56 protein-coding genes and 2 pseudogenes (1 of these 58 only partly in view) are annotated in these 55818 nt (G+C 62.8%); 40 read left to right on the forward strand and 18 right to left on the reverse strand.

The genetic code is table 11. The features are described from left to right. The 8 genes from bamA to FAZ69_RS31565 form a co-directional block, all read left to right on the forward strand. On the forward strand, positions 1 to 1101 hold a 1101-nt coding region (gene bamA, locus FAZ69_RS31530; RefSeq protein WP_136899150.1), incomplete at its 5' end, for an outer membrane protein assembly factor BamA. A gap of 50 nt (positions 1102 to 1151) precedes the next feature. Further along, positions 1152 to 1673, forward strand: a complete 522-nt coding sequence (locus FAZ69_RS31535; protein ID WP_169708834.1) for an OmpH/Skp family outer membrane protein — start codon at positions 1152 to 1154, stop codon at positions 1671 to 1673. A gap of 20 nt (positions 1674 to 1693) precedes the next feature. Beyond that, entirely contained in the window at positions 1694 to 2764 is a 1071-nt protein-coding gene (gene lpxD, locus FAZ69_RS31540; RefSeq protein WP_136899154.1) for a UDP-3-O-(3-hydroxymyristoyl)glucosamine N-acyltransferase, read from the forward strand. A 70-nt stretch (positions 2765 to 2834) separates the two neighbouring features. Next, the gene (fabZ, locus tag FAZ69_RS31545; protein WP_136899156.1) at positions 2835 to 3296 is read left to right on the forward strand and encodes a 3-hydroxyacyl-ACP dehydratase FabZ; all 462 of its coding nucleotides are present in this window, start codon (positions 2835 to 2837) and stop codon (positions 3294 to 3296) included. Between the two features lie 152 nt (positions 3297 to 3448). Then, entirely contained in the window at positions 3449 to 4237 is a 789-nt protein-coding gene (lpxA, locus tag FAZ69_RS31550; protein WP_136899158.1) for an acyl-ACP--UDP-N-acetylglucosamine O-acyltransferase, read from the forward strand. Positions 4238 to 4240: 3 nt separating this feature from the next. Then, a complete protein-coding gene (gene lpxB, locus FAZ69_RS31555; protein WP_136899160.1) occupies positions 4241 to 5410 on the forward strand; it encodes a lipid-A-disaccharide synthase in 1170 nt (389 codons plus the stop codon). Beyond that, on the forward strand, positions 5407 to 6108 hold the full coding sequence (gene rnhB, locus FAZ69_RS31560) for a ribonuclease HII (RefSeq protein WP_136899162.1): 702 nt from the start codon (positions 5407 to 5409) through the stop codon (positions 6106 to 6108). The genes lpxB and rnhB overlap by 4 nt, the downstream gene beginning before the upstream one ends. Further along, positions 6105 to 6890: a TrmH family RNA methyltransferase gene (locus FAZ69_RS31565; protein ID WP_136899164.1), complete on the forward strand. Its 786-nt coding sequence runs from the start codon at positions 6105 to 6107 to the stop codon at positions 6888 to 6890. Before rnhB ends, FAZ69_RS31565 begins: the two co-directional genes overlap by 4 nt. Positions 6891 to 6917: 27 nt before the next feature. Here the strand turns inward: FAZ69_RS31565 and ppsR are convergent, their stop codons facing one another. Then, on the reverse strand, positions 6918 to 7733 hold the full coding sequence (ppsR, locus tag FAZ69_RS31570) for a posphoenolpyruvate synthetase regulatory kinase/phosphorylase PpsR (protein ID WP_136899166.1): 816 nt from the start codon (positions 7731 to 7733) through the stop codon (positions 6918 to 6920). Positions 7734 to 8110: 377 nt separating this feature from the next. Between ppsR and ppsA the strand changes: the two genes are divergently transcribed. The 3 genes from ppsA (at position 8111) to FAZ69_RS31585 (ending at position 12060) form a co-directional block, all read left to right on the forward strand. Further along, on the forward strand, positions 8111 to 10516 hold the full coding sequence (gene ppsA / locus FAZ69_RS31575) for a phosphoenolpyruvate synthase (protein WP_136899168.1): 2406 nt from the start codon (positions 8111 to 8113) through the stop codon (positions 10514 to 10516). Between the two features lie 122 nt (positions 10517 to 10638). Next, positions 10639 to 11085: an NfeD family protein gene (locus FAZ69_RS31580; RefSeq protein ID WP_136899170.1), complete on the forward strand. Its 447-nt coding sequence runs from the start codon at positions 10639 to 10641 to the stop codon at positions 11083 to 11085. Between the two features lie 36 nt (positions 11086 to 11121). Next, the gene (locus FAZ69_RS31585) at positions 11122 to 12060 is read left to right on the forward strand and encodes an SPFH domain-containing protein (RefSeq protein ID WP_136899172.1); all 939 of its coding nucleotides are present in this window, start codon (positions 11122 to 11124) and stop codon (positions 12058 to 12060) included. Between the two features lie 62 nt (positions 12061 to 12122). Here the strand turns inward: FAZ69_RS31585 and smpB are convergent, their stop codons facing one another. Continuing rightward, positions 12123 to 12569 carry an SsrA-binding protein SmpB gene (gene smpB, locus FAZ69_RS31590; RefSeq protein WP_136899174.1) on the reverse strand — a complete coding sequence of 149 codons (447 nt, stop codon included), beginning with the start codon at positions 12567 to 12569 and terminating at the stop codon, positions 12123 to 12125. Between the two features lie 108 nt (positions 12570 to 12677). Here smpB and FAZ69_RS31595 point away from each other — a divergent pair, with 108 nt between their 5' ends. Further along, positions 12678 to 13115, forward strand: coding sequence for a type II toxin-antitoxin system RatA family toxin (locus tag FAZ69_RS31595; RefSeq protein WP_136899176.1), 438 nt, complete (start codon positions 12678 to 12680; stop codon positions 13113 to 13115). A gap of 5 nt (positions 13116 to 13120) precedes the next feature. Further along, a complete protein-coding gene (locus FAZ69_RS31600; protein WP_136899256.1) occupies positions 13121 to 13444 on the forward strand; it encodes an RnfH family protein in 324 nt (107 codons plus the stop codon). Positions 13445 to 13465: 21 nt separating this feature from the next. On the opposite strand, the gene FAZ69_RS31605 is transcribed toward FAZ69_RS31600, so the two are convergent. Beyond that, complete coding sequence (locus FAZ69_RS31605; protein ID WP_136899178.1) at positions 13466 to 14440, reverse strand: DMT family transporter; 975 nt, start codon at positions 14438 to 14440, stop codon at positions 13466 to 13468. 283 nt (positions 14441 to 14723) lie between these two features. Here FAZ69_RS31605 and guaB point away from each other — a divergent pair, with 283 nt between their 5' ends. The 3 genes from guaB (at position 14724) to guaA (ending at position 18642) form a co-directional block, all read left to right on the forward strand. Then, complete coding sequence (gene guaB, locus FAZ69_RS31610; RefSeq protein ID WP_136899180.1) at positions 14724 to 16184, forward strand: IMP dehydrogenase; 1461 nt, start codon at positions 14724 to 14726, stop codon at positions 16182 to 16184. Positions 16185 to 16191: 7 nt separating this feature from the next. Beyond that, positions 16192 to 16881 carry a hypothetical protein gene (locus tag FAZ69_RS31615; RefSeq protein WP_136899182.1) on the forward strand — a complete coding sequence of 230 codons (690 nt, stop codon included), beginning with the start codon at positions 16192 to 16194 and terminating at the stop codon, positions 16879 to 16881. A 177-nt stretch (positions 16882 to 17058) separates the two neighbouring features. Then, the gene (gene guaA / locus FAZ69_RS31620) at positions 17059 to 18642 is read left to right on the forward strand and encodes a glutamine-hydrolyzing GMP synthase (RefSeq protein WP_136899184.1); all 1584 of its coding nucleotides are present in this window, start codon (positions 17059 to 17061) and stop codon (positions 18640 to 18642) included. Positions 18643 to 19394: 752 nt separating this feature from the next. On the opposite strand, the gene FAZ69_RS31630 is transcribed toward guaA, so the two are convergent. Both FAZ69_RS31630 and FAZ69_RS31635 read right to left on the reverse strand, forming a co-directional pair. After that, positions 19395 to 20087 (reverse strand): dienelactone hydrolase family protein, encoded by a 693-nt coding sequence (locus FAZ69_RS31630; protein WP_136899186.1) that lies wholly within the window; start codon positions 20085 to 20087, stop codon positions 19395 to 19397. 142 nt (positions 20088 to 20229) lie between these two features. After that, positions 20230 to 21153: a LysR family transcriptional regulator gene (locus FAZ69_RS31635; RefSeq protein WP_136899188.1), complete on the reverse strand. Its 924-nt coding sequence runs from the start codon at positions 21151 to 21153 to the stop codon at positions 20230 to 20232. A 112-nt stretch (positions 21154 to 21265) separates the two neighbouring features. Here FAZ69_RS31635 and FAZ69_RS31640 point away from each other — a divergent pair, with 112 nt between their 5' ends. The 4 genes from FAZ69_RS31640 to FAZ69_RS31655 all read left to right on the forward strand — a co-directional run bounded on the left by FAZ69_RS31640 (position 21266) and on the right by FAZ69_RS31655 (position 24802). Further along, positions 21266 to 22570 carry an alkene reductase gene (locus FAZ69_RS31640; RefSeq protein ID WP_206171252.1) on the forward strand — a complete coding sequence of 435 codons (1305 nt, stop codon included), beginning with the start codon at positions 21266 to 21268 and terminating at the stop codon, positions 22568 to 22570. A gap of 126 nt (positions 22571 to 22696) precedes the next feature. Continuing rightward, entirely contained in the window at positions 22697 to 23683 is a 987-nt protein-coding gene (locus tag FAZ69_RS31645) for an aldo/keto reductase (RefSeq protein WP_136899190.1), read from the forward strand. Positions 23684 to 23813: 130 nt separating this feature from the next. Continuing rightward, positions 23814 to 24512 carry a dienelactone hydrolase family protein gene (locus tag FAZ69_RS31650; protein WP_136899192.1) on the forward strand — a complete coding sequence of 233 codons (699 nt, stop codon included), beginning with the start codon at positions 23814 to 23816 and terminating at the stop codon, positions 24510 to 24512. A gap of 32 nt (positions 24513 to 24544) precedes the next feature. Further along, the gene (locus FAZ69_RS31655) at positions 24545 to 24802 is read left to right on the forward strand and encodes a hypothetical protein (RefSeq protein ID WP_136899194.1); all 258 of its coding nucleotides are present in this window, start codon (positions 24545 to 24547) and stop codon (positions 24800 to 24802) included. 36 nt (positions 24803 to 24838) lie between these two features. Here FAZ69_RS31655 and FAZ69_RS31660 read toward each other — a convergent pair whose 3' ends face one another. The 3 genes from FAZ69_RS31660 to FAZ69_RS31670 form a co-directional block, all read right to left on the reverse strand. Further along, positions 24839 to 25762, reverse strand: a complete 924-nt coding sequence (locus tag FAZ69_RS31660; RefSeq protein ID WP_169708835.1) for a LysR family transcriptional regulator — start codon at positions 25760 to 25762, stop codon at positions 24839 to 24841. Positions 25763 to 25973: 211 nt separating this feature from the next. After that, positions 25974 to 27332: an MFS transporter gene (locus FAZ69_RS31665; protein ID WP_136899198.1), complete on the reverse strand. Its 1359-nt coding sequence runs from the start codon at positions 27330 to 27332 to the stop codon at positions 25974 to 25976. A gap of 100 nt (positions 27333 to 27432) precedes the next feature. After that, complete coding sequence (locus tag FAZ69_RS31670; protein ID WP_240702549.1) at positions 27433 to 28083, reverse strand: flavin reductase family protein; 651 nt, start codon at positions 28081 to 28083, stop codon at positions 27433 to 27435. 378 nt (positions 28084 to 28461) lie between these two features. On the opposite strand from FAZ69_RS31670, the gene FAZ69_RS31675 reads away from it, so the two are divergent. From FAZ69_RS31675 to FAZ69_RS34135, 7 genes are all read left to right on the forward strand, one after another. Continuing rightward, positions 28462 to 29748: a CaiB/BaiF CoA transferase family protein gene (locus FAZ69_RS31675; RefSeq protein ID WP_136899202.1), complete on the forward strand. Its 1287-nt coding sequence runs from the start codon at positions 28462 to 28464 to the stop codon at positions 29746 to 29748. Beyond that, positions 29745 to 30965 (forward strand): CaiB/BaiF CoA transferase family protein, encoded by a 1221-nt coding sequence (locus FAZ69_RS31680; protein ID WP_136899204.1) that lies wholly within the window; start codon positions 29745 to 29747, stop codon positions 30963 to 30965. Before FAZ69_RS31675 ends, FAZ69_RS31680 begins: the two co-directional genes overlap by 4 nt. Positions 30966 to 30991: 26 nt before the next feature. After that, the gene (locus FAZ69_RS31685; protein WP_136899206.1) at positions 30992 to 32377 is read left to right on the forward strand and encodes an MmgE/PrpD family protein; all 1386 of its coding nucleotides are present in this window, start codon (positions 30992 to 30994) and stop codon (positions 32375 to 32377) included. Beyond that, on the forward strand, positions 32374 to 33150 hold the full coding sequence (locus FAZ69_RS31690; protein ID WP_136899208.1) for an enoyl-CoA hydratase/isomerase family protein: 777 nt from the start codon (positions 32374 to 32376) through the stop codon (positions 33148 to 33150). Before FAZ69_RS31685 ends, FAZ69_RS31690 begins: the two co-directional genes overlap by 4 nt. Positions 33151 to 33175: 25 nt before the next feature. Beyond that, a complete protein-coding gene (locus FAZ69_RS31695; protein ID WP_136899210.1) occupies positions 33176 to 34357 on the forward strand; it encodes a thiolase family protein in 1182 nt (393 codons plus the stop codon). 166 nt (positions 34358 to 34523) lie between these two features. Continuing rightward, complete coding sequence (locus tag FAZ69_RS34130; protein ID WP_240702550.1) at positions 34524 to 35192, forward strand: SNF2-related protein; 669 nt, start codon at positions 34524 to 34526, stop codon at positions 35190 to 35192. Continuing rightward, positions 35147 to 35593: a hypothetical protein gene (locus FAZ69_RS34135; protein ID WP_240702551.1), complete on the forward strand. Its 447-nt coding sequence runs from the start codon at positions 35147 to 35149 to the stop codon at positions 35591 to 35593. Before FAZ69_RS34130 ends, FAZ69_RS34135 begins: the two co-directional genes overlap by 46 nt. Before the next feature lie 23 nt (positions 35594 to 35616). Here FAZ69_RS34135 and FAZ69_RS31705 read toward each other — a convergent pair whose 3' ends face one another. Beyond that, positions 35617 to 36282: a Wadjet anti-phage system protein JetD domain-containing protein gene (locus FAZ69_RS31705; RefSeq protein ID WP_240702552.1), complete on the reverse strand. Its 666-nt coding sequence runs from the start codon at positions 36280 to 36282 to the stop codon at positions 35617 to 35619. 14 nt (positions 36283 to 36296) lie between these two features. Then, positions 36297 to 36467, reverse strand: a pseudogene (locus FAZ69_RS31710) (SbcC/MukB-like Walker B domain-containing protein); the annotation flags it as partial. 267 nt (positions 36468 to 36734) lie between these two features. Between FAZ69_RS31710 and FAZ69_RS31715 the strand changes: the two are divergent. Both FAZ69_RS31715 and FAZ69_RS31720 read left to right on the forward strand, forming a co-directional pair. Continuing rightward, positions 36735 to 36932: a hypothetical protein gene (locus tag FAZ69_RS31715; RefSeq protein WP_136899212.1), complete on the forward strand. Its 198-nt coding sequence runs from the start codon at positions 36735 to 36737 to the stop codon at positions 36930 to 36932. A gap of 71 nt (positions 36933 to 37003) precedes the next feature. After that, positions 37004 to 37528 carry a 2'-5' RNA ligase family protein gene (locus FAZ69_RS31720; RefSeq protein WP_136899260.1) on the forward strand — a complete coding sequence of 175 codons (525 nt, stop codon included), beginning with the start codon at positions 37004 to 37006 and terminating at the stop codon, positions 37526 to 37528. 9 nt (positions 37529 to 37537) lie between these two features. Here FAZ69_RS31720 and FAZ69_RS31725 read toward each other — a convergent pair whose 3' ends face one another. Next, a complete protein-coding gene (locus FAZ69_RS31725) occupies positions 37538 to 38464 on the reverse strand; it encodes a LysR family transcriptional regulator (protein WP_136899214.1) in 927 nt (308 codons plus the stop codon). Positions 38465 to 38576: 112 nt separating this feature from the next. On the opposite strand from FAZ69_RS31725, the gene FAZ69_RS31730 reads away from it, so the two are divergent. The 4 genes from FAZ69_RS31730 to FAZ69_RS31745 all read left to right on the forward strand — a co-directional run bounded on the left by FAZ69_RS31730 (position 38577) and on the right by FAZ69_RS31745 (position 42567). Continuing rightward, on the forward strand, positions 38577 to 39182 hold the full coding sequence (locus FAZ69_RS31730) for an FMN-dependent NADH-azoreductase (protein ID WP_136899216.1): 606 nt from the start codon (positions 38577 to 38579) through the stop codon (positions 39180 to 39182). 39 nt (positions 39183 to 39221) lie between these two features. Continuing rightward, positions 39222 to 40142 (forward strand): NmrA/HSCARG family protein, encoded by a 921-nt coding sequence (locus tag FAZ69_RS31735; protein WP_136899218.1) that lies wholly within the window; start codon positions 39222 to 39224, stop codon positions 40140 to 40142. Further along, complete coding sequence (locus FAZ69_RS31740; RefSeq protein WP_136899220.1) at positions 40139 to 40993, forward strand: pirin family protein; 855 nt, start codon at positions 40139 to 40141, stop codon at positions 40991 to 40993. Before FAZ69_RS31735 ends, FAZ69_RS31740 begins: the two co-directional genes overlap by 4 nt. Positions 40994 to 41064: 71 nt before the next feature. Further along, the gene (locus FAZ69_RS31745) at positions 41065 to 42567 is read left to right on the forward strand and encodes a DHA2 family efflux MFS transporter permease subunit (RefSeq protein ID WP_240702553.1); all 1503 of its coding nucleotides are present in this window, start codon (positions 41065 to 41067) and stop codon (positions 42565 to 42567) included. Positions 42568 to 42580: 13 nt separating this feature from the next. On the opposite strand, the gene FAZ69_RS31750 is transcribed toward FAZ69_RS31745, so the two are convergent. The 3 genes from FAZ69_RS31750 to FAZ69_RS31760 are packed head-to-tail and all read right to left on the reverse strand — an operon-like array spanning position 42581 to position 45200. Next, the gene (locus FAZ69_RS31750) at positions 42581 to 43585 is read right to left on the reverse strand and encodes an NrtA/SsuA/CpmA family ABC transporter substrate-binding protein (protein ID WP_136899222.1); all 1005 of its coding nucleotides are present in this window, start codon (positions 43583 to 43585) and stop codon (positions 42581 to 42583) included. A gap of 35 nt (positions 43586 to 43620) precedes the next feature. Further along, positions 43621 to 44364, reverse strand: coding sequence for an ABC transporter ATP-binding protein (locus FAZ69_RS31755; RefSeq protein WP_136899224.1), 744 nt, complete (start codon positions 44362 to 44364; stop codon positions 43621 to 43623). Further along, positions 44361 to 45200, reverse strand: a complete 840-nt coding sequence (locus tag FAZ69_RS31760; protein WP_136899226.1) for an ABC transporter permease subunit — start codon at positions 45198 to 45200, stop codon at positions 44361 to 44363. Before FAZ69_RS31760 ends, FAZ69_RS31755 begins: the two co-directional genes overlap by 4 nt. 316 nt (positions 45201 to 45516) lie before the next feature. Here FAZ69_RS31760 and FAZ69_RS31765 point away from each other — a divergent pair, with 316 nt between their 5' ends. The 5 genes from FAZ69_RS31765 to FAZ69_RS31785 all read left to right on the forward strand — a co-directional run bounded on the left by FAZ69_RS31765 (position 45517) and on the right by FAZ69_RS31785 (position 50162). Next, on the forward strand, positions 45517 to 45981 hold the full coding sequence (locus tag FAZ69_RS31765) for a rhodanese-like domain-containing protein (RefSeq protein WP_136899228.1): 465 nt from the start codon (positions 45517 to 45519) through the stop codon (positions 45979 to 45981). Positions 45982 to 45984: 3 nt separating this feature from the next. Continuing rightward, positions 45985 to 46932 (forward strand): serine O-acetyltransferase EpsC, encoded by a 948-nt coding sequence (gene epsC, locus FAZ69_RS31770; RefSeq protein ID WP_136899230.1) that lies wholly within the window; start codon positions 45985 to 45987, stop codon positions 46930 to 46932. Then, complete coding sequence (locus FAZ69_RS31775; RefSeq protein ID WP_136899232.1) at positions 46929 to 47159, forward strand: helix-turn-helix domain-containing protein; 231 nt, start codon at positions 46929 to 46931, stop codon at positions 47157 to 47159. Before epsC ends, FAZ69_RS31775 begins: the two co-directional genes overlap by 4 nt. A gap of 95 nt (positions 47160 to 47254) precedes the next feature. Then, on the forward strand, positions 47255 to 48187 hold the full coding sequence (locus tag FAZ69_RS31780) for a family 2A encapsulin nanocompartment shell protein (RefSeq protein ID WP_136899234.1): 933 nt from the start codon (positions 47255 to 47257) through the stop codon (positions 48185 to 48187). Continuing rightward, the gene (locus FAZ69_RS31785) at positions 48162 to 50162 is read left to right on the forward strand and encodes a family 2A encapsulin nanocompartment cargo protein cysteine desulfurase (RefSeq protein ID WP_136899236.1); all 2001 of its coding nucleotides are present in this window, start codon (positions 48162 to 48164) and stop codon (positions 50160 to 50162) included. Before FAZ69_RS31780 ends, FAZ69_RS31785 begins: the two co-directional genes overlap by 26 nt. A gap of 517 nt (positions 50163 to 50679) precedes the next feature. Here the strand turns inward: FAZ69_RS31785 and FAZ69_RS31795 are convergent. The 3 genes from FAZ69_RS31795 to FAZ69_RS31805 are packed head-to-tail and all read right to left on the reverse strand — an operon-like array spanning position 50680 to position 53407. Continuing rightward, positions 50680 to 51441: an ABC transporter ATP-binding protein gene (locus FAZ69_RS31795; protein WP_136899240.1), complete on the reverse strand. Its 762-nt coding sequence runs from the start codon at positions 51439 to 51441 to the stop codon at positions 50680 to 50682. Further along, positions 51438 to 52304 carry an ABC transporter permease gene (locus tag FAZ69_RS31800; protein ID WP_136899242.1) on the reverse strand — a complete coding sequence of 289 codons (867 nt, stop codon included), beginning with the start codon at positions 52302 to 52304 and terminating at the stop codon, positions 51438 to 51440. The genes FAZ69_RS31795 and FAZ69_RS31800 overlap by 4 nt, the downstream gene beginning before the upstream one ends. A gap of 50 nt (positions 52305 to 52354) precedes the next feature. Then, a complete protein-coding gene (locus tag FAZ69_RS31805) occupies positions 52355 to 53407 on the reverse strand; it encodes an aliphatic sulfonate ABC transporter substrate-binding protein (RefSeq protein WP_136899244.1) in 1053 nt (350 codons plus the stop codon). A 294-nt stretch (positions 53408 to 53701) separates the two neighbouring features. On the opposite strand from FAZ69_RS31805, the gene FAZ69_RS31810 reads away from it, so the two are divergent. Together FAZ69_RS31810 and FAZ69_RS31815 are read left to right on the forward strand one after the other, a co-directional pair. Next, complete coding sequence (locus tag FAZ69_RS31810) at positions 53702 to 54604, forward strand: TauD/TfdA dioxygenase family protein (protein WP_136899246.1); 903 nt, start codon at positions 53702 to 53704, stop codon at positions 54602 to 54604. Positions 54605 to 54616: 12 nt separating this feature from the next. Beyond that, positions 54617 to 54961, forward strand: a pseudogene (locus FAZ69_RS31815) (ABC transporter permease); the annotation flags it as partial. A 57-nt stretch (positions 54962 to 55018) separates the two neighbouring features. On the opposite strand, the gene FAZ69_RS31820 reads toward FAZ69_RS31815, so the two are convergent. Continuing rightward, positions 55019 to 55818: the 3' portion of an ABC transporter substrate-binding protein gene (locus FAZ69_RS31820; RefSeq protein WP_136899248.1), read on the reverse strand. 205 nt of this gene lie beyond the right edge of the window; the window shows 800 of its 1005 coding nt (coding positions 206-1005); its start codon lies beyond the right edge, outside the window; the stop codon is at positions 55019 to 55021.

Below are 55818 nucleotides of genomic sequence, written 5' to 3' on the forward strand. Positions count from 1 at the left end.
ACCGACGTCGACGTGACGACGGTGCCGGTCGAAGGCTCGCAGGACCAGGTGGACGTCGATGTGAAGGTCGCCGAGAAGCCGACGGGCGCGATCACGCTGGGCGCGGGCTTCTCCTCGACGGACAAGGTGGTGCTCTCGGCAGGCGTGTCGCAGGACAACGTGTTCGGCTCGGGCACGAGCCTCTCGGTCAACGTCAACACCGCGAAGACGTACCGCACGCTGACGGTCACGCAGGTCGACCCGTACTTCACGGTGGACGGCATCAAGCGGATCACCGACGTCTATTACCGCACGACGGAGCCGCTGTACTATTCGACGTCGTCGAGCTTCCGCATCATCACGGCGGGCGCGGATCTCAAGTTCGGCATTCCGTTCTCGGAAGTGGATACGGTCTACTTCGGCACGGGCCTCGAGCAGAACCGCCTTGACGTCGATTCGAATACGCCGAAGAGCTATATCGACTACGTGAACGACTTCGGCCGCGTATCGAACAACGTGCCGCTGACGGTCGGCTGGTCGCGCGACGCGCGCGACAGCGCGCTGGTGCCGAGCCGCGGCTACTACACGCAGGCCAATGCCGAATACGGCACGCCGATCGGCGCGACCCAGTACTACAAGGCCGACTTGCAGGCCCAGTACTACTACTCGTTCGCGCGCGGCTTCGTGCTGGGCCTGAACTTCCAGGGCGGCTACGGCAACGGCCTCGGCAACAAGCCGTATCCGATCTTCAAGAACTACTTCGCGGGCGGTATTGGTTCGGTTCGCGGCTATGAGCCGAGTTCGCTGGGTCCGCGCGACGCGACGACGAACGACCCGATCGGCGGCTCGAAGATGGTGGTCGGCAACATCGAGCTCACGTTCCCGCTGCCGGGCACCGGCTACGACCGGACGCTGCGCGTCTTCACGTTCCTCGACGGCGGCAACGTCTGGGGCAACGAGGGCAACAGCACCGGCGCGAACGGCTTGCGCTACGGCTATGGTCTCGGTCTCGCATGGATTTCGCCGATCGGCCCGCTCAAGATCAGCCTGGGCTTCCCGGTCACGAAGCACACGGGCGACAATTATCAGAAGTTCCAATTCCAGATCGGGACGGCATTCTGACGAAAAAACGAGACCTTTACAGTATCGAGAGGAAGACTTTGCGAAACGGTATGTTTTCGAAACGTGTGATGTGCGCAGCTGCGCTCGCGATGGCGCTTGGCGTCAGCGCCGCTCATGCTCAGGAGGCCCGCATCGCGGCGGTCAATTCGGACCGTATCCTGCGTGAGTCGTCGGCGGCGAAGGCTGCGCAAACGAAGCTCGAAGCCGAGTTCGCGAAGCGCGACAAGGATCTGCAGGACATGGCGCAGCGCCTGAAGACGATGTCCGACTCGCTCGACAAGAACGGCGCAACGATGTCCGCCACCGATCGCGCTCAGAAGCAGCGCGACCTGTCGCAGCTCGACACCGATTTCCAGCGCAAGCAGCGCGAGTTTCGCGAAGACCTGAACCAGCGCCGCAACGAAGAGCTGGCCGCAGTGCTCGACAAGGCGAACAAGGTCATCAAGCAGATCGCCGAGCAGCAGCACTATGACCTGATCGTGCAAGAGGCTGTCTACGTGAGCCCGCGCATCGACATCACCGATCAAGTGCTGAAGGCGCTCGCCGCATCGAGCCCGAGCGCCACGAACTGAACCACAGGAGTTGTACCCGCATGGCATTGACGCTCGAGGAACTCGTTGGGCGCTTCGGGGGCGAAGTGGTCGGCGACCGGGCACGCCAGGTCGGCAGCCTCGCGCCGCTCGATCAGGCAGGGCCGCAGCAACTCGCGTTCCTCGCCAATCCCAAATACCTGTCCCAAGTCGAAACGACGCAGGCCGGCGCCGTGCTGATCTCGCCGGCAGATCTGGCGAAGCTCGGTTCATCGGAAGGGCGTAACTTCATCGTCACGCCAAATCCTTACGCTTACTTTGCGCGCGTCGCGCAAATGTTCATCGATCTGGCCACGCCGAAGGCGCCGGCGGGTGTTCACCCGAGCGCGGTGATCGACGCGGCGGCGAAGGTCGCGCCAAGCGCGGTGATCGGTCCCCATGTGGTGGTGGAAGCGGGCGCCGTGATCGGGGAGAACGTCAGGCTCGACGCGAATGTCGTGGTCGGCCGCGGTACGCAGATCGGCGAGGGTTCGCACCTGTATCCGAACGTCGCCGTCTACTACGGCTGCAAGATCGGCCCGCGCGCGATCATCCACTCGGGCGCCGTGATCGGTTCCGACGGCTTCGGATTTGCCCCCGATTTCGTCGGCGAGGGCGACGTGCGTACCGGCAGCTGGGTCAAGATCCCGCAGGTCGGCGGCGTGTCGATCGGTCCGGATGTGGAGATCGGGGCGAATACGACTATCGACCGGGGGGCAATGGCCGATACGATCATCGAGGAATGCGTGAAGATCGACAACCTCGTGCAGATTGGGCACAACTGCAAGATCGGTGCGTACACCGTCATCGCCGGCTGCGCCGGGATCGCGGGCAGCACGACGATCGGGCGGCATTGCATGATCGGCGGGGCGGTCGGGATCGCGGGGCACGTGACGCTGGCCGATTACGTCATCGTCACGGCGAAATCGGGCGTGTCGAAGTCGTTGCTGAAACCCGGCATGTACACGAGCGCATTCCCGGCCGTCGATCATGCCGACTGGAACAAGAGCGCCGCGCTGATGCGCAATCTCGACAAGTTGCGGGACCGCATCAAGGCGCTCGAAGCCGCCGCAGCGGCACGAGACAACACATAAGGCGGCGCAAGCGGCCGGCACCCGTGTCCGCAGTCATCATCCGCGCACTCGATGCGTGAGCAGAAACACCATGAGCACTGAAAAAATCAATCTCGACATCCATAAGATCCTCACGCTGTTGCCGCATCGCTATCCGATCCTGCTCGTGGATCGCGTGCTCGAACTCGAGCCGCACAAGAGCATCAAAGCGCTGAAGAATGTGTCGATCAACGAGCCGTACTTCATGGGGCACTTCCCGCAGCGCCCGGTGATGCCGGGCGTGCTGATCCTCGAAGCGCTTGCCCAGACGGCGGCGCTCCTGACGTTCGCGGAAGAGCCGCATGATCCCGAGAAGACGCTTTACTACTTCGTCGGCATCGATGGCGCGCGCTTCAAGCGGGTCGTCGAGCCGGGCGATCAGCTGATGCTGAACGTGACGTTCGAGCGCTATATGCGCGGCATCTGGAAGTTCAAGGCGCGAGCGGAAGTGGAAGGTGTGGTGGCCGCGGAAGCGGACCTGATGTGTACGGTCAAGCACACCGACGGCCAGTAAGGCGGCCCAATCACAACGGGACGCCGGGCGCCGGGGCCCATCCGGATCGGTAGCGAAGGGCCGTCGAGCCCTTCGAAGAACGAATAGCGCTCGCCGCGCCGGCATTCGCCGAGGCAGCGAGCTAAGCGCAACAGAAGGAAAGGCGAACGCGCATGAGCAGGATTCATCCCACCGCGATCATCGAACAAGGCGCCGAGATCGGCGAAGACGTCGAAATCGGGCCGTACGCGGTCGTCGGCGCACACGTGACGATTGGCGCGCGCACGACGATCGGCTCGCACAGCGTCATCGAAGGGCACACGACACTCGGCGTCGACAACCGGATTGGCCACTATGCGTCCGTCGGCGGCCGTCCCCAGGACATGAAGTACCAAGGCGAGCCGACTCGCCTCGAAATCGGCGACCGCAACACGATCCGCGAATTCACGACGATCCACACCGGCACTGTGCAGGATGCCGGCGTGACGACGCTCGGCGACGACAACTGGATCATGGCGTACGTGCATATCGGCCACGATTGCCGGGTCGGCAGCCATGCGATCCTGTCGAGCAACGCGCAAATGGCCGGCCACGTGGTGATCGGCGACTGGGCGATCGTCGGCGGCATGTCGGGCGTTCACCAGTTCGTGCGCATCGGCGAGCATTCGATGCTCGGCGGCGCCTCGGCGCTCGTGCAGGACATTCCGCCGTTCGTCATCGCAGCGGGCAACAAGGCGGAGCCGCATGGCGTCAATGTCGAAGGCCTGCGCCGGCGCGGCTTTTCGCCGGATGCGATCTCTGCCCTGCGAACCGCCTATCGGCTGCTGTACAAGAACGGCCTGTCTCTCGAAGACGCAAAAGCGCAATTGCGCGAACTGGCCGCCGCGGGCGGGGACGGCGACGCGGCCGTCAAGACGCTGGTCGATTTCATCGAAGCGTCGCAGCGCGGGATCATTCGCTAAACGATGGCGCTGCAACCCAGTCCGCTGCGGCTTGCGCTGGTTGCCGGCGAGCCGTCGGGCGACTTGCTCGCGGCATCGCTGCTCGGCGGGCTCGCGCAGCGCCTGCCGGCCTCGACGCAGTATTTCGGCATCGGCGGTCCGCGCATGATCGAGCAAGGGTTCGACGCGCATTGGCCGATGGATACGCTGACGGTGCGCGGTCTCATCGAGCCGCTTACGCGAATCCCCGAGATCCTGCGCGTGCGCAGCGAGCTCAAGCATCAGTTGCTGGCCGATCCGCCGCATGCGTTCATCGGCATCGATTCATCGGGGTTCAATTTCAGCGTCGAGCCCGCGTTGCGCGAAGCCGGGATTCCGACGATCCACTTCAATTGCCCGACGATCTGGGCGTGGCGTGGCTGGCGCATCAAGAAGATCGCCAAGGCCGTCGACCATATGCTCTGCCTGTATCCGTTCGAGAAGGCGATTCTCGAGAAGGCGGGCGTGTCCGCCACGTACGTCGGCCATCCGCTTGCCGATCAAATCCCGCTCGAGCCCGATACTGCCGGTGCGCGTGTGGCGCTCGGGCTGCCGGAGGGCGGATCGATCATCGCGGTGCTGCCGGGCAGCCGCCGCTCCGAAATCAAGCTGATCGGGCCGACGTTCTTCGACGCGATGGAATTGATGCAAGCGCGCGAGCCGGGCATCCGCTTCGTGATGCCCGCTGCCACGCCGGCGCTGCGCGAGATGCTGCAGCCGCTCGTCGAGGCGCATCCAAAGCTCGCGCTGACGATCGTCGACGGCCAGGCCCAGCTCGCAATGACCGCTGCCGACGCGCTGCTCGTGAAGAGCGGCACCGTGACGCTCGAAGCTGCGCTCCTGAAAAAGCCGATGGTCATCTCGTACAAGGTGCCCTGGCTCGAAGGCCAGATCATGCGGCACATGGGCTATCTGCCGTACGTCGGCCTGCCGAATATCCTTGCCGGGCGTTTCGTCGTGCCGGAGATCCTGCAGCACTTCGCGACGCCCGAAGCGCTCGCCGACGCCACCCTGACCCAATTGCGCGACGAGGCCAATCGGCGCACGCTCACGGAAATTTTCACCGAGATGCATCACGCGCTGCGGCAGAACACGGCGCAGCGCGCGGCGGAAGCCGTCGAGCGCGTGATTGAAGCGAGGAAGCCGCGTCCATGACGGCAGCCAAGACATCGCGCCGTAAACTCGTTGCTGCGGCGCCCGAAGAGCCCGCGCAGCCGGGGTTCGATTTCGGCTCGCCGCAGGATATCGTTTGCGGCGTCGACGAAGCCGGCCGCGGGCCGCTCGCCGGGCCGGTCGTCGCGGCCGCCGTGATTCTCGATCCGAAACGCAGGATTCGCGGCCTCGACGACTCGAAGGTGCTTTCCGCCAAGAAACGCGAGGAGCTGTACGAGAAGATCGTCGAGCGCTCGCTTGCGTATTGCGTGGCTTCGGCGAGCGTCGAGGAAATCGATACGCTCAACATCCTGCACGCGACGATGCTGGCGATGCGGCGCGCGGTCGAAGGCCTCGCGATCGTGCCGACGCTCGTCAAGATCGATGGCAACCGCTGTCCGGTTCTGCCGATGCGCAGCGAGGCGATCGTCGGCGGCGATGCGCTCGTATCGTGCATTTCGGCTGCGTCGATTCTCGCCAAGGTGACGCGCGACCGGATGCTGCTGGAACTGCACCAGGACTTCCCGATGTACGGCTTCAACGCGCATGCGGGCTACGGCACGCCGCAGCATCTCGCGGCGTTGTTCGAGCATGGCCCGTGCGAACATCACCGGCGCTCGTTTGCGCCGGTGCGCGAAGCGCAGGCCAGGCGCGTGCTGCGCGTGAAGCTGCCGGGCGACGTGCCGGGGGCAGCCTCGTGAAAGCCATTACTTCGCGTGACAACCCGGTTTACAAGCGTCTGAAGGCGCTGGCGGGATCGACTCACCAGCAGCGCAAGAGCGGCCATGCGCTGCTCGAGGGCCTGCATCTGGCGAGCGCCTATCTCGATGTGGCGGGCCAGCCCGAGACTTGCGTCGTCACCGACGCTGCACTGAAGCATGCCGAAACGCAGGCGATCGTCGGCCGGATCGACGAGCACCGTATCGTCACGTTGCCCGATGCGCTTTTCGGGCAGCTGTCGAACGTGGTCAACGGCGTCGGCATTTTGCTGCTGGTGCCGAAGCCGGAAATGCCGTTGCCCGAACGTGTGAAGACCTCATGCATCGTGCTTGATGGCGTGCAGGATGCGGGCAACGTCGGCTCGATCCTGCGCAGTGCCGCAGCCGCCGGCATCTCGCATGTGTTCTGCGCACCGGGTACCGCTTACGCGTGGTCGTCGAAAGTCCTGCGCTCGGGGATGGGTGCGCATTTCCTGCTTGAGATTCATGAGGACGTCGCGGCCAACACGCTGATCGAGTGCCTGGCGATGCCGGTTGCGATCACCGATTCGCACGCGGCCCAGGCGCTTTACGATTGCGACCTGACGGGGCCGCTTGCCTGGGTATTCGGCAACGAAGGGGCTGGTGTGTCCCAGGACTGGCGCGATGCAGTGACGCATCGACTGACTATTCCGCAGCCGGGGGGCATGGAGTCGCTGAATGTGGCGGCCGCCGCCGCCGTGTGTCTCTTCGAGCAGTGCCGTCAACAGCGCGCGCGGCGCTGAGCGCCGCCGGCTGCCGCGGGGGCGGCTTCAATACGACGGCCGATCGAGCTTGATCTCCTGCAGAATCGTCGTGGCGATTTCCTCGATCGACTTGTGCGTCGACGACAGCCACTTGATCCCTTCGCGTCGCATCATCGCTTCGGCTTCGTTGATCTCGTAGCGGCAATTTTCCGGCGCCGCGTACTTGCTGCCCGGCCGCCGCTCGTTGCGGATCTCCGAGAGCCGCTGAGGATCGATGGACAAGCCGAACATCTTGCTGCGATGCGGGTAGAGCGCGCTCGGCAGCTTGGCGCGCTCGAAGTCTTCCGGAATCAAGGGATAGTTGGCGGCCTTCACACCGTACTGCATCGCGAGATAAAGGCTCGTCGGCGTCTTGCCGCTGCGCGAGACGCCGATCAGGATCACGTCGGCATCGGCGAGGTTGCGGTTCGACTGGCCGTCGTCGTGGGCGAGCGAGAAGTTGATCGCCTCGATGCGGGTCTTGTACTCCTCGGTGTCGGCGTTCTGATGGCCGCGGCCGATCGCGTGCGTCGACTTCATCTCCAATTCCTGCTCGAGCGGTTCGACGAACTGCTGGAAGATGTCGAGCACGAGCGCATTCGAGTTCTTGACGATGGCGTTCGACGCGCTGTCGACGAGCGTCGTGAACACGATCGGCCGGCGGCCGTCGAGCGCGGCGGCTTCGGCGATCTTTTCGACCGTTGCGTAGGCCTTGTCGGCGGAGTCGACGAACGGCACGCGCACGAGGCGGAATTTCTGGTCGAACTGAGACAGGATCGAGTGCGCGAAGGTCTCGGCGGTGATCCCGGTACCGTCGGAGACGATGAATACGGTGGGCGGCATCAATAAGGCACGGAATGTGCTGAAAAAAGGCAACGGCGGGGAGGTGCGCCAATCGAGGTGCAATTCTCATCAGACCGCCACACTTCCACGGTCAGCACGGTAGAATAGCGGCAACTTGTTGGATAAGCAATTGCGGGCGGATCGCATCGAATTCCGCGTCGTTTCGGCAGAGTTCGCTGAAAATTGCGGCAAATCCGGGGAAATCTCCGCTTTATCGGGCTTTTCCCCGTATTTTGCGGCAGACCCTTTGGCCGCTCGAGCGCCGGCGATTGCTTCTCCAACAGGTTGTGCAAGGCGCGGCGTTCCGCTTCCTATGAGCGGCCCGCGCATAAGCCCACTTGCCCAGCCGAGAATTTCTTTCACACTTAGGGGCTTGTATGACTAACGCAGTAAACGTCGCAAAGGACCAGGCGTATGTAGTTCCGTTCGAGCAGTTGCGGATGACCGATGTGGAGATTGTGGGCGGCAAGAACGCGTCGCTCGGCGAGATGATCAGCCAGCTCGCCGAAGCGGGGGTTCGAGTGCCGACCGGCTTCGCCACGACGGCGCTCGCGTTCCGCGATTTCCTCCAGCACAACAACCTCACCGAACGTATCGCCCAACGTCTTGAGTCGCTCGACGTCGACGATGTGAAGGCGCTCGCCGACGCGGGCAAAGAAATCCGTCAATGGATCGTCGACGCGCCGATGCAGTCGCGCCTCGAGCAAGAGATTCGCGCCGGCTTCGCGACGCTGCAGAACAGCTCGCCCGAAGAGCTGTCGTTCGCGGTGCGCTCGTCGGCGACGGCCGAAGACTTGCCCGACGCGTCGTTCGCGGGCCAGCAGGAAAGCTATCTGAACGTGGTCGGCATCGAGGACGTCCTCGACCGCATGAAGCACGTGTTCGCGTCGCTCTATAACGACCGCGCGATTTCCTATCGTGTCCACAAGGGCTTCACGCACGCGGAAGTGGCCCTGTCGGCCGGCGTGCAGCGCATGGTCCGCTCGGACGTGGGCGCGGCCGGCGTGATGTTCACGCTCGATACCGAGTCGGGCTTCAAGGACGCCGTGTTCATCACGTCGAGCTACGGTCTTGGTGAGACCGTCGTGCAAGGCGCGGTGAATCCGGACGAGTTCTACGTTTTCAAGACCACGCTCGCGCAAGGCAAGTATCCGATCATCCGCCGCTCGATCGGCTCGAAGCTCATCAAGATGGAGTTCTCGAAGCCGGGCGAGCCGGGCCGCGTGAAGACCGTCGACGTGGCGCACGAGCAGCGCAACCGCTTCTCGATCACCGACGAAGACGTGATCGAGCTCGCGAAGTACGCCGTCATCATCGAGAAGCACTACCAGCGTCCAATGGACATCGAGTGGGGCAAGGACGGCCGCGACGGCAAGATCTTCATCCTTCAGGCGCGCCCCGAGACGGTGAAGAGCCAGGCGCACGGCAAGGCCGAGCAGCGCTTCAGGCTCAAGGGCCAGTCGCAAGTGATCGCCACCGGCCGCGCGATCGGCCAGAAGATCGGCGCGGGTCCGGTGCGCGTGATTCACGATCCGTCGGAGATGGAGCGCGTGCAACCGGGTGACGTCCTCGTCGCCGACATGACCGACCCGAACTGGGAGCCGGTCATGAAGCGCGCTTCGGCGATCGTCACGAACCGCGGCGGGCGCACCTGCCACGCGGCGATCATCGCGCGTGAGCTGGGCGTGCCGGCGGTGGTCGGCTGCGGCGACGCCACCGATGTCCTGAAGGACGGCTCGCTCGTCACCGTGTCGTGCGCGGAAGGCGACGAAGGCAAGATCTACGACGGCCTGCTCGAAACCGAAGTCACCGAAGTCCAGCGCGGCGAGCTGCCGCCGGTTCCGGTGAAGATCATGATGAACGTCGGCAATCCGCAGCTCGCCTTCGACTTCTCGCAACTGCCGAATGCCGGCGTGGGTCTCGCACGTCTCGAGTTCATCATCAACAACAACATCGGCGTGCATCCGAAGGCGATTCTCGAGTACCCGAATGTCGATGCGGACTTGAAGAAGGCCGTGGAAAGCGTCGCGCGCGGGCATGCGTCGCCGCGCGCGTTCTACGTCGACAAGCTGACCGAAGGCATCGCCACGATCGCGGCGGCGTTCTATCCGCGCCCGGTGATCGTGCGCCTGTCGGACTTCAAGTCGAACGAGTACAAGAAGCTGATCGGCGGTTCGCGCTACGAGCCGGACGAAGAGAACCCGATGCTGGGCTTCCGCGGCGCGTCGCGCTATATCGCGGAAGACTTCGCGCAGGCGTTCGAGATGGAGTGCCTGGCGTTGAAGCGCGTGCGCGAAGAGATGGGCCTCGACAACGTCGAGATCATGGTGCCGTTCGTGCGTACGGTGAAGCAGGCGGAGCGTGTCGTGGGCCTGCTTGCGAAGTTCGGCTTGAAGCGCGGCGAGAAGGGTCTGCGTCTCATCATGATGTGCGAGATTCCGTCGAACGCGATCCTCGCGGAGCAGTTCCTCGAGCACTTCGACGGCTTCTCGATCGGTTCGAACGACCTCACGCAGCTGACGCTCGGCCTCGACCGCGACTCGGGCATGGAGCTGCTCGCCGCCGATTTCGACGAGCGCGACGAAGCGGTCAAGTTCCTGCTCAAGCGCGCGATCGATACGTGCCTCCGCCTAAACAAGTACGTGGGCATCTGCGGCCAGGGCCCGTCCGATCATCCGGATTTCGCGCAATGGCTGACCGATGAAGGCATCGTGTCGATCTCGCTGAACCCGGACACGATCATCGACACGTGGCAGGCGCTCGCGAAGTCGGCGAAGCAGTAAGCGCTAGGGAGCGGCACGGTCGGCGTGAGTCAGCCGTGCGGCTCCTTGGCGACACGAAATGTCCGACGTTCGTGCTATAACACCCCGGTATATCCGGGGTGTTTTGCTTTGGGAGAACGACAATGAGATCGGGCGAACTATTCTGGTGGATCGGCACGGGAGTGCTGATCGCCGCGGAGTTGCTGACGGGGACGTTCTACCTGCTGATGATCGCGCTCGGCTTCGTCGCGGGCGCGCTGGCCCATCTGCTCGGCGCGAGTCTCGACGCGCAGCTTGCACTGGCGGCCGTGGTGGCGCTCGCGGCGGTGATCCTGCTGCGCCGCTCGCGATTCGGCCGCCGGAGGCAGCGGCGCGACGCTTCGTTCAACCCGGACGTCAATCTCGACATCGGCACGACGCTCACCGTCGAAGCCTGGCAAGACCGGCGTGCCCGCACGGAGTATCGCGGCGCTCAGTGGGATGTGGAGCTGGCGCCGGGCGAGCGCGAGGATGCGCGTGTCTATGAGATTGCCGCCGTGCGCGGCAACTGCCTGATCGTCGCCGCGAAAAGGCAGGCGGCGCATGCTTGACCTCGAAGAACCAGCCATTAAAAAAGGAGTTGAAGAATGGACATGACCATTGTCGGGGCCGTGTTGCTCGTGATCGTCATCATCATTGCGGCGCAGACGATCAAGATCGTGCCGCAGCAGCATGCATGGGTGCTGGAGCGCCTCGGCCGCTATCACGCGACGCTGACGCCGGGCCTCAACATCGTGCTGCCGTTCATCGATCGCGTTGCGTACAAGCATGTGCTGAAGGAGATTCCGCTCGACGTGCCGGGCCAGATCTGCATCACGCGCGACAACACGCAGCTGCAGGTGGACGGCGTGCTGTACTTCCAGGTAACCGATGCGATGAAGGCATCGTACGGCTCCAGCAACTTCGTGAGCGCGATCACGCAACTCTCGCAGACGACGCTGCGTTCCGTGATCGGCAAGCTTGAGCTCGACAAGACTTTCGAGGAGCGAGACCTGATCAATCATAGCGTCGTGTCGGCGCTCGATCAGGCGGCGACGAACTGGGGCGTGAAGGTGCTGCGCTACGAGATCAAGGACCTCACGCCGCCCAAGGAGATCCTGCACGCGATGCAGGCGCAGATCACGGCCGAGCGCGAGAAGCGCGCGCTGATCGCGGCATCGGAAGGGCGCAAGCAGGAGCAGATCAATATCGCGGCGGGCGGGCGCGAGGCGGCGATCCAGAAGTCCGAGGGCGAGCGGCAGGCCGAGATCAACAAGGCGCAGGGGCAGGCTGCGGCGATTCTCGCTGTGGCCGAGGCCAACGCGCAGGCGATTCAGAAGATCGCCGCGGCGATTCAGTCGCAAGGCGGCTGGGATGCGGTCAATCTGAAGGTGGCCGAGCAGTACGTCAATGCGTTCGCCAATCTGGCGAAGACGGGCAATACGCTGATCGTGCCGGGCAACCTGTCGGATATGAGCACGATGATCGCGTCGGCGCTGACGATCGTGAATCGCGGGAAGGCGGCGCCGGCGAACGAGATGCGCTGATCGTCAAATCTGCTGCAGGGCGTGGCGCCGCCGCCGGGCGCCACGCGAGCCACTGACGTGGCTCAAGTCGCCGAGCGCATGATCCGCGCCTTCTCGCGCTCCCAATCGCGCTTCTTCTCGGTCTCGCGCTTGTCGTGCATCTTCTTGCCCTTCGCGAGGCCGATCTCGCATTTGACGCGGCCGCCCTTGTAGTGGAAGTTCAGCGGCACGAGCGTATAGCCGCGCTGCTCGACCTTGCCGATCAGCTTCTTGATCTCGTCGGAATGCAGCAGCAGCTTGCGCGTGCGCACCGGGTCCGGGTGGATGTGCGTCGAGGCTTCGGGAAGCGGGCTGATGTGCGTGCCGATCAGGAAGATCTCGCCGTTGCGCACGACCACGTAGCCTTCCTTGATCTGGCCGCGCCCGGCGCGCAGCGCCTTGACTTCCCATCCTTCGAGCACGAGCCCGGCCTCGTAGCGCTCCTCGATGAAGTAATCGAAGAATGCCTTTCTGTTGTCGATGATGCTCATGAATGGAAAGCGCCCAACTCGTTTAAAATCACGATTTTAGCAAAGCGGCGCAATGAAAGCGAAAGCCCGCCGTGCTCCTCCACACCCTCGCCGCGCGTTGTGCAATCTATGGCAGATGTCCAGAAAACCGTGTTGATTCGCCACTCGGCGGAACAGATGTTCGATCTCGTCACCGACGTCGCCGACTACCCCAATTTCCTGCCGTGGTGCGGCGGCGTCGAGATTCGCCGCCAGGACGAAAACGGCATGGAGGCGAAGATCGACATCAACTTCAAGGGCATCAAGCAGCATTTCGCGACTCACAACACCCAGGAGCGGCCGACGCGCATCGACATGGATTTCGCCGACGGCCCGTTTCGCAAGTTCACCGGCTACTGGCGCTTCACGGCGCTGCGCGCGGACGCCTGCAAGATCGAGTTCGCGCTGCACTACGAGTTTGCGAGCGTGATCCTCGAGAAGATCATCGGGCCGGTGTTCAACCATATCGCGAACACGTTCGTCGAATCGTTCGTGAAGCGCGCGGACCAGCGGTACGGCAAGCCATGAGCACGATGCTGTCGGTTGAAGTCTGCTACGCACTGGCTGATGTGCAGACGCTGATTGCCGTCGAATTGCCCGCCGGTTCCACCGTGCGGCAGGCGATCGAGGCGAGCGGCATCCTCGAGAAGCACCCCGGGATCGATCTGTCGACGCAGAAAGTCGGCGTCTATGGCAAGGTCAAGCCGCTCGATGCGCCGCTGGCCGATCATGATCGCGTCGAGATCTATCGTCCGTTGAAGGTCGATCCGAAGATGGCGCGGCAGCGCCGCGTCGACAAGACACGCCGCGAGGGCTCGATCGAAGGGCGCAAGTGGCTGCCGAAGGATTCGCGCTAAGGCAATCTCACCAAGGCAGCCTCAATGCACCGAGGCCTGCGCGCGCTCTTCGAGCGGCGGCTCGGCGGGGCGGTCGCCGCCGTGCTGCCGCACCGACCACAGCACGCCCGCAAGCAGCAGGACGATCGCCGCGGTTTCCAGCGGGCGGGGCATACGGTGGTCGTAGAGGAACGCGTAGAGCAGCGCGAAGAGCGTCTCGAAGACGATCATCTGCCCCGACAGCGTGAGCGGCAGCCGCTTCGAGGCAGCGTTCCACAGCCCGTTGCCGAGCCACGACGCGCCGATCGCGAGCGCCAGATTCAACACCCAGAAGAGCTGCCAGCGCTCGCCTGCCACGGGTGTCTGCACGACGCCGGCCGGCAACGCCGCCGTCCCTAGCCACAGCGCCGCGCCGAGCAGCCCCGTCACGACGCCCCAGAGCACCGACCACTCGTTGCCGTCGAAGTGATGATGGCGCTGAAGATAGCGGGCGTTTTCGACGGCGAACCAGGTCCAGCTGGCGAGCGCGCCGAGCGCGCAGAGCACGCCGAACAGGCGGTTCAGCAGGCTGACGGGGTGCCCCGTGCCGCCGGCGAATACATCGACGTTGATGCAGACGATCCCCGCCACGACGAGCGCGAGCGGCCACGCGAGGCGGCCGAGCGGTACGGCGCCGTGGTCGCGCCGGCCAGCCAGCGTCACGGTGACGGGCAGCACGCCGACGATCAGCGACGCCGGCGCGATGCCGACCAGATGGACGGCCGCCGTGACCAGGATGTAGTACGCGACGTTACCGACGAGCGCGAGCTTCACGAGCGCGGCGGCATCCTCGCGGGTGAGCTTGGCGGCGAGGCGCCGCGCCATCGGCAGGGCGGCGGCGAGCGAGACGATCCCGTACATCGTGTAGCGGCCCGCGCTGAGCAGGAGCGGCGAAAAGTCGGGCAGCAGCCTCGGCACGAGAAACACCATGCCCCATAGGGCGCCCGCCATCATTCCGTATGCCACGCCGCGCTGCATGCCTTGCCGCTCCCTTGGTTGTCTGAATTGCTTGAACAGGCGCGCAGGTTACGCGGCATCGGCGGCGCTGTCTTGTTCGATCCTGCACTCGCGCGGCGCTCGTCGGCCGCCAGGGTGCGTTTTCGGGTCAAAACCCCACAAACGAAATCCGATCGAACATCAGTCGAAAGCGAAGCCGAAAAATCTCGCCGCGCCCGCCAAGAAATTCGCTAACCTGCTGTTCGCGCAGTGAAAACCAGGGAGGTATCGCGTATAATTCGATTTTGCGCCTATAGGATTTGCCATGCGTCTGATCCAAAAAGCACTCACGTTCGATGACGTGCTCCTCGTCCCGGCCTTCTCCGACGTTCTGCCGCGCGACACCAGCCTCAAGACCCAGCTGACCCGCAACATCTCCCTGAACATGCCGCTCGTGTCCGCCGCCATGGACACCGTCACCGAAGGCCGTCTCGCGATTGCGATGGCGCAGCAAGGGGGCGTTGGCATCGTCCACAAGAACCTCACGCCCGCCGAGCAGGCCCGCGAAGTCGCGAAGGTGAAGCGCTTCGAGTCGGGCGTCGTGCGCGACCCGATCACGGTTCCGCCGCAGATGAAGGTGCGCGACGTGATCGCGCTGTCGCAGCAGCATGGCATTTCGGGCTTCCCCGTGGTCGAGGGGGCGCAGTTGATCGGCATCGTCACCAACCGCGACCTGCGCTTCGAAACGCGCTTGGACGAACCGGTGCGCACGATCATGACGCCGCGCGAGCGCCTCGTCACGGTCAAGGAAGGCACGCCGCTCGCCGAAGCGAAGTCGCTGATGCACAGCCACCGTCTCGAGCGCGTGCTTGTCGTCAACGACGCGTTCGAGCTGCGCGGCCTGATGACCGTCAAGGACATTTTCAAGCAGACCGAATACCCGGACGCCTGCAAGGACGCGGACGGCAAGCTGCGCGTCGGCGCGGCAGTCGGCGTCGGCGAGGACAACGAAGAGCGCGTGTCGCTGCTCGTGCAGGCGGGCGTCGACGTGATCGTCGTCGATACCGCGCACGGCCACAGCAAGGGCGTGCTCGAGCGCGTGCGCTGGGTCAAGAAGAACTTCCCGCAGGTCGAGGTGATCGGAGGCAACATCGCAACGGCCGATGCGGCCCGCGCGCTCGTCGAGTACGGCGCGGACGCCGTCAAGGTCGGTATCGGCCCGGGCTCGATCTGCACGACGCGGATCGTCGCCGGCGTGGGCGTGCCGCAGATCAGCGCCATCGCCAACGTTTCCGAAGCGCTGCGCGGCACCGGCGTGCCGGCGATCGCCGACGGCGGCGTGCGCTACTCGGGCGACGTCAGCAAGGCGCTTGCCGCGGGCGCGAACGCCGTGATGATGGGCAGCATGTTCGCCGGCACCGAGGAAGCGCCGGGCGACGTGTTCCTCTACCAGGGCCGGCAGTACAAGTCGTACCGCGGCATGGGCTCGGTCGGCGCGATGAAGGACGGCGCGGCGGATCGCTACTTCCAGGACAACTCCGCGAACATCGACAAGCTCGTGCCCGAGGGCATCGAAGGGCGCGTCGCCTACAAGGGCTCGGTCAACGCGATCCTGTTCCAGCTGATTGGCGGCGTGCGCGCGAGCATGGGCTACTGCGGCTGCCGCTCGATCGCAGAGCTGCACGACAAAGCGCAATTCGTCCAAATCACCGCGGCGGGCATGCGCGAATCGCACGTTCACGACGTGCAGATCACGAAGGAAGCTCCGAACTACCATCAGGACTGAAACGCCGATGAAACCGCTGCTGCGCGCTGTGCTGGTCGTCTACACGCTGCTCTATCTGATCGTCGGCCTGGTGTACCTGGCCACGCCGTGGACGGCGCTGCACCGCGCACTGCAACTGGCCATCATCGAGCCGGCAATCGCCGGGCAGTTGCTGGGCCTCGTGCTGTTCGGGTTCGCGTCGCTGTCGTTTCAAGGCGTGATCAACGGGGCGATGACGGTGGGCATTGCCCGGACCGTCGGGCATGTGACGTGGCTCGCGGGCGTGTTGATTCTCGTGTGGCTGATCGCGCTCAGCATGTCGCTGTCGCCGGGGTATGGCGCGCTCTTCAACGCGCTGGGCGGCGCGGCGCTGCTGATCATCGGCTTGGGCGGCGTGCGTCTCTCGCGCGTGGTGCGGCGCAACGAAAAGGCGGCGGACAGCGCGTACGCGTCGCAGCTTGCCGCACCCTCGCGCGCCGAGGCGGCGCGCGAGGCCGAAGAACCTGCGCTGCGCACCGAGTCCGAGCCCGCCGCTCGGGCAGCCGAGCCGCCTGCTCAGCCGGCCGAACCCGCAGTGCGCTACCGGGTCGACAACCCGGCGACGGGCACGCCCGCGCCGCAGCCGCCGTTGAGCCCGAGCGAAAAGGCCGCGCGCGACGAAGCGCGCGATGCCGCCGCCGATTTGCCGGGCAGTCCGCGGCCGCCGTTTCATGGATGACGCGCGAGCGCCTTCGCCGCCAGTTCATATCGACGATATCGCCTGCCTGTTCGACATTCCAACGGCATCGTGCAAGAGGCCCGCGAAAGCACGATCGCGCTGTTCGAACCTGGCTTCTTCTGCAGCGCGTGATGCGCTGCTTTTTGTATCCGTTCACTACTACTTTCGTCCGCTGCCATGCATGACAAGATCCTGATCCTCGACTTCGGTTCGCAAGTCACCCAACTGATCGCGCGCCGCATCCGCGAGGCGCACGTCTACTCCGAGATCCATCCGTACGACGTCGACGACGCGTTCATCCGCGAGTTCGCACCGGCGGGCGTGATTCTGTCGGGCGGTCCGAACTCCGTCACCGAAACCGATACGCCGCGTGCGCCTCAGGCCGTGTTCGAGCTCGGCGTGCCGGTGCTCGGCATTTGCTACGGCATGCAGACGATGGCCGAGCAGCTCGGCGGCAAGGTCGACGGCGGTCATGTGCGCGAGTTCGGCTACGCCGAAGTGCGCGCGCGCAACCATACGAGCTTCCTGGAAGGCATCGAGGATTTCCGCACGCCCGAAGGCCACGGCATGCTGAAGGTCTGGATGAGCCACGGCGACAAGGTGACGGAAATGCCGGAGGGCTTCAGCCTGATGGCGTCGACGGAGTCCTGCCCGATCGCCGCGATGGCCGACGAGTCGCGCCATTGGTACGGCATCCAATGGCACCCGGAAGTCACGCACACGCTGCAGGGCCGAGCGATGCTCGAGCGCTTTGTGCTGAAGATCTGCGGCGCGAAGGCCGATTGGGAGATGGGTCACTACATCGACGAAGCCGTCGCGAAGATTCGCGAGCAAGTCGGCGACGAGCATGTGATTCTGGGGCTGTCGGGCGGCGTCGATTCGTCGGTGGCCGCGGCGCTGCTGCATCGCGCGATCGGCGATCAGCTGACTTGCGTGTTCGTCGATCATGGCCTCTTGCGCCTGAACGAGGCCGAGCAGGTGATGGCGACGTTCGCCGATCACCTCGGCGTCAAGGTGATTCACGTCGACGCGAGCGAAGCGTTCTTGTCGAAGCTCGCGGGCGTCACCGACCCGGAGCAGAAGCGCAAGATCATCGGCGCGGAGTTCGTCGAAGTGTTCCAGACCGAGGCCGGCAAGCTGACCGACGCGAAGTGGCTCGCGCAGGGCACGATCTACCCGGACGTGATCGAATCGGCAGGGAAGGGCAAGAAGGCGGCGCATACGATCAAGAGCCATCACAACGTCGGCGGCTTGCCCGAGACGCTCAATCTGAAGCTGCTCGAGCCGCTGCGAGAGTTGTTCAAGGACGAAGTGCGCGAGCTGGGCGTGAAGCTCGGGCTGCCGCATGAGATGGTCTATCGCCATCCGTTCCCGGGTCCGGGTCTGGGCGTGCGGATTCTCGGCGAAGTCCGGCTCGATTTCGCGGACCTGCTGCGCCGCGCGGACGCGATCTTCATCGAGACGCTGCGCAACACCGTCGACAAGGAAACCGGCAAGACGTGGTACGACTTGACGAGCCAGGCGTTCGCGGTGTTCTTGCCAGTGAAGAGTGTCGGAGTGATGGGCGATGGGCGGACGTACGAGTATGTGGTCGCGTTGCGCGCCGTGCAGACGCTCGACTTCATGACCGCGCATTGGGCGCATCTGCCGCATGAGTTGCTGGGGCGCGTGTCGAACCGGATCATCAATGAAGTGCGGGGGATCAACCGGGTCGTCTATGACATTTCGGGGAAGCCGCCGGCGACGATCGAGTGGGAGTGATTTAGACTGCTCTCAAGTCGTTCCGGGAGGTCCGGTTTTTCCTTTAAAAAACATGGGGTTATTGTCTGGCGTGTTCTGCTGTGATCCGGGCAATGCCTGGAGGAAATGTCGGTATCGGCGACGGTACCGACATTTCCTCCTCGGATGGCCTTGTCCGATGCCGTCAAGTCAGTCTGACGGTATCGGTTGACGGTAGAGCTTCCCTGTACGACTACCGGGTGAACGGTCGCCGGGAAACCCTGGTTATCGGCCGGTACGATCCATCACTTTCCGCACGAAAGCCACGCAAGCCAGACGAGCTCGGATTCGGAATGGCTGTCAACCTCCCGGAAGCCCGGCTTCTACGCGACCAAGCCTACGGAGCAATCCAACGCGGAGAAAGTCCTTCACGTGCGAAAGTCGAGAAGCGGGTCGAGGCGATCGGGGCGCTGACGTTTGCTAAATGGGCGGAGAAATACTTTGTGGGGACTGCTCTTGCCGACTCCACACGAAATATAAGATGGCGCAGGAGTGGACGGACTATCGCGACGGTCTTGCGGATCAGGTGCAGGCCGCCAGGTGGTTTTGCTGGCCTCGCTCTCTAACGAGTTCGCGGTGGAAAGGTAGTACATGTGCTATCGACCAATCCTCTGGATCGCCACAGATGCGAGAAGCTCCGACGCGCTTTCGGGGCACGCGGCGCCGGCGTCCTCGCAATGCCCGAGGGCAATCTGAAGACCGACACAGCGCCGGTCACCCTGTCCGCTTACGAATTACAGGTGCTCGGCGAGGAACGTCAGCGAGCGGCCGTGCGCGAGCGTGGCCGCTCGCTGGTTGTATGACGTGCGGTCCGTACAGCTGAATCCGTGCTCTGCGCCGGGATAGAGGTGAAACGACGCGTTATGGTGGCTCGCGAACGCGCTCTTCACAACCTCGACTGCAGATAAGGGGATGGCGTGATCGTTCTCCGCGTAGTGGAACAGGATCGGCTCGGTGATCTTGCTCGCGGCATCGAGATTGCCCTGGATTCCGCCGCCGTAATATGCTATGGCCGCATCGACCTTCCCGGTCGACGCAACCAGATATGAAAGAAGGCCGCCCATGCAAAAGCCGACCGCGGCGACCTTGCCCGAGACTTCCGGAAGCGTGCGTAGCAGGTCTGCCGTGGCTGCGATGTCGGCGACCGCGAGGTCGATGTTGGTCTTTTGTGCCAAGTCGACAGCTGTTTGGAGGTCGGTGCCTTCATAGGTCAACTCGACACGCGGCTTAGTCCGCCAAAATACATCGGGTGCGAGCGCGACGTAGCCGGCGGCAGCGTACTGATCGCAGACTGCGCGGATTTGCCCGTTCACGCCGAAGATTTCTTGAATGATGATGACGGCAGGCCCGCTGCCGCGCCTGGGCAGCGAAAGGTAGCCGCCGAAGCTGTCGCTGCCCGACGGGATGTCGATCCATTGAGTAGTCACATTGAATTCCTGATGAGCGAGTCGATAAAAGAACTCAGGATGTCTCAATCAGTCCCCATCAGGTAGGCCCAACGAATGACTTTCACAAATACGGTTCTTGAATAAATGATTCGGCAAGTCCGAATAGTTTAGACAGTTATCCTTAACTATCGATGCGTTCCGCGCCGCTACTGGCGGTTCGCAAATCCCGAAACTCGGCCGCCATGTAATCCGAGAATGCGCGGGCGGACGGCTTCGCGGCTCGGCCCGCCGGAAGCACGACATTGATGTCTGCCGATCCCATCTCCCAATCGGGCAGCACGCGCACCAATCGGCCTGTTTGCAGATCGTTTGTCACGCTGAGGTCTCCTGTCGAAAGAATGCCGAGCCCGGCGACAGCCGCCGCAACGGCTGCGTCCGTGCCGTTCAGGATAAATCGTCCCTCGACGCGCACAGAGCGGGTCATTCCGTCACGCCGAAACGCCCATCCTTCCATGACTCGGCCGGCAGGGCTGATGATGGTCGCGTGGTCCGCAAGATCGCGCGGGACCGACGGGGTTCCGGCCTTGGCCAAGTAAGAGGGCGCTGCAACGACGACACGGCGCACCGTTCCGATTTTGCGAGCAATGGCTGTGGAATCACTAAGAACGCCAATGCGGACAGCGACGTCGACCGATTCGCCGACAAGATCTTGCCGATCATCATTGAGGACGAATTCCATGCGCAGACCGGCGTGCTGATCGGTGAAACGCGCTAGACGCGGCAGGACACCACGTATTGCGAAGCCGGAGGATGTGGCGACGCGCAGTAGGCCGCGCAGCTCACCGGTTCCGCGAGCGGCGTGATCGGCCTCTTCTAGAGCAGCCAGGATGGACTCGATCCGAGACAGATAGTCGGAGCCTGCCTCGGTGAGTGTCACGGCTCGAGTTGTTCGAACAAAGAGCGCGACGCCGACTTGCTTTTCGAGGGTGGCCACGATCCGTGACGCCGTAGGCTGCGAAATGCCCATCTCGCGCCCAGCAACGGAAAAACTCCCGTTCCTCGCGACGCGGGCGAACAGTTGCAACGAGAAGAACCTGTCATTCATTCGGAAATCGCATTTAACAAAGTTGTTTTTTTAGACTACCGCGAATTCCTGAATAAGCCAATCATTCCATGAAGTTACCCGCGAAACGCCGAACACGAATGAAGAATCCGGCGTGCTTACCATTCCGGCCATCGTCGCCGGGCTGTGGATATCAGCCATCGGCCGGCATGTCTGGACCCTGACCCGCGCGCTGCGCTCACGCTCGCGATCAACCGGCATGATCTGCGTCGCCGTCATGACCTGCGCGCCGTTCGAGCTACAGCCTGATCCGGTGAGAGCCTCGAAGAAGCGAAACCATTTTTCCGGAATATCAGCCGTGACCCAATCTAATCAAGCGGTTCTCTTCGCTCCCTACGCGCTCGGCGAACTTCAACTCAAAAACCGTGTGGTGATGGCGTCTATGACGCGCGGCCGCGCGCGCAATGCCGAACTCGCGCCCACGGAACTTCATGTCGAATACTATCGCCAGCGGGCGGCGGCTGGCCTCATCTTCACAGAAGGCACCTGGATCAGCCCGCGAGCAATCGGATTCATCAACGCTCCCGGCCTCTTTACCGAACGTCAGATCGAGGGCTGGCGGGCCGTCACCTCTGCCGTGCATTCCGAAGGCGGGACAATTTTCGCGCAGCTTGCTCATTCCGGGGCGATCTCGCATCCCGACTTTTTCGACGGCGAGCTACCCGTTGCCCCGTCCGCAGTTAACCCCGGCCTGAAAGCATTCACAGCTGGAGGGTTCAAGGACACGGTGACGCCGCGTGCCATGTCGCTTGAAGAAATCGGCTCGACCATCGCCGACTATGGGGCAGCTGCGAAGAATGCCCGGGAGGCCGGCTTCGATGGAGTGGAGCTGCACGCGGCAGTCGCCTATCTCCTGCCGGAATTCCTCAACAGCACGCTGAATATCCGCGAAGACGCTTATGGCGGCAGCGCAGAGAACCGAACTCGGATCGTCCTGGAGGTTCTCGACGCGCTCATCGCGGTCTGGGGACCGGGGCGCGTCGGCATCAAGATCAGCCCGGCGCTGGCAATGGGTGGCTTCGGACTGACCGACAAGACGATCGAAACCTACGACTATCTTGTTGACCGTCTCAACGAACTTCCGCTCTCTCACCTTCAGGTCGGCAGAACGCTGGACGATTTGGCGGGCACGCCCATCGCCGCCTTGCAGGACACGATCGGCTACTACCGCGCCCGCTTCAACGGCACCTTGATCGCGAACTTCGGCTTTGATGGCGCCTCCGCCAATGCGGCGATCGAAGACAAGCAGGCCGATCTGGTTTCCTTTGCCAAGCCGTTCATCGGCAATCCCGATCTCGTGCGACGCCTTCGCGAGGGCCTGCCGCTCGCATCCTCATCCGCGGAGACTTACTTCCAAGGTGGACCGCAGGGATATGTCGACTACCCCGCCGCTCCCTGAGGCGACAACCGGCAAACGCGGACGTATCGGAAGTCAATCCGGCCGCTTTCTATCAAGGCGGCCATGAACGCACCACAACCTATAGCGCAGCGGCGAGCTAGTCTGCAAATCGGAAAGGAGATAGCTATGGAAATGAGAACGCTTGGTAAAAATGGTCCTCGTGTTTCCGCGATGGGCCTCGGCTGCATGCGGATGTCGAGTTTTGCGGGCCCGAAAACAAGCACCGATGAGGAGGGTATCGCTACCATTCAAGCTGCCTTGGACTCAGGAATCAATTTCTTGAACACGGGCGACTTTTACGGAATGGGACACAATGAGCTTCTCGTCGGTAAAGCGATTAAAGGTCGGAGAGACCAAGCGCTTATTAGCGTGAAATTTGGCGCTCTTCGTTCTCCCTCCGGGCAAATGTTGGGCATTGATGTTCGGCCAAACGCTGTGAAGAACTTCGCGGCATATTCGCTTCAGCGACTCGGCGTAGATGTCATCGACATTTACCAGCCTGCTCGCATCGACCCGAACGTGCCGATTGAGGAAACGGTTGGGGCTATCGCCGATCTTATCAAGGAAGGAAAAGTTCGATACCTGGGTTTGTCCGAAGCAGGCGTTGAAAATATTCGGCGGGCTCACAAGGTGCATCCCGTGACCGCTCTTGAAATCGAGTATTCCCTTGGAACACGTTTCATCGAGGACGCAATCCTACCTACCGTAAGGGAGCTTGGCATCGGGCTGGTGGCTTATGGGGTGGTCGGTCAAGGGCTTCTTACTGGTTCAGTTACAAACGACATCCCAGCAAACGACTTTCGTCGCCAGTTTCCAAAATTCGACCAGGAGAACCTTCCGAAGAACCTCGAGAAGGTTTCGCTCCTTGAGCGCATGGCACATGACAAAAACTGTACGACGACACAATTGGCAATAGCGTGGGTGATGTCGAGAGGTGAGGACATCGTGCCGCTGGTCGGAATGAGTCGTCCCGAACGTGTGGCAGAAAATCTAAGGGCTTGCGACGTGACGCTTACCAAAGAGGATCTCGACGATCTCGATCGGACCTTTGCACTGGGAGCAATCACAGGGGACCGCTACCCCGCTCAATTCAAACACCTGGCGGCCGAATAGAAAGGGTGCTCAGTATCTTCCTCCCTAAAGATGTCGGTCCACGAGGTCCTGCGTTTTCCGTCTCCGACGTAAGGCGTCGGCCCAATGGAACATTGGCGTCGCAACCTACAACTCATGTATTAGAGGCGATATGACGGAGATCTCGATCTCGACTCCGCACCACCAGCTCAAAAGCTATCTGGCCACGCCGCAAGGCGAAGGACCATGGCCTGGCGTCATCGTGTTTCACGATATCTTCGGCCTGACCGACGTGACGCGTGACCACGCCGATTGGCTGGCCAAGGAAGGATATCTTGCGCTGGCGCCGGACCTGTTCTCCTGGGGCAGCCGCCTCCGTTGCATCCGTAGCCTGATGATGGATCTGTCTGCAGGCAAGGGAGCGGCGTTCGACGATGTCGACGCTATGCGGCAGTGGTTGGAAGGTCGCCAGGATTGCACTGGAAAGACCGGGGTCATTGGCTTCTGCGCGACCGGCAAGTTTGCGATTCTTCTGGCGGCTGGCCACGGCTTTTCGGTTAGCGCCCCGAACTATGGCCCGCTTCCGAACGACATCGATGCGATCATGGGCGGCGCCTGTCCGGTGGTCGCGAGCTACGGTGGCGGCGACTGGACGCTGAAAGGCGCGGCGGCGCGACTGAAAGGCGCACTCGAGCGGAACGGGATCGAGCATGACGTCAAGGAATACCCGGACGCAGGGCATTCCTTCCTCGACAATCACAAAGGCTTGATCGGGGTGCTCGGCGTTGTCATCGGGGCGACTTACAAAGACCAGGCCGCGGCTGACGCGCGAGACCGTATTCGAGCGTTCTTCGCGCGCCATCTCGCCTAGCACTACGTTGTGTGTTGCTGGAGATAACCATCATGAAGCCGTTTTGCATCGCAGCGGCCCTCGTTTTACTCAACGCGGGCTGTGCCTCAACATGGTCGCCCGCGACTAATCAGACCGGTGGGCTAAGTCCGGCCGATAGGGACATCTTCGTTCTGCACACCACCGACGATGCGACGCTCGGCGACTCGTCAAAACTATCGAGGCTCACTGTCGGTGTTGGCTATCCCGATACGCAATTGATTTTGCCGTGGTTCCTCAATGACACGATCAACTTTGTAAACTATCGCTAGTTGTTCAGCGTGTCGCGTGTCCCGGGTCTCGGTGTCCTAGTCAGGGCCGGCACCAGCTGTTGCAGACGGTTTCAGCAGGGAAATCAGGATTTCCTTTGCGAGTCGCGCGGCCTCCATCGGCAACGGCGTGCGAGGCCGCTTGACGGGCGTGATCATTGAGAGGGTAACTTCGATTTGCGGCGAGACAATCCTTTGCCAATGCAGCGAGGGATGGTCACCGGGCCGAAGAGAATTGAGCGGCATCACCGTGTAGCCTATTCCACGCTCGACAAGTTCTATGATCGAGCGTACCGAGTCTATCTCGAGTGCCGTTGTCAACATGATGCCCAGCCGTGCAGCTTCAAACTCCAGCAGCGACCGGGTCGCAGTGGAAGCGTGCGGCATAATCAATGGGATTCGCGCAAGCTCGCTCAGCGTGACCTCACTCGTCGAAGTGCCTATCGGATTTAAGCCAATCAAGTAAAGGTTATCCGTGGCGATGGGTTCTATGACAAGGTTAGGTGATGCAGCAGGATTGACGAGGATTGAAAAGTCGAGACCTCCTACCAGCACCTGTTCATACAACGATCGCGAATAGCCCTCGACGAGACTCAACGATGCTTTGGGAAATCGTTCGACAAAGCGTTCGACGAACGACGGTATCAAAGTTCGCCCAACGCTCGGCGTAAAGCCTGCGACCACCTGTCCCTCATAGGCGGATGTACCTTCTTCCTTTAGCGCTATCAGTGCGGTGTCGGCAGCGTGAAGGACGCCGCGAGCGTGATCGAGAAACCGTCGGCCCGCCGGCGTCAGAATGACGCCGCGCCCGTTCCTCGAGAAGAGAGATGTCTTGAGTTCAACCTCGAGAGCTCGGACATGTCTGCTGAGGGTGGGTTGCGCAATCTCCAAAACGTCAGACGCCTTGCCGACGCTGCCCAATTCCGCGATGCGAACGAAATAGCGAAGCTGCTTGATGTCCATGATGGGTAAAAGGTCCGATTCTTGTAATCGATATGCTCGCGACCATGAGGATAGTGCGTCGGCAATCGGCACGCCAACCCAGGATTCAATCATACAAGAAGCCGCTTTTGCCGGTTGCGCCCCGAGGCCGCCGGCAAAATGCGAGGCCCGCAGCGGAGCGGCACTCCGCTACTTGAAGGATCCGCGCCGGCGTCGCGCGGATCCTTTTCGTTCAGAACGTGGACGTGCCGTCGATACCGCTCGAACGGTCGCCTGCGGGTTCGCTGGGAACATCGGGGCTGGTTTTGACGACAAACGCGATGACAGCGGATCCGCACACAAGTAGTACCGCCATGATGTACAAGCCGATATCGAATCTCCCGGTCGTCGTCTTCACCCACCCGATGATGAAGGGGCTCAGAAATCCTCCGATTTGACCGACAGAGTTGATCAACGCGATCCCGCCGGGGGCCGAAGATCGCGGAAGCAACGTCATCGGAACAGAAAATAGAATCGGCATCGCGCTAAAGACCGATATCGTTGCGATGGTCAACGAAAGAAGGGTGAGCGGAAGACTGGACCACACGAATGAAAGCGAACCGAGGGCAACGGCGCCCGCCAACGCGCAACCCGTGGCATGCCAGCGGCGCTCCAGTGTGCGGTCGGAATGACGGGAGAGGAGCAGCATCCCCACTGCACCAAGACCGTACGGAATGATGGACCATAGGCCGATTGCCGATGCTGAGCCGACGCCTGCATGCCGAAGCATCAGCGGAAGCCAGAACGAAATGACATACGTACCGCAGATGATCGTGAACCAGCCGAATGCGATTGCGTAGACATTGGGGTCGCGAAATGCGCCGCCAACACCGCCTCGCCCCCGGCGATTCCCACCGGACGCTCCGGCGATCACGATCCGTCGCTCGCCGTCCGAAAGCCACCGAGCCTGATCCGGTCCATCCGGCAGGCTCCGAAGGCATACCAGCCCCAGCAGCACGGACGGTATCCCTTCAATTAGAAAGAGCCATTGCCAGCCGCGCAGCCCTTGAATGCCGGAAACCGTGTCGAGGATGAAGCCGGAAATGGGTGCGCCGAAAAGCCCGGCGATAATACTGCCGCTCAGGAAGAGCGCGGTCACCCTGGCGAGTCTTTGTTTCGGATACCAGAGCGTTAAATAGAAGACGACGCCGGGTGTCAATCCCGCTTCGAATATTCCCAGCAGGACGCGCAAAGCGTAGAACATGCCGGGTGTGCGGACGAACATCATGCAACTTGACGTCACTCCCCAGCAGATCATGATTCGGGCGAGCGTGCGCCGCGCTCCCACTCGCTGCAAAAGCAAATTGCTCGGTATCTCGAAGGCGAGGTAGCTCGCGAAAAAGATACCTGCGCCCAATCCGTAAACGGCGTCGGTGAATCCCAAATCCGACTTCATTTGCAAGGCGGCGAAACCGATGTTGATGCGATCGAGATACGCAAATATGTAGCCAAGAAGGACCAACGGAAAGATTCGCCATCCGATGCGCGAATAGACTTGCGTTTCATCACTTGATGGCGCGTGCGCGATGGTCGGCGCTGAGCTGTTTGCCATGAATGTCTCCATATTTACGGCAATTGAGGATAGCTCGGGCTTTACTTTTCGACTTCGATAGCCGTTGTTTCCCTTTTGAGCGGTGCGTCCGTGGACGGCTTCATGTAGTCAGCGTGTCTTGCGTCCGGCAATAGCTTCTTCCCGCAATTCGGCCCAACGGACGCAGTACGTCGTGATTCACCCTGTGCCCCTCGCGAACGCCTTGTGCGCAGTGAACCAGGACGACTTCACCGACGAGCAGCGTTGTGCGCGAATCCGGCGCGCCGAATTCGTGATGCTCGTGCAAACGGCATTCAAATTGGAGGGGCGACTCGCTGATTCTTCGGGGAAGGACCGTAACAGACGGCAGCGTGCTGAATCCGACCTCGTCGACCTCGCTGACCGTCGACGGATATTCGAGCGCGCATCGCTGCACCTGGTCTGCCATTTCGTCCGATACCACGTTGATGACGAACTGGCCGGAACGCAGCACGTTGTGCACCGTGTCCTTGTACCCTCGGGGAAGGGTCTGGGCGACGATGCCCAGTAGTGGAGGCGTGACACTGAGGATCACGAACTGACTGAACGGGGCGGCGTTCAGAACGCCTTCGTCATTCTGTGACGTGACAAGCGCGATGGGTCGAGGGACGACGGAGCCGGTGAGAAATTTGTAGCGGCTCTCGTGGGTGAAATCGAGGAGGTCGACCGTTTCGTAGGATGAATGGACCATAAGACTCTGAAGAGCTGAGTTAGGTTGAATCGCTTCCACCATTGGCGGTAGCTGACATCCTAGGCAGTGAGGCCGATCCCAACAAGAACAGAACTTTTCTATCTGTTATGTCTTTTTTTGACCGCTCTTACGGGCGAGGTTGCGCCGGCTGCAGCAGCGACGCATCGATATTCCGCGGATTTCATGTGCCCCACCGTGCAGTGACTCTCATCGCACATGCATATCAGAAAGAAAGCTTTCGTTCTTGTTCCGCTACAACGGTAGGCATAACGTTCGAGACGAAAGCGTTGGCCGCCACTGGCTTGATTGCCGGCCTTTGATAGGACGGCCCGCGCCTTTATCGGATCGTGCTCAATCATCGCGTGTGCTAGCCGGACTGTTTCCAGGCACACGTCAGCAAGGTAGAGAAAAGGCATCTGCATGGACGACAAAGCGAGTAGTCATCGCGCCGGAAGTCGCGATGGGTTGGAGACGCCCGCCGCGCTCGAGGGGCTCAAGGTATTAGACATGTCCGGGCTTGCCGGACAGTATTGCGGGAAGCAGTTCTCGGATCTCGGCGCGGACGTGATCCTTGTCGAACCACTCAACGGGTCCAATGTACGTTACCAAGGACCGTTCCTCGACAACCACATTCATCCCGAATTCAGCCTCTCCTTTACGTATTTCAATGCTGGGAAGAGGAGCCTCTGTATTGACCTCGATCGGCCGGAAGGCCAGCGCATTTTCGTCGAGCTCGTCAAGCGGTCGGACCTTCTGATCGAATCTGAAAAGCCGGGTGTGATGGCAAGGCGCGGCCTGGACTACGCTTCACTCGCATCTGTCGCCCCTGGCCTCGTCATGACCAGCATCACCCCTTTCGGGCAGTCCGGGCCGTATTCGAACTACGAGTCCGAGGACATCGTGGCCCTCGCGCTCGGCGGAATGCTCTATCTCGGCGGTTATCCGGATAGCCCCCCGATCGCTGCGCACGGAAACCTGGCCTATCTCGCCGCTGCGCAATTTGCCTCCGTCGCGTCGATGATTGCCCTCTTCGGTCAAACCGAAGCGCTGGGACATGAAAGCGGTTCGCACATCGACGTGTCGATCCAGGAGTGCGTGGTAATGGGAATGGAAAACGCCATTCAGTTCTACGACCTGGAACGCGTGGTGCGCAAGCGGGAATCCGGTCAGCTGAAAATGGCGGGAACCGGTGTCTTCGAGTGTGCGGATGGCCAAATCTACCTGATGGCCGGCGGTATCGCGTCGGCGCGATTTTGGGAGTCGACAGTGCAATGGCTGATCGATGATGGTTTCCCCGAAGCGGCGAGACTGCTCGATGACCAATGGAAGGATCATGACTATCTGATCACCGACGAAGCTAAAAATCTCTTTTACGAACTATTCGTGCCGTTCGCCAAGAAGCACAGCAAGGCCTGGCTGTATCAATCCGGTCAGGAGCGCCGCATCCCGGTCTGCCCAATCAGTACGCCAAAAGACATTCTAGAGAACCGGCAGTTCGAATACAGAGATTTCTTCAGCTCGATAAAGCACTTACCGTCCGAGAGGAGCATCGTTGCTCCGGGTGCGCCGTATCGACTTTCCGAAACACCGTGGCGTGCACCGTCGCATGCACCGCTCATGGGTCAGCATACGGATGAAATTCTTGCCGACCTCGGATATAGCAGGGCAGATCGTGTGGCGCTACAACAGGCAGGAGTTTTGAAGTGAAAAATCTTCCTCTTGAAGGCATTCGGATTGCCGACTTCACGTGGATCGGCGCGGGTTCGTTTACGACCAAACTCTTCGCAGATCACGGTGCGGATGTCATAAAAATCGAGAGCGCGGATCGTCTTGATCCGCTACGCGGCAGCCGACCGTATGCAGAGGGCGTGCCTGGCATCAATCGGAGTGGATACTTCGCAGATCGCAACAGCAACAAGAAAAGCATCACGCTGAACCTCAAGACCGCTGAGGGACAGGCGCTTGCTCGGCAACTGATCGAGACGAGTGACATCGTTGCAAATAATTTCACGCCGGGGACGATGGAGAAGTTTGGCCTCGGCTACGAAGACGTGAAGAAGATTCGTCGCGACGTCATCTATCTGGCCATGTCGATGGCAGGATCCTCCGGCCCGGAGCACAAGTATCTTGGATTCGGCCTGACAATCGGCGCACTGACTGGAGTTCAGTTTCTCTCCGGACTTCCGGACAAGGAGCCGGCTGGCACAGGGACAAACTTTCCGGACCATATTCCGAATCCATGCCACGCCGCATTTGCGGTGTTGGCGGCTTTGCGTCATCGCCGGCGCACGGGGCGGGGGCAGTACATCGACGTGGCGCAGACCGAGCCGACTGTCGCCCTCCTGGGTCCTACGATGATGGATTGCGCAGCGAACGGCAATGTGCCCAGTCGGATGGGTAATCAGCACACGGCTTATGCGCCGCATGGCGTGTATCCCTGCCGTGGCGTGGACCGATGGATAGCCATATCGGCGTGGCAGGAAGAGGCATGGAAAGGCCTTGTCGCAGCGCTTCCTGAAGCGGACGCTTTGCGCGCGACAAAATTCTCGGCATTACACGATCGCCTGGCGAACCGCGACGACCTGGACGTAGCACTGGCGCACGCGACCAGCCGCTACGAAGCGGAGGACCTGATGGCGAAGCTGCAGAATCATGGCGTGCCTGCTGGAGTAGCCTGGACTGCAGAAGATGTCGTGGAGCACGATCATCAGTTGCAACATCGAGGTCATTGGATCCGGCTGCAGCACCCCGAAATGGGTGAGGCAATCTACAACGCACCGCCATTTCGCATCAGTGGACACGCTGAAACCATCCGCTTGCCGGCGCCGCTATTGGGCCAGCATACGGACGAGATCTGTCGGGACGTTTTCGGCATGGATGAAGCTGAAATTGCCGGCTTGCGCCAAAACGGAGTGTTGACGTGACGACGACACGGCCTTCCACGAGCGAGATGCTCGCGAAATTCGCCTACTCATTCGACCCGTCCACAGTCAATGATGAGCACCTTCGGACGTGCGCCAGGGCGATTACGGATACATACGCAGTGTGCATGGCCGGCGCAAACGAGCTAGCGGCAGTACGCATGCGCAAGTACATCTACGGCTTGGCTCTTGGCGCCGGTGGTGAACAACAACTCGGCTATGGAGCCGCTCGCCTGTGGGGGCGGGGCATTGCGACGACGGTAGAGTGCGCAGCACTTCTGAATGGCACGTCCGCCCATGTGCTGGACTTCGACGACGCCTCATCGTCGATGGGGGGGCATCCGAGTGTAGCGTTGCTGCCGGCGCTGATTGCGTTGGCTGAGTGGCGGGATATCAGCGGTTTGCGGCTGGCCAGCAGCTATGTGGTCGGCTATGAAATCGCAAGCAAACTGGGTAGCGCGCTCAGTAAAGCGCACTACGATCGCGGATGGCATATGACTTCCTCGATTGGGACAATCGCCGCCGCCGCCGCATGTGCGCATCTATTGGAATTGGAGTTCGACCAGACCGTTTCAGCGATTGGTCTTGCCGTGTCCCAAGCTGCCGGAACACGTCAAAACTTCGGCTTCGACGCAAAGTCGTTTCAGGCCGGCCAGTGTGGTGCGGCGGCACTGCGCGCCACGCTGCTTGCCGAGCAGGGTTTTACGGCATCTCCGCTTGCGATGGATGGTGAGGCCGGCTACACGTCCTTGTATTCGAAGTCGGAAGACATCTCGCAGGCGATGCTCACGCTGAATACAGCGCCACTTGAGATCGATCGTGCGGGGGTGGAGATAAAGAAGTATCCGGCCTGTTACGCAGTCCATCGGCCGCTGGATGGCCTGTTCCAGGTCAAGCGAGAGTTTGGTATTCGGCTGGACGACGTCGAATCAATTTACATCAAGACGAGTTACGGGACGCTATCCCCCCTATTGCGACGCTTGCCCGAGAACGGCGTCGAGGGGAAGTTCAGCATGGAATATGTGATTGCGGCGGCTCTGGAAGACAACGAGATTCGTCTCTCCACATTTACCGATGAAGCGGTGCGTCGACCGCGACTCCGAAAGGTCATGGCTTCCGTGAAATCCATCGAATCGCCCGGCGAGATCACGCCGCGTTGGGCAGAAATATCGGTGCACATGAAAGACGGGCGCCAGCTATCACAGCGTATCGACGCGCTCCGCGGCGACGCCTCCAATCCGCTTTCCGATGACGACTTGCTCGCAAAAGTTTCGGATTGTCTTGCATGGGCGGGCAGTCCGATCGAAGCCGCAAAGCTCTATCGAGGCGCGAAGCTGATCAGGACTGGCAGCGTGCGCGAAGTCTTGAACGCGATCGAGAGCACACAAGTTTTACCGGAAAGAGGTATCAGATGAGCATTCTTTATGAAGTGAAGGATTCTGTAGCGACCATCGTCCTCAATCGACCGGAGGCGATGAATTCGCTCGACCCGGAGTCGCTCGTGGAGTTGAACAACGCATTTGATATCGCCAATCGAGACGAAAGCGTTCGCGTTGTCGTGCTGACGGGCAACGGTGACAAGGCGTTTTGCACAGGATCCGATCTGAAGAAGACCATGCCGCCCAAAGAAAGCTTCGCGGAGCTCACGTTTGGGAAGCCGCGGTGGCTCTATCCATTCGCCGGAATGGAAATCGACAAGCCGATGATCTGTGCTGTGAACGGCTTTGCGCTTGCCGGAGGCATGGAGCTCGCGCTGGCGTGTGACATTCGGATCGCTTCCAGCAACGCCCAGTTCGGGCAATCGGAAGTGTGTGTCGGAAGTATTCCGGCTGCGGGTGGAACCCAACGTCTTCCCAGGATGGTGGGGATGTCGGACGCCATGCTGATGATGTTGACCGGTGATCGAATCGACGCGGAAACCGCCCTGCGGATCGGCCTCGTGAGCCGGGTGGTGCCGCTGGCGAGTCTGATGGACGAAGCGATGAAAATCGCCCGACGGATTGCCGACAATGCGCCGCTGGCTGTTCGGGCCGTGAAGCGGCTCGTACGCGATGGTCTTGACTTGCCCCTGCTGACAGCCATTCAAGCAGAGCAGTTCGCACTCGGTTTGCTTCGCGATACCGAGGATCGTCTGGAAGGACGGCGTGCCTTCCAGGAGAAACGCAAGCCCGTATTCGCAGGCAAGTAGCGGGTGCAAGCACTTTGGAGGCGCGATGAGACAGGTAGTTGTAGCAGGTATTGGGCAGACGGTATTTGGCAAATTTTTGCACCGCGGGGTGCGATCGCTGGCCGAGGAAGCGCTGTCTTCCGCTATCGCCGATTCCGGTATCGGCTACGAGCAAATAGATGTGACGTATTTCGCGAATGCGCTGTCGGGGTTGGTGACAGGACAGGAAACGATTCGAGGACAGGTCGCGCTGCGTAATACCGGCGTGATGGGGCGTCCGATCATCAATGTCGACAACGCATGCGCATCCGGATCGACAGCGTTTCATCTGGCATGGCTATCGGTCGCGTCCGGTCAGGCAGATGTGGCCTTGGCTATCGGGGCGGAGAAGCTGACACATGAAGATAAATCCGTGACCTTCGGGGCGTTCGCCTCCGGCGTGGATGTCGAGGAGCGTGCGCGACTTCAAATGGAAGCGCCTCAAGGGCACTCGGTATTTATGGACATTTACGCGGAGAGGGCGCGCCGCTACATGGAATTCAGCGGCGCTACGCCCAAGGACTTTGCCCTTGTCTGCGTCAAGAGCCGGCAGGCTGCGTCGATGAACGAATGGGCGCAGTTTCGTTCGCCGGTGACAGTTGACGAGGTGCTAGGCAGCCGCATGATCAGTGCGCCGCTGACGCTCAACATGTGCTCGCCGATTGCCGACGGTGCGGCGGCGGCCATTCTGGTAAGCGAGGAGTTCGCGCAACGTGCTGGCGCGCCGCACGTATATGTCAAGGCATGCGCGCTTGTTTCCGCAAACAAGGACGGCCTTGGTCCGACGTGTGCGGAAAGAGCGGCGAAGGCTGCTTACGATACCGCGGGATTGGGTCCCGAAGATATCCATGTCGCAGAGGTTCACGATGCTTCGGCTGCCGCCGAGATCATGCTGTACGAACGACTCGGATTCGCCGCACCCGGAAGGGGAGTCAGCTTGCTGCGCGCAGGCGACACGTCTGTCGGCGGGCGGCTTCCAGTGAATCCGGGGGGAGGTCTCTTGAGCCGCGGGCACCCCGTCGGGGCCACCGGAATTGCACAGATCATCGAGCTCACGACCCACTTGCGAGGGACGGCTGGCGCGCGTCAGAGGGAAGGGGCGAAGGCAGCACTGGCCGAGTGCTCCGGTGGGCAGCTCGGTGCCGATTCGGCACTCGCGGCGGCGACGATACTCACCAACTTCAAATGACCTGATCGGCGGGCTGGGCGATTCATCCTGACTTTCTAGAAAATTTTATCGGGGTCGTGCCCGGGGCTTCGTAAGGGCGGGGGGCAACCATGGCCCCGCCGCGAGCGGCGGCCCGTTGCAAGCGGCTCGCGGTCATCAAAAAACTCACTCGCCCTACCGCGTTGTGTTGACGGGCACACCACTGGAAAACAAGGTAGAGGAACTCATCTCCATCGTTCAGTTCGTCGACCAGCATCGTCTCGGACCCACCTGGAAGCTGCTGCATGAGCATCAGATCAGGGACGAGGCTGGGCGCGTGACAGGGTACGCCGGACTGGAGACGATCAGCCAGACACTGGCGCCGATCATGATTCGTCGGCGCAAGTCCGAGGTGCTGCTTCAATTGCCGAAGCGTACTGACCAGAATCTGCTGGTGCCGATGACCGAGCGGCAGATGGACTATCACGTGGAGAATGCGGACGTCGTGGCCCGGATCGTCCAGCGCTGGCGTAAAACGAAATTTTTGTCGGACCGCGACCAGCGAAGACTCACATGCGCGTTGCAGAACATGCGGATGTCGTGCAACAGCACCTATCTGCTGGATCGGGAGACCGATCACGGCGTCAAGGCTGATGAGTTGGCTGCCCTGTTCGAAACCCTGCTTGCCGAGCCTGACGGGAAAGCGGTGGTGTTCAGCCAATGGACGCGCACGCATGAGATCGTCATTCGCCGGCTCGAGAAACTCGGCATTGGCTATGTCAGCTTCCACGGTGGCGTGCCGTCGGACCAAAGGCCTGCGCTGGTGGATAGATGGGAGAAATCTCGCTCGGCGGCCCACGTCTCACCCGCTTCATGAAGGACGTTGAAAGCGTTACAGGCCACATGGGCGAGATCGAGGCAATGGCCACGGAGGAAGAAGTCGCCAACGCTGCTGCCGCGTCTGGCGAATTGCCCGAGGACATGACGACCGCGCAAGCGAATATCGTCGAGGCGCGGGCGCACTCCGGCATCCCGGCCGCTGAGCCCGTGCCGCAAGAGGCGCGCGTTGACCCTTGGTCCGGGCTGTTGCAGTTCGGCGTGGAGCTTGCGTCGGCGTTGAGCGCGTCCGCCGAGGGGATGGCGGATGCTCATCCGTGGGTCGACCGTGACCCCGCGACAGGCGCGCAGAGTCTCAAGTTACCGCTGCCGTCGGCGGGTACCGCTAGGCGACTTGCCGATGCGCTGTCTGCAATTTCGTCTGCGTTGCGCGTGAAATGACGGATTCCATGACTAGGTGAGCGTCAGCTCGTCGAGCGCCGCTCTGACCCACCCGAATCCCCCCGCTCCTGCTCGAGCCGCAGCCCTTGGCGGATTCGGTTATCGCGCAGGTCGTCGAAGAGCTCCCGCTCTTGTGCCGTGAGTCGCGGCAGATCGCGTGTGACCTGATTGCCTTCTTCTCCCCAGAACGCTTCGTGTGTCATCAGCGTCGCACGATCCATCAAGAACGACCCGGCGTGCGGGAAGCGGCTGCGCAATTGGTCGAGAATGGCGAAGCCGTGTGTGTCGATGTCGCCCCAGTAATGAAGCGCACAATCCGTGAGCCATCGAGCTGGCTCCAGTGATTCCCAGCCGTAACCCGCTCCGAACAGCACGATCGATTGTGGAACGTCCGGGAATGCCAGGAAATTCGTCTCGTTTTCCGTAATGAAGGCATGCCGGCACTGCAGCGCGAGGCGCGAGAAACTGTCCGCGTCGAGTGCAATGTCCGGCCGCCACACGCCGGGCAGAAGGACTAGTCGCTCGTCGAGAATGCGAAACCGGATACGAGACGGTTTTTCGCGGAAGCCGTAACGAGCGGAGAACTGTGCAGTGCCGGTCCGGTCGCCGTCGACTGCCTCGGGTGGTAGCACGAGATCGAGCCATTGCGTGAGCACGCCACGCCGCGCCTCGATGAACTTCGTGTCCACCAACGGAATTTCAATTCGAGGCCGAACTGATAGGCAAGGCTCGCCGCGAGGATCGTGTAGGCGAGCTTCTCCTTTTGCCCGCCCGATTTGCCCCCAGAGTCGGAATAGTGTTCGAATTCGCTGTCGTCCTCGCGCCAGCGCTCGCTCGCCGCGAAGAGGAACCAGTTGCGCACGTCGGTCAGCTGACGGCAAGCGGCGCGTGGTCGGAGCGCAATAGGCGCCAGGCGGGATGGCGCGTGCGCAGCGCGTCGAGGGTGGAGTAATCGAGGGGCATCAGTGCGAGATGACGGGCGTGGCGCCCTTGAGGCGATCGCCGACTGAGGCTTGAAAGGCCTTCATCCTACCGCAATTGCCACCCGACTTCGCCGGGCCCCGCGCTGGGACGAGTCTGACGGTATCGACGCCGCGTGACCGGGTGGGAACGCCGTCCCCACAAGGCTCCAGCCGATGGATTGACGATCGAGTGGGGAACGAACTTCAGCGGCGAGGCCGAGACGGTATTCTTCGATATCCGATCGCGGCATCACATGATGCAAAACGCCCGGCAGGAGGACACCTGTCGGGCGTTGTTTTTTGCGCGATCAGCGGGCCGTCATCTGGTTGACGATAATGGATACTTCCCCGCCGGCGCACTCGCAACTCTGCTGTGACCCAACAACTTACGCTACCCGGATTCGATGCGCCCCAGCCAGCCCCGGAGCATCGCTTGTTCCTTGCCGCGATGCCCGACCCGGACACCGCTGCGCGCATTGCCGAGATGGCCGGACGGTTGCGCTCCGAGATGCATGTCAAGGCCAGGCTGCTGCACCCCGAGCGCCTGCACATCACGCTGCACCATCTGGGCGACTTTGCGCATTTGCCGGAAGTAACCGTCGCGCGTGCATGCGCCGCGGCGACAAGCATTGACGTGCCGCCATTCGGCGTGGCGTTTGATCAGATCTCCAGCTTCAACGGCCGGCCTGGACATCGGCCTTTGGTGCTGACGGGGCGCGCCGGACTGGACGAATTGATCGACTTTCAGCGAAGACTTGGGGACGCCCTGAGAGGGGCAGGTCTGCGTGTTTCACGCGCCCGCTTCACACCCCACCTCACGTTGCTGTACGACGAAGGCAGGTTCGATCCGCGCGCGATTGGACCGATCACTTGGACTGTGCGCGAATTTGTCCTGATCCATAGCTGGCTTGGCAAGACGCGCTACGATGTAAAAGGGCGCTGGCCGCTGAGGGGCGGCGGCCCATCGGTCTGAGGACTCAATCTATTGTCGGCCGGCATGGCATTCTGAAGGACATGTCATCGCATCGCCCAGTTTTTCCAACAAAAATTCGGCAAAGACCGCGACTGCGGGCGGCACCGGTGGACGGCTCGTGTATACGAGCTGCAGGCCGAGCTCGGTGCTTGCGCGCCGATAGGTTGGCAGCACGCGCACCAGCTTCCCCTGCGTGATGATTGACTCAACCATTAACTGCGGCAGCAGCGCAATACCCAGTCCAGCCGTACAAGCCTGCGTCAGCACTCGCATGTCGTTGGCCGCGAACCGGCTGTTGATCGACACCTCCTGACTTCCGCGTGGACCCTGCAGACGCCACGTGTTGCGCCCCTGGCGATTGGAAATCGTCAGACAGTCGTGTTCGGCCAGTTCGCGCAGCGTGCGTGGCGCAGGGCGCAGTTCCAGATAGGCCGGACTCGCCGCGAGGATCATTGCATTCGGTGCCAGCCGACGTACCTTAAAGCCGCTACCGGTCTCGATGCCCATGCGCAAGGCCAGGTCGATGCGCTCGGCGATCAGATCGGTCGGCGTATCGTCGAGCAGGAAGTCGAGGCTGATGTGTGGATAGCGCGTGTAGAACTCGACCAGCCATTCCATGCCGATGAGCTCGAACAGGCCTGCCATCGCGGCGACGCGAACCGAGCCGGACGGCGCCTGCGCATCCGCATGGAGCCGCCCGATCTCGAGGATCTGGTCGAGCGCCGGCGCATAGCGCTCGAACAGCGTCTGACCTTCCGCGCTCGGCGCGAGTTTGCGGGTCGAGCGATGCAGCAGACGTGTGCCGAGTTGCCCTTCGAGTTGATCGATGCGCCGGCTCAGCGTATTTGCCGGCATGCGCAGACGCCGCGCCGCCTCGGAGAAGCTGCCGGCGCGGACCACCTGGACGAACATCGCCAGATCATTTAGGTCGAGCATGAGATTTCTCCAAAAATGGATTAATCAAATCCTATTTTACCATCTAGTGTGAAACGCTCCCAGTCCCCATACTTGCGGTGTCAAACAGTCATCCCATTCGGAGATACGTTTCATGAAACTGCTGCACATAGATTCCAGCATCCTCGGGCAAGGCTCTGTCAGCCGTGATCTGTCGGCGGACGTAGTCGCGGCCTTTCGGGGCCGCGATCCCGACCTTGCGGTCGCTCGTCTCGACCTTGCCGCCACACCGATCGGCCATCTGACGGCAGCACACCTCGCGGCCGCGCAAGGCGCTCCGGTCGACGATGCATTGAAGTCCGACGTTGCCATGGGCCAGGCCGCGCTCGAGGAGTTCCTGGCAGCCGACATCGTGGTCATCGGCGCGCCGATGTACAACCTTGGCATTCCCTCTCAACTGAAGGCCTGGATCGACCGCATCTCCGTCGCCGGGAAGACGTTCCGCTACGGGGAGCACGGCCCGGTCGGACTGTGCGGCGGCAAGAAGCTGATCATCGCCTCGTCGCGCGGCGGCGTTTACAGCGAAGGCTCGCCCGCCGCCTTCTTCGATCATCAGGAAACCTATCTGAAGGCGGCCTTCGGCTTTCTGGGCATCACGGATATCACCTTCGTTCGCGCGGAAGGTGTGGCGATGGGTCCGGAGGCGCGCAGTGGGGCCCTCGCCTCGGCGAAGAAAGAGACCGCGGCGCTCGCTGCGTGAGGCCGCACCGCCCCAACGAATACTCACTGGAGAACAACCATGTCGAGCACCCAGAAGCTCATTGCTGTCGTCGGCGCATCTGGCCAGCAAGGCGGCGCAGTTGTGCGCGCGCTGCGGGCGGGAGGTCAATTCAAAGTGCGCGCGCTGACGCGCAATCCGGCCACGCATCCGGAACTGGGTGACGAAGTCGTTCTGGCGGATTTCAATCGTCCGGAAACGCTCGAAGCCGCGTTTGCCGGAGCGCACGGCGTTTTCCTGGTGACCAATTCCTGGGAAGCCGGTGCGGACGAACCCAAGCAGGCACTCGCCGCCGTCGACGCGGCGAAAGACGCCGGCGTGCAGCACTTCATCTGGTCGACGCTTCCGAACGTGGAGACGATCAGCGGCGGCAAGATCAATGTCCCGCATTTCACGGAGAAGGCGAAGATCGAGCGCATCGTGAGCGAAGCCGGGTTTGCTTGCCACACGTTTGTGATCGCTCCCTTCTACTATCAAAACCTGCTCGGCGTCATGGCCCCGCAGAAGCAAGCGGATGGCACCGCGGGTTGGGCGCTGCCGCTCGATCCCGAGCGGCGGGTCATCCACATGGGCGACATCACCGAGCTCGGCCGCATCGTGGCTGGTGCGTTCGCGCAGCCGGAGCTCGCGGGGCACGGTGAACATTTGCCGCTTGTCGGTGATTTCTTGAGCTTCAACGAGATCATCGCCACCCTGAATCGTCAAGGAAACAGGTTCTCGTTCAAGCAAGTCCCGCGCGAGGTTTTTGCGGGCTGGTTCCCGGGCGCCGAGGGCATCGCGGCGATGCTCGCCTACTTCGAAGCGCACACGTATCTCGGCTCGGATTCGCCGGATTTGCGTGATGCGGCGATCGCTCTGGCCGGCAAGGTCGCCGGCCAGCAGCCGACGAATTTTGCTGTGTGGGCCAAAGCGAACTTCGTGACCCTGGAGAGCGCCCCGTGAATACCGTCATCCAAACTCCGCCGCCGCGCCTCGCCGGTGTCGGCCGTAACGTAATCTTCCGCACGCGCGGCCACGCGCACGGGCCGGTCGTCCGCATGGTCAGCCCCTCCGACGTCGGCAAGATGATCAAGCCGTTCGTATTTCTCGACCTCATCGATACGCAAGAGGCGATTGGCCAACAGGGTTTCGGCTGGCATCCGCATTCGGGCATCGCTACGTTGACCCTGGCGATGGAAGGGCAAGGTCGCTATGCCGAATCCACCGGCCACGAAGGAACGATGGTGGCGGGCGATATCGAATGGATGAGCGCCGGTCGTGGCGTCTGGCATTCGGGCTTCGCCGTGCCCCCGGTCAAGGCTTTCCAGCTGTGGATTGCCTTGCCGCCGGAGCGCGAACTGGCTCCCGCGTTCAGCCAACATCTCTCGGTGAGCGAAATCCCCTCGGACGGCCCGGCGCGCGTGCTGCTCGGCCGTAGCGGCGAGGCGGTCAGCCCGATCGATGCACCGCCGGGCGTCAACTATTTCGTTGTGCAGCTCCAGGCCGGCCAGCGCTGGACCTACCAGCCGCCGCGGGGCTACCGGGTCGGTTGGATCGCCGTGATGGACGGTAGCCTGTGCACGCCCGACCCAGTCGACAAAGGTGAGCTGGCCGTATTCGACCCATCCGATGCGGCGATCGAATTCGAAGCTGTGACCGATGCGCGCTTCGTGCTCGGTACGGCGATCCCGCATCCGCACGATCTCCACCTTGGATACTATTCGGTTCACACCAGCCCCGCAGCGCTGATCGAGGGCGAGCGCGAAATCGAGCGCATCGGTCGCGAGCTGCGCGCCAAGGGTGTGCTGCGCTGATCCGCGCAGCTTCGCCAATCTCGAATCCGCTGCGCAGGCTTGGACCGGCAGCATCCGACAGGAGCAGTTCCATGACGCATGGCATCGACGAACGCAAGCGCTGGCTTGCCCTCATCGTGCTCTGCCTGGGCGTGCTGATGATCGTGCTGGACACGACCATCGTGAACGTTGCATTGCCGTCGATCGCCGCGGACCTCGGCTTTACCGAAACCTCGCTGGTGTGGGTGGTCAACGCCTACATGCTCACCTTCGGCGGCTGCCTGTTGCTTGGCGGGCGGCTCGGCGATCTTTACGGACACCGCAAGCTGTTCCTCGGCGGCATTACGCTGTTCACGCTGGCGTCGCTCGCATGCGGCATGGCGAATTCGCAAATCCTGCTGGTGTGCGCACGCGCCGTGCAGGGTTTGGGCGGCGCGGTCGTCTCCGCTGTTTCGCTTTCGCTGATCATGAATCTGTTCACCGAGACCGGCGAACGGGCCAAAGCGATGGGCGTGTACGGTTTTGTCTGCTCGGCGGGCGGCACCATCGGCGTATTGCTCGGCGGCCTGCTGACCAACCTGCTGAGCTGGCACTGGATCTTTCTCGTCAACTTGCCTATTGGCATCGCCGTCTATGCGCTGTGCGTTGCGCTCTTGCCGTCAGCCCCCGGCCATGCTCATGGCGAACGGCTCGACATGGCCGGCGCGGTGACGGTGACAGCCTCGCTGATGCTCGCCGTCTACGCAGTGGTGAACGGCAATGAAGCGGGCTGGATCTCGGCGCAGACGCTGGGCCTGCTGTTGGTCGCGCTGGCGCTGTTGGCGGCGTTTCTCGCTATCGAAGCGCGTGCGCAGCATCCGTTGATGCCGCTTGGTCTGTTCCGCTTGCGCAATGTCGCGACTGCCAATCTGGTCGGCGTGCTTTGGGCGGCGGCGATGTTCGCGTGGTTCTTCATCTCCGCGTTGTATCTGCAGCGCGTGCTCGGCTACCGGCCCTTGCAGGTCGGCCTCGCGTTTTTGCCGGCCAGTCTGATCATGGGGTTCTTTTCGCTGAGCCTGTCGGCGCGCCTGGTCATGCGCTTCGGTTTGCGTCTTCCGCTCGCGGTCGGGCTGCTCGTTGCGGCGTGCGGCCTCGCGCTGTTCGCACGGGCGCCGGTGAACGGCAACTTCGTATTCGACGTGCTGCCCGGCATGATCCTGTTCGGCGTCGGCGCGGGCATCGTATTCAATCCCGTGCTGCTGGCTGCCATGAGCGACGTCGATCCGGGCGATTCGGGCCTCGCGTCCGGCATCGTCAATACGTCGTTCATGATGGGCGGCGCACTCGGCCTCGCGGTGCTCGCCAGTCTCGCTGCCGCGCGCAGCGACGCGGTGCGGGCTTCCGCAAGCGCCACGGCGGCGCTCAATAGCGGTTACCACATGGCGTTTCTGTTCGGTGCGATCTTCGCGGCGGCGGCGGGTGTGCTGGGCGGTGTGTTGTTGCGTCGCGGGCAGCCAGGCGGCGCAGGTGTGCAACCGGATGCTGTTAACCAAGACGTAACGACAGCGCGCCCCGCACCCACGACCGGCAACGCGGCAGCGACAGAGCGCTACTGAGCCAATTGCGTCATCAAACCCTGACGCTGTAATCCGCGACCTTGATTCGCGAGTGGATGATCTTGCGTTCCGCGAGCCAGTCGGCGGCCCGTTGGAACTGCGCGATGAAAGCGGCGTCGTCGGGTTCGTGGAATTGATTCACACGCTTCAGGCTGGCCAGATAGTCGCGCACCTGATCCGGATATTTGGCCTCCCCCTGCACGAGCTGCTCGGATTCGGTGGCATGCGTCGATTGCCAAGCGCCTTCGACATAGTAAGCGTCGATCACGGCGCGAATCAGCTCCGAGTTCTCTTCGGTGAATTTCCGGCGCGTCACCAGCGAGCTGTAGTCGATCAGGAAATCGAGGTCGCGTCCCTCATTGAAGATGTCCTTGGCGTCGTTCGTAAAGCGCGAGATGTCCACCGCCGGCGACCACATCGACCAGGCGTCGACTTTGCCTTGCGCAAACGCCGGCGCGGCATCGGGCGGATTCAGGTAGACGAACTGGACCTTGTCGCGGTCAACACGATTCTTTTCCAAAGCAGCAATGAGCAGGAATTCGCCGAGCCCCGAACGATTGACGGCGACCTTGCGGCCCGCCAGATCGGCGACCGAGTTGATGCCGCTCGATTTCTTCACGATGATGGCAGTCGAGCGGGGCGCATAGACATCGAACGCATTGAAGACGATCGGAGATCCGGCCAGCATCGCCGCCAACGCGGGGGTCGTCGATCCCCAGAAGCCGAAATCCGCACTGCCGCCCACCACGGCCTGAATCGAAGGAGCATGGTTCGGGAACGGGCCGATCCACTCGACCTTGATGCCTTTGGCGGCGAGCGTCTTTTCGAACACACCGCGTTGTTTGGCAATGTCCGGAAGGCTGCCGTATCCCCAACCGATGCGAACCGTATCGGTGTTGCGTGTCAGCTTGCGCGGCTCGGCCGCCCGCGAGGGGAGCAGGCTGCCGGCGGCGGCGCCGGCCAGCAGGCCACCCGCCGCGCGCAACAGCTGGCGGCGACTCAGCGAAGAATCATTCATCCTTGTCGGGTCCTTTGAGTGATGCGGGAAAGCGATCAGTGAGACTGAACGCCCAACTCTTCTAGCAGGGCGGGCCGCAGTTCCTGCGGCATGCAGTTTTTGGTTTGGAAGGACGCGGCGATTCGTCCAGAGCGCATGACAAGAATCCTGTCGGCGAGAACGAGTGCCTCGTCGACGTCATGCGTCACGATCAGCACGCCCGGCCGATGGTGGGCAACGAGTTCCTTGACGAGTCCGTGCATCTTGATCCGGGTGAGCGCATCGAGCGCCGCGAACGGTTCGTCGAGCAGCAGGAGCGCGGGATCGCGAACCAGGGCTCGCGCCAGCGCCACGCGTTGCGCCTGACCGCCTGACAGGTTGCGCGGCCAGTCGTCCTCGCGACCGGACAGTCCGACTTCGGCCAGGGCACGGGCCGCGCCATCCCGGCCGACCGTGGTTTCATGACCGAGCGCCACGTTCTCCCACAACGTGGCCCATGGCAGCAGGCGATGCTCCTGGAACACGACGGAAGGCCGTTCAGGCGCGCGGATCCGTCCTGCGTCAGGCAAATCGAGCCCGGCCAGCGCGCGCAGCAGCGTGGTCTTGCCGCAGCCGCTTTCACCCAGCAGCGCGACGAATTCACCTTGATGAATATCGAGGTCCAGCGCATCGATGACGGCACGCGCGCCATAGCGGCGCTGCAGGCCACGCACCGATACGGCTAGAGGGAGCGAACTGACGCGATCCTCCGCGGGTGCCGAAACATCGGAATCACGGGACAGAGCGATGCCAGGAGTCACGTGTGCTCTCCCTGGGCGTAATTCGCATGCCATGACAGGAAATGGGCTTCGAGCAAGCGCACCAGCGCGTCCGCCACGACGCCGATGATCGCGTAGATGATCATGGTCAGCAGAATGACGTTGGTTTGCAGGAATTCGCGGGCATCCATGGCCAGGAAGCCGATGCCTTTTGTCGTCGCGAGTGTTTCGGCGATGACCAGCGCGAGCCAGGCATGGGCGAGCGCATAGCGGACGCCCGTGAGGATCGACGGCATCGCTCCCGGGAGAATGATTCGCCGCACGATCGCAGTCCGGTTCAGCCCGATCACCTTGGCGAGCTCCATCAGCTTCGGATCGATCTGGCGGATGCCCAGCATGGTGTTGATATAGACGGGGAACAGGACCGCGAGCGCGACGAGAAAAATCTTCGCGGCCTCACCCACGCCGAACCAGGCGATGACGAGCGGCAACATCGCAAGGAAGGGGATCGCGCGCACCATCTGGATCGAACGATCGAACAGCGCCTGCGCCAGCGGCGAGAAGCCGGCCGTGAGGCCAAGCACGAGGCCGATCGCTCCACCGATTGCGAAGCCCGCGACGGCACGTAGAAGCGAAACGCCGAGGTGAACGAAGAGATCACCGTCGATGGCCAGACCCAAGGCGGTTTCGACGACACTGCTCGGGGCCGGGAGTACTTGAGGGGCGACGAGTCCAATACGCGCCGCAGCCTCCCAAATGACCACGACGAGAACCGGGACGGTCCACGACAGCAGCGTGTAGAGCCCGCCTTTCGAAGCACCCAGGCGCATCCGTTTCGGAATGGCATGGCTGCTGCGGGAAGAAGTTAAGTCAGCCATGCCAGTTCCAGAATAGCCGTGAAAAAAGTTAGCCGGATGCCGGGCGCGTATCTGAGGATGTCGGCGCCTAGCGAAGGCGAGCTCGTTATTAAAGGGCGCTTGGCATCGCGATGACAAACGGTTTTTCATGCTTTGCTTTTCAGTTACCGGCGGCGCCCGGGGCTGCGTCGCGAGCGATGCTGTACCGCGAATCGCATATTTAGAAATGAAATTTAATTGGTTCTGATCCAGAGTCTCGCCGAGCATCATCGACTCCTGATGGCTATAGACGGCTCGCCGTGATTCCGCGGCACAACCGAACCAGAAAGGAGGCGCAATGGCGGCAGTACTCGAAGAACGACCGGCCGAGGTGCTCGAGACGGCACGAGCAACGGCGGCGGCGGCAGGTTTGCCCTATGCAGGCGGCGTGGCGCCGCGTGACGCATGGGCGCTCATTTCGGGCGGCACCGCGCTGCTCGTCGATGTCCGCACGGCCGAGGAGCGCAAGTTCGTCGGCTACGTGCCGGGCTCGGTACACGTGCCGTGGGCAACGGGCACGAGCCTGACGCGCAACCCGCGCTTCGTGCGCGAACTCGAGGCCAAAACGGGCAAGGACGCCGTGGTGCTGCTGCTGTGCCGCAGCGGCAATCGCTCGGCGCTTGCCGCCGAGGCGGCCGCGAAGGCCGGCTTCACTCAGGCGTACAACGTGCTCGAAGGTTTCGAAGGCGAACTGGACGAAGGACAGCACCGCGGCGGCCGCAACGGCTGGCGATTCCACGGGCTGCCCTGGGTGCAGGACTAGCCCATGGCGGTATTCGATATCGACAGCATCGCCGGATCGCTTCACGCCGTCCGGCAACATTGGCGCGACGCACAGAAGCGCGCGCTCGAACCCGGCGGACGCGACCTGCCTTCGCGCGACGCTCTGTCGACGGTGGTCGACACCCTGAAAGGCGCGCTGTTTCCCATGCGGCTCGGGCCGCCCGATCTGCGTCAGGAAAGCGAAAACCTTTACGTCGCACATGCACTCGATGCAGCGCTGCACGGCTTGCTGGCGCAGGCCAGGCTCGAATTGCAGTATGCGGCGCGACGCGAGACGGCGGAAAGCGAGCCCGTCGAGGCGCGCGCGATTGCCGCCGTGCGCGCGTTCGCGCAGCGGCTGCCCGGCATCCGCTCGCTGCTCGACAGCGACGTGATCGCCGCTTATCACGGCGATCCCGCCGCCGGCAGCGTGGACGAGGTGCTGCTTTGCTACCCGGGCGTGCTCGCGATGATCCACCACCGCCTCGCGCACGAACTGTATGGCCTCGGGTTGCCGCTGCTGGCGCGCATCGTTGCGGGACTTGCGCACGCGCAGACCGGCATCGACATCCATCCCGGCGCGCAGATCGGCGCCGGTTTCTTTATCGATCACGGTACCGGCGTCGTGATCGGCGAGACGTCGATCATCGGCGAGCGGGTGCGCCTCTACCAGGCGGTCACACTGGGCGCGAAGCGCTTTCCCGTCGATGAGAACGGTCACCTCGAAAAAGGGATGGCGCGTCACCCGATCGTCGAGGACGACGTCGTGATCTATGCGGGCGCGACGATTCTCGGCCGCGTGACGATCGGGCGCGGCGCGACGATCGGCGGCAACGTCTGGATTACGCAAGACGTCGCGCCGGGCAGTCTCGTGACGCAAGCCATGCTGCGCAGCGAATCTGCCCGGCCTTCGCCCGGGGCTACCCAAATCGCCGCCGGTGCACTCGGATGACGACGCTCGTGCGCGATTTCGGCGCGACCGTGCGTGCACTGCGTGAGGTGCATGCATGGTCGCAGGAACAGCTCGCCGAGTACGCGGGACTGAACCGCTCGTACGTCGGCGAGATCGAGCGGGGGACGGCGATTGCATCCATCGTCACCGCGGACAAGCTTGCGCGCGCCTTCAATGTGCCGATTGAAAAGCTACTGTGCGTGCCGTCCAGAGGCGTTGCCGGATGATGGCTATAGCATGTTGAGCCGGTTTTTGAGGCTCTCGATAATTCCCCGCTCTCGTAAGCATTCCCGTTTTTCTTCTATCAATCTGGAGCCTTTCCATGTCGACGTTAGCGAGCGGCCAGACCGCGCTCGGCGATAACGCAGCACGGCAGCTAGCCAATGCCACCAAGACCGTCCCGCAGCTCTCGACCATCACGCCACGCTGGCTCACGCATTTGCTGCAATGGGTGCCCGTCGAGGCAGGCATCTACCGGCTCAACCGCGTGAAGGACCCGCAAGCGGTCCAGGCAGCCTGCACCGCGCGAGAGGACGAAGGCGCGCTCCCCAGCACGTTCGTTCCGTATGAAGAACAGCCGCGCGAGTATTTCCTGAATGCGGTGAGCACGGTGCTCGACGTGCACACGCGGATTTCCGACCTCTATAGCAGCCCGCACGATCAGATCAAGGAGCAGTTGCGCCTGACGATCGAGACGATCAAGGAGATTCAGGAAGGCCAGCTCATCAACAATCCCGACTACGGCTTGCTGGCGAACGTCGATGAAGAGCAGCGCGTTTTCCCGCTGACGGGGGCGCCGACACCGGACGATCTCGACGAATTGCTGACGAAGGTGTGGAAGGAGCCGGCCTTCTTTCTCGCGCATCCGCTGGCGATTGCCGCGTTCGGCCGCGAATGCACGCGCCGCGGCGTGCCGCCGCCGACGGTCAGCCTGTTCGGCTCGCAGTTCATCACCTGGCGCGGCATTCCGCTGATTCCATCGGACAAGGTGCCCGTCGCCGACGGCAAGACGAAGATTCTGCTGCTGCGTGTCGGGGACAAGCGCCAGGGCGTGGTCGGCCTCTATCAGCCGGGCGTCGCGGGCGAGCAGGGTCCCGGGTTGTCGGTGCGCTTCATGGGCATCAACAATCAGGCGATCGCGTCGTATCTGATTTCGCTGTATTGCTCGCTCGCGGTTCATTCGCCTGACGCGCTCGCAGTGCTCGATGACGTGGAGATCGGCAAGTACCATGACTATCCAGACACCTACCGGTAATCCTCTGAGCGCCGGCCCGTTGCCCGGCGTGCAGGCGCCCGGGTTCCCGGCCGGTCTGCCCGATCCGGCGCTGCTTGCGCGCCTCGCGAACGAGTTCTTCAGTACGTTGCCGGGCGGCGCTGCCGCGCCTGACGTGTCGGCGGGAAGCGGAGCGGTGGGGGGATTGCCCTCGGCGTTGCCGGCCGCCGCGCCGATCCTTTCGTCGGTCAGCAATCCCGCTCCGCCCGGCTCGCCGCTGGCGGGGCCGGGCGGTACCGGGACGGGCGTGCCCGGCGCGCCGGTCCCGCCGGGCAAGGTGCCGGGTGCGAACCTGTTGCCTGCCGCGCCGACGCATGTCCTGTCGCTCGGCAATCGCGCGCCGGCGCTCGCGCCTCATGCGGCGGCACAGAACGGCCTCCCCGACAACGCGGTCACGATCGCGCCGGCGCTGGAGCCCCGCGCAGGCGGGACTGCGCTCGGCGTGCCGCCCGTGCAGGGCAACACGCCCGCGTCGCCTTACTACTTCATCGACACGCCGGGACGTGGCTGGACGCGTTCTTCCGAGGAGATCGTGGTGCCGTCGGGCGGGACGGCTGCGCCCCAATCATTCGGCCTGCCTGGGGAAGACGATCTGCGTGATCTGCTGTCGATTCAGCGCTTTGCGCCTTCTGCCGACATCCATGGATTGCCGCGCGGGGGCGTGCCGTACTTCGTCGAGGGCGCGCGCGCCGTGTCTGCTCCGCGCGGGGCCGAGGCCGCTGTGCCGGCGGGCCGTCCGCCGTTCGACGTCAACGCGATCCGCCGCGATTTTCCGATCCTTCAGGAGCGCGTGAACGGCAAGCAGCTGGTCTGGTTCGACAACGCGGCGACCACGCAGAAGCCGCAGCCGGTGATCGATCGTCTCGCGTATTTCTATGAGCACGAGAACTCGAACATCCACCGCGCCGCGCACGCGCTCGCGGGCCGGGCCACGGATGCCTACGAGGCCGCACGCAGCAAGGTGCAGCGCTTCATCGGCGCCTCGTCGCCGGACGAGATCGTGTTCGTGCGGGGCACGACCGAAGCGATCAACCTGATCGCGAAGACATGGGGCGTGCGCAATGTCGGCGAAGGCGACGAGATCGTCGTGTCGCATCTCGAGCATCACGCGAACATCGTGCCGTGGCAGCAGCTCGCCGCGCAGACGGGCGCGAAACTGCGCGTGATCCCTGTCGACGATTCAGGGCAGGTGCTGCTCGACGAATACCGCAAGCTGCTCAGCGACCGCACGAAGATCGTCGCCGTCACGCAGGTGTCGAACGCGCTCGGCACGGTGGTGCCCGTGCGCGAGATCGTCGAGCTTGCGCATCGCGCGGGCGCGAAGGCGCTCGTCGATGGCGCGCAGTCGGTGTCGCACATGCGTGTCGACGTGCAGGCGCTGGATGCGGATTTCTTCGTGTTCTCCGGCCACAAGATCTTCGGGCCGACGGGCATCGGCGTCGTGTACGGCAAGCGCGCGATCCTCGACGACATGCCGCCGTGGCAGGGTGGCGGGAACATGATTGCGGACGTGACGTTCGAGCGCACGGTGTTTCAGCCGCCGCCCAACCGTTTCGAGGCCGGCACCGGGAACATTGCCGACGCGGTCGGGCTTGGCGCCGCGCTCGATTACGTGGAACGCGTGGGCATCGACAACATCGCCCGCTACGAGCACGACCTGCTCGAGTACGCGACGAGCGTCCTCGGGCCTGTGCCCGGCGTGCGGCTGATCGGCACCGCGCGTGACAAGGCGAGTGTGCTGTCGTTCGTGCTGAAGGGCTACGAGACGGAAGAGGTCGGGCGTGCGCTGAACGAAGAGGGCATCGCCGTGCGCTCGGGGCACCATTGCGCGCAACCGATTCTGCGTCGCTTCGGTCTGGAAGCGACGGTGCGGCCCTCGCTCGCGTTCTACAACACGTGCGATGAAGTCGATGCGATGGTGTCCGTCATTCGCCATCTCTCGGCGCGCCGGATCTGATCGAAGGCCGAGGCCCCGGCAGCCTGCCCGCTTGTCGTTCCTCATGAAGCATGGCGCCGTTCGGTGCCATGCTTCATTGCATTGTGCGTTCGCTTTTATTGCACACACGCGAATAACGTAAGCGCGAATCGGTTGTTATTCGCGCGAGGACGCGTCCCTATACTGGCACGCTTGGCTGTCGACGAAAATTCGACGCCCGGCGCGCCGGTGCCGGTCCGCATGTCCAGCACGAGGAACAACGATGCCTGCCCAAGACTCGACCAGCCCTGCCGCGCGTTTGCCGCTCCAGGCGGCGCTGGCCGCGTTGCCAGCGCTCGCGAAGGCAATCGGCGAAGGCGCTGCGTCGCGCGAGGCGCGGCATGGGGCAGCGGATGACGGCAAGCGGCAGCCTCGAATTCGACAACCTGCTCGTTCGCGCGGACGAAGTGACGCCGCGGATTGAAAGAGAGAGCCTCAGCGCAAAAAAACGAAGCCAGTTCTGTTAGCGAGTGTCAGGACGCGAGATAACCCAACGCATTCAACCCGGACCTGACGCAATACCATCCAGCAAAGCATCGCGCAGTGCATCCAGCGCAGGATCGCGGAGGTTTCGAGGCCGCGGCGAGGTGACGTGGAGCGCACGCGCGATGCGGCTCGGGCGGTCATCGCCCGGCGACGATAACAATAGAATGCGGTCGGAGAGGGAAAGCGCTTCGTCCAAATCGTGCGTGACGAGCAGCACCGCCGTGCCGCGCGCGTGCGTCAGCGAAAGCAATAGGTGCTGCAATCGCGAGCGCGTGATGGCGTCGACAGCGCTGAACGGCTCATCGAGCAACAATAGGTCGGGCTCCGCGAACAGGCCGCGCGCCAACGCGACGCGTTGCGCCATGCCGCCCGACAATTGCTTCGGCAGCGCGTCGCGGATACCAGGCAGACCGACTTCGGCGAGCAGAGCATCGACGCGCGGATCGTGTCCCTGTCCCTGTCCCGGCCCGGCGGCGAAGGCGATATTGTCAGCCACGCTGAGCCATGGCAGCAGCCGGGGCTCCTGAAAGATCATGCCGATTCTGTCGGAGGGGCCGCGCTGCGGTTGCTTTTCAAGCAGAACCGAACCGCCGGCGTGTTTGTCGAGGCACGCGATCGCCCGCAGCAGCGTGCTTTTCCCGCATCCGCTGGGACCGACGAGGCTCACGATCTCGCCGCGGCCCAGTTCCAACGATACCTGCTCGAATACCGTGCGTTGCCCGAAGCGCCGCGTGAGCCCACGCACTTCGAGCAACGGTGCGCGAGGTGGCGTCATTGCGCGTCTCCCGAGATGTGGCGCGCATCACGCCACGACAGCACGCGCGTCTCGATGGCCTTGAATGCGCCGTCGCTGAGTTTGCCGAGCAACGCCAGCAGCAGAATAACGCCGAAGACGAGATCGGGGCGGCCGGTCTCGCGCCCGTCGCTCAGTAGATAGCCGAGGCCGCGTGTCGCGGCGATCAGTTCGGCAGCGACCATGAACATCCATGCGAGACTCAGCCCCGTGCGCAGGCCCGTGAAGATTTGCGGCATCGACGCGGGCCGGAGAATGCGTGTGAACATCGCGCGATGCGTCAGCCGGTTGAGCTCGCCGAATTCGATCAGCTTGCGGTCGACCCCATGTATGCCGGCGACAACGCTGAGCTGTACGGGGAAGAATGCCCCAATGGCAATGAGCGTGATCTTGGGCGCTTCGTCGATGCCCATCCAGAGGAGCAGGATCGGCACCCATGCTAGCGACGGAATCGCGCGTAGCGCCTGAAACGCAGGGTCGAGCAGCGCATCGACGCGCCGGCTCAGCCCCATTGCCGCGCCGATCAGCAGCGCGAGCGCCGAGCCGAGCGCGAAGCCCGCATATACGCGCGCGACGCTCGCACCGAGATGTCGCGCGAGGCGCGCGCCGCCGAGGTCCCACAGCGTTTGCGCGATCGAACTCGGCGCGGGCACGAGATGCCCCGGCAACACCGACGCACGCACCAGCGCTTCGATCACGGCGAGGAAAACGAAGGGTAGTGCAAGCCCCGCGTAGCGCCACGCCCGCAAGGGATCGCTCGGCCGTTCGCTTGACGCAGGCTCGCTCGCGGACAACGGTTGCGAGTCGCGCCCTGTGAGCGCGAGAGTCTCTTCAGTTGCAGCCATCATTCAACACCGTGCGAGTGCCGACTGCTTGCGGGAGTCGTAGCGGGGCGTCATTTCGCGCTGTTGCTCGCCGTCGCGATCACGGGCTGCGCGATTTTCGCATCGATCAGCGCGTCGATGACCTGATTGAGATCGGTGCCGCTTTTCACGAGTTGCTCGTCGATGAGGATCGGCGCCGCCGCTTTGAGAGCGTCGATCTGCTGCGCGCCGGGTTGCGGATGGCTGAAGTCGTTGCGGCTGAGTTGCAGCTTCGCGACTGCGAGCGACACCTTCGATTCTTCGGCGACGATCTTCGCCGTATCGCCGGGGTGCGCGGCGATCCACACGCGCGCATTTTCATAGACCTTCAGCACGCGGGCAAGCGCGTCCGGATGCTCGCGGATGAAGTCCTCGCGTGCATTCAGGAAGCCCCACGTATTGAAGTCGACGTTACGGTAAAGCAGGCGCGCGCCGTCATCGATCTGCGCGGCGGCCATGTGCGGATCGAGCCCAGCCCAGGCATCGACCTGTCCGTTTGCGAGGGCGGTGCGGCCATCCGGATGCTGGAGATTCACGAGCTCGACGTCGTCGCGCGAGAGGCCCGCCGTGTGCAGCGCGCGCAAGGTGAAGAGGAACGGGTCGGTGCCCTTGGTCGCGGCAATCTTTTTGCCTTTCAGATCGGCGAGTCGTTCGATGGGCGAGTCCTTGCGCACGACGAGCGCGGTCCACTCCGGGCGAGAAAAGATATACACGGCGCGGATCGGATTGCCGTTCGCCTTGCCGAGCACGGCGGCCAGGCCTGCTGTCGAGCCGATATCGATGGCGCCGCTGTTCAGATACTCGAGCGCGCGGTTGCTGCCCAGGCTCAGCACCCACTTGACCTGCGTATGATCGGCGGCGAATTCCTGTTCCAGCCAGCCGTTGCGTTTGATGACCAGGCTTTCCGGCGAGTAGTACGCGTAGTCGAGCCTCAGTTCGGCAAGCGGCGCGGCTTGCGTGGTTCCGAAGTAGCAGAGCGCGAGCGCGGCCGCTGCCGTCGTCAAGAAGTGGCGCAATACCCGCGCGCGGCGGCCGGGCGATTGGTGTGCCCGAACGAAGAATGCCAAGCCCCGAACCCGTGCCATTGATTGTCCTTACGGTTGCATGTGATCTGAACTTTCAATGTAACGAAACCGCTCGCGGATGCGAACCAACTAAAGTTCAGAATCAAAGCAGTCAAGGCGCTATTGCGGAGAATGCCGGTTTGCCGATCTTCGCGCGCCGTATGCAATCGGCTCCCAGGCGGCACGGCGGCTCGGCTGCATTAGCAGCGGCTTTATGACTGAAGCAGATAAACGTATCGGATTTGCTTTGTTGACCTTCGATGGGGCGCACTCGTAGATTGGGCGTCTTCGTTTCGTTGAAGACACGCATCCATCGTGAGCACAGAGATTGCATCCGCCACCCGCCAACCGTCCGAAACCCCGTTACTGCGCTTCGAGATTCGCGCGTTCGATGCGCCGCTCGGCGCCGAGGTGATCGGTCTCGATCTATCGAAGCCGCTCGCCGCCGACGATTTCGCGCGCATCCACCGCGCCCATCTCGATCATCACGTGCTGGTGTTTCGCGACCAGCGCATCACGCCGCGGCAGCACATCGACTTCAGCCGCCGCTTCGGGCCGCTGCAGACTCACGTGCTGCATCAGTTCGCGCTCGCCGGTCATCCGGAAGTGCTGATCGTGTCGAACATCGTCGAGAACGGCAAGCCCGTCGGGCTCGGCGACGCGGGCCATTTCTGGCATTCGGACCTGTCGTACAAGGAAAAGCCGAGCCTGGGCTCGCTCCTGCATGCGCAGGAGCTGCCGGCCGAGGGCGGCGACACGCTGTTCGCGAACATGCACCTGGCGTGGGACTCGCTGCCGGCGCATCTGCGCCGCGCGATCGAAGGACGGCGCGCCGAGCACACCTATCTGGCGCGCTATGCGGAATTGCAGGCGCGCAGCCCGTGGCGGCCGAACCTCTCCGCCGAGCAGATCGCGGAGGTCGAGCCGGTCGTGCATCCCGTCGTGCGCACGCATCCCGAGACCGGCCGCAAGGCGCTGTTCGTCAGCGAGCATTTCACCACGCGCATCGTGGATCTGCCCGACGGCGAAAGCCGTGCGCTGCTCGACGAATTGTTTGCGCACAGCGTGCGTGCCGAGCATCTCTATCGCCACCAGTGGCAGGCGCACGACCTCGTGTTCTGGGACAACCGCTCGCTGATGCATCTGGCCGCCGGCACGCCCGATCATCTGCGCCGCAAGCTCTATCGCACGACGATCGAAGGCGACGTGCCGTTCTGACCTGGCAAGCGGCCGGCCGCGGCCAAGCGGACCGGGCCGAACCATCCACACCTGTACACGAGGGAATTCATGTCGTATTCGTTTCGCGCGGCGTTGTCCGCGACCTTGCGGTTCGCGCGCCTGCGGGTCGGCTGGGCCTTCGCGTGGCGCACGCTGATCGCGGCGGAATTGGTGTTCGGCGCGAGCGCGGGGCAGGGCGGGCTCGGCTGGTACATCTTCCAGAACCGCAACGAGCTTTACACCGACCGCGTGTTTGCCGGGCTCGTCGCGGTGATCGTGATCGGCCTGCTGGTCGAGCATCTGGTGTTCGATACGCTCGAGCGGGTCACGGTGCGCCGCTGGGGCATGCAGCTTTGAGGGCCTTGCATTGGGCGATGATCGTGGATGAGCCTGCTGCGAGAGAAGGAGCCCGCTTCACGCGGACTGGATGATCGGCGCAAACGAAGCGTCCCAGAACGGGGCGACGTTCGCCGGACCGTCCAGCACGCCGATACGCGCGAATGCGTCCGCGACTTCCTGATGCCCCGCAATCACGTCGGGCGTCACCTGCAGCAGCGAGTAGTCGTCGCTGCGCCGGTTGAACATGGCGACCAGGTCGCCGGCCGGCACGCGCGTTTCGGCGCTTTGTGCGCGGGCATACTCGACGAAATGCGGATTCGCCCACGCATACGCGTGCCGCAGCCGCACGAGCAGGTCGCCGATCGCGGCGCGGCGGCGCGCGTCGTCGAGCGCGCGGGGGTTCGCGTAGATCGGGAAGTTGCCCGACAGATACCCCTTGCCCGTCGCCAGCTCGCGTGCGCCGTAGCGGTTGCGCGCGAGCTGGCCGTTGTAGCCGTAGATCGCCCAGGCGTCGAGGTCGCCGCGGTCGAATGCGGACAGGCCGTCGGCCGGCGCGAGGTTGACCGCGTGGATGTCGTCGAACGACAAGCCCGCCTCGGTCAATTGCCGGTACAGGAAGTAGTGCGAGGTAGTCGCGCGCACGTAGCCGACGCGCTTGCCCTTCAGCTCGGCGATGTGCTGGATGGGCGTGTCCTTGCGGGCGAGCGTCACCTGATTGTTCAAGTCTTCGCGGGTGCGCGCGATGAATTTCACGCTCGCCTTGCGGCGCGCCGCGAAGACCGCGGGAATCTCGCTGCCGGAGCCGATATCGAGCGCATCGGCGTTGATGGCTTCGATATGCAGCAGGCCGTTGTTCAACTCGTGCCACTCGATCT

The organism is Trinickia terrae, from assembly GCF_005144415.1.
GTDB classification, from domain to species: domain Bacteria; phylum Pseudomonadota; class Gammaproteobacteria; order Burkholderiales; family Burkholderiaceae; genus Trinickia_A; species Trinickia_A terrae.

Excerpts from the sequence above, each read along its gene's own strand:
- rnhB (WP_136899162.1), top strand. The coding sequence starts at position 5,407 with ATGACGGCAGCCAAGACATCGCGCCGTAAACTCGTTGCTGCGGCGCCC.
- FAZ69_RS31800 (WP_136899242.1), bottom strand. The coding sequence starts at position 52,304 with ATGGCTGCAACTGAAGAGACTCTCGCGCTCACAGGGCGCGACTCGCAA.
- FAZ69_RS31660 (WP_169708835.1), bottom strand. The coding sequence starts at position 25,762 with ATGGACATCAAGCAGCTTCGCTATTTCGTTCGCATCGCGGAATTGGGC.
- FAZ69_RS31730 (WP_136899216.1), top strand. The coding sequence starts at position 38,577 with ATGAAACTGCTGCACATAGATTCCAGCATCCTCGGGCAAGGCTCTGTC.
- FAZ69_RS31735 (WP_136899218.1), top strand. The coding sequence starts at position 39,222 with ATGTCGAGCACCCAGAAGCTCATTGCTGTCGTCGGCGCATCTGGCCAG.
- smpB (WP_136899174.1), bottom strand. The coding sequence starts at position 12,569 with ATGAGCATCATCGACAACAGAAAGGCATTCTTCGATTACTTCATCGAG.
- fabZ (WP_136899156.1), top strand. The coding sequence starts at position 2,835 with ATGAGCACTGAAAAAATCAATCTCGACATCCATAAGATCCTCACGCTG.
- FAZ69_RS31750 (WP_136899222.1), bottom strand. The coding sequence starts at position 43,585 with ATGAATGATTCTTCGCTGAGTCGCCGCCAGCTGTTGCGCGCGGCGGGT.
- FAZ69_RS31595 (WP_136899176.1), top strand. The coding sequence starts at position 12,678 with ATGGCAGATGTCCAGAAAACCGTGTTGATTCGCCACTCGGCGGAACAG.
- FAZ69_RS31765 (WP_136899228.1), top strand. The coding sequence starts at position 45,517 with ATGGCGGCAGTACTCGAAGAACGACCGGCCGAGGTGCTCGAGACGGCA.
- FAZ69_RS31685 (WP_136899206.1), top strand. The coding sequence starts at position 30,992 with ATGCTCGCGAAATTCGCCTACTCATTCGACCCGTCCACAGTCAATGAT.
- lpxA (WP_136899158.1), top strand. The coding sequence starts at position 3,449 with ATGAGCAGGATTCATCCCACCGCGATCATCGAACAAGGCGCCGAGATC.
- FAZ69_RS31780 (WP_136899234.1), top strand. The coding sequence starts at position 47,255 with ATGTCGACGTTAGCGAGCGGCCAGACCGCGCTCGGCGATAACGCAGCA.
- FAZ69_RS31785 (WP_136899236.1), top strand. The coding sequence starts at position 48,162 with ATGACTATCCAGACACCTACCGGTAATCCTCTGAGCGCCGGCCCGTTG.
- FAZ69_RS31760 (WP_136899226.1), bottom strand. The coding sequence starts at position 45,200 with ATGGCTGACTTAACTTCTTCCCGCAGCAGCCATGCCATTCCGAAACGG.
- FAZ69_RS31535 (WP_169708834.1), top strand. The coding sequence starts at position 1,152 with ATGTTTTCGAAACGTGTGATGTGCGCAGCTGCGCTCGCGATGGCGCTT.
- FAZ69_RS31585 (WP_136899172.1), top strand. The coding sequence starts at position 11,122 with ATGGACATGACCATTGTCGGGGCCGTGTTGCTCGTGATCGTCATCATC.
- FAZ69_RS31805 (WP_136899244.1), bottom strand. The coding sequence starts at position 53,407 with ATGGCACGGGTTCGGGGCTTGGCATTCTTCGTTCGGGCACACCAATCG.
- guaB (WP_136899180.1), top strand. The coding sequence starts at position 14,724 with ATGCGTCTGATCCAAAAAGCACTCACGTTCGATGACGTGCTCCTCGTC.
- FAZ69_RS31745 (WP_240702553.1), top strand. The coding sequence starts at position 41,065 with ATGACGCATGGCATCGACGAACGCAAGCGCTGGCTTGCCCTCATCGTG.
- FAZ69_RS34135 (WP_240702551.1), top strand. The coding sequence starts at position 35,147 with ATGGGAGAAATCTCGCTCGGCGGCCCACGTCTCACCCGCTTCATGAAG.
- FAZ69_RS31580 (WP_136899170.1), top strand. The coding sequence starts at position 10,639 with ATGAGATCGGGCGAACTATTCTGGTGGATCGGCACGGGAGTGCTGATC.
- FAZ69_RS31605 (WP_136899178.1), bottom strand. The coding sequence starts at position 14,440 with ATGCAGCGCGGCGTGGCATACGGAATGATGGCGGGCGCCCTATGGGGC.
- ppsR (WP_136899166.1), bottom strand. The coding sequence starts at position 7,733 with ATGCCGCCCACCGTATTCATCGTCTCCGACGGTACCGGGATCACCGCC.
- FAZ69_RS31650 (WP_136899192.1), top strand. The coding sequence starts at position 23,814 with ATGACGGAGATCTCGATCTCGACTCCGCACCACCAGCTCAAAAGCTAT.
- FAZ69_RS31635 (WP_136899188.1), bottom strand. The coding sequence starts at position 21,153 with ATGAATGACAGGTTCTTCTCGTTGCAACTGTTCGCCCGCGTCGCGAGG.
- FAZ69_RS31675 (WP_136899202.1), top strand. The coding sequence starts at position 28,462 with ATGGACGACAAAGCGAGTAGTCATCGCGCCGGAAGTCGCGATGGGTTG.
- guaA (WP_136899184.1), top strand. The coding sequence starts at position 17,059 with ATGCATGACAAGATCCTGATCCTCGACTTCGGTTCGCAAGTCACCCAA.
- FAZ69_RS31690 (WP_136899208.1), top strand. The coding sequence starts at position 32,374 with ATGAGCATTCTTTATGAAGTGAAGGATTCTGTAGCGACCATCGTCCTC.
- FAZ69_RS31665 (WP_136899198.1), bottom strand. The coding sequence starts at position 27,332 with ATGGCAAACAGCTCAGCGCCGACCATCGCGCACGCGCCATCAAGTGAT.
- lpxD (WP_136899154.1), top strand. The coding sequence starts at position 1,694 with ATGGCATTGACGCTCGAGGAACTCGTTGGGCGCTTCGGGGGCGAAGTG.
- FAZ69_RS31795 (WP_136899240.1), bottom strand. The coding sequence starts at position 51,441 with ATGACGCCACCTCGCGCACCGTTGCTCGAAGTGCGTGGGCTCACGCGG.
- FAZ69_RS31655 (WP_136899194.1), top strand. The coding sequence starts at position 24,545 with ATGAAGCCGTTTTGCATCGCAGCGGCCCTCGTTTTACTCAACGCGGGC.
- FAZ69_RS31645 (WP_136899190.1), top strand. The coding sequence starts at position 22,697 with ATGGAAATGAGAACGCTTGGTAAAAATGGTCCTCGTGTTTCCGCGATG.
- FAZ69_RS31725 (WP_136899214.1), bottom strand. The coding sequence starts at position 38,464 with ATGCTCGACCTAAATGATCTGGCGATGTTCGTCCAGGTGGTCCGCGCC.
- FAZ69_RS31720 (WP_136899260.1), top strand. The coding sequence starts at position 37,004 with ATGCCCGACCCGGACACCGCTGCGCGCATTGCCGAGATGGCCGGACGG.
- lpxB (WP_136899160.1), top strand. The coding sequence starts at position 4,241 with ATGGCGCTGCAACCCAGTCCGCTGCGGCTTGCGCTGGTTGCCGGCGAG.
- FAZ69_RS31775 (WP_136899232.1), top strand. The coding sequence starts at position 46,929 with ATGACGACGCTCGTGCGCGATTTCGGCGCGACCGTGCGTGCACTGCGT.
- FAZ69_RS31615 (WP_136899182.1), top strand. The coding sequence starts at position 16,192 with ATGAAACCGCTGCTGCGCGCTGTGCTGGTCGTCTACACGCTGCTCTAT.
- FAZ69_RS31600 (WP_136899256.1), top strand. The coding sequence starts at position 13,121 with ATGCTGTCGGTTGAAGTCTGCTACGCACTGGCTGATGTGCAGACGCTG.
- epsC (WP_136899230.1), top strand. The coding sequence starts at position 45,985 with ATGGCGGTATTCGATATCGACAGCATCGCCGGATCGCTTCACGCCGTC.
- FAZ69_RS31670 (WP_240702549.1), bottom strand. The coding sequence starts at position 28,083 with ATGGTGGAAGCGATTCAACCTAACTCAGCTCTTCAGAGTCTTATGGTC.
- FAZ69_RS31695 (WP_136899210.1), top strand. The coding sequence starts at position 33,176 with ATGAGACAGGTAGTTGTAGCAGGTATTGGGCAGACGGTATTTGGCAAA.
- ppsA (WP_136899168.1), top strand. The coding sequence starts at position 8,111 with ATGACTAACGCAGTAAACGTCGCAAAGGACCAGGCGTATGTAGTTCCG.